This window comes from Achromobacter sp. (assembly GCF_057314935.1).
The window spans coordinates 15402-70995 of sequence record NZ_DBHKZA010000014.1; the positions used below are offsets into that span (position 1 = coordinate 15402).

The 55594-nt window shown below is 67.3% G+C and carries 54 protein-coding genes and 1 riboswitch (1 of these 55 running past the window's edge); of the genes, 25 read left to right on the forward strand and 29 right to left on the reverse strand.

The window, feature by feature from the left end; genetic code table 11:
• A partial coding sequence (locus ACO6D5_RS07275) for a CobW family GTP-binding protein (RefSeq protein WP_485825016.1) occupies positions 1-734 on the reverse strand: 734 nt, incomplete at its 3' end.
• A 365-nt stretch (positions 735-1099) separates the two neighbouring features.
• Positions 1100-1603: a Fur family transcriptional regulator gene (locus ACO6D5_RS07280; RefSeq protein ID WP_105555819.1), complete on the reverse strand. Its 504-nt coding sequence runs from the start codon at positions 1601-1603 to the stop codon at positions 1100-1102.
• Between the two features lie 173 nt (positions 1604-1776).
• On the opposite strand from ACO6D5_RS07280, the gene ACO6D5_RS07285 reads away from it, so the two are divergent.
• Genes ACO6D5_RS07285 through ACO6D5_RS07310 form a run of 6 tightly spaced genes read left to right on the forward strand, consistent with a single transcriptional unit; the run spans position 1777 to position 6279 of the window.
• The gene (locus ACO6D5_RS07285) at positions 1777-1947 is read left to right on the forward strand and encodes a hypothetical protein (protein ID WP_315527357.1); all 171 of its coding nucleotides are present in this window, start codon (positions 1777-1779) and stop codon (positions 1945-1947) included.
• The gene (locus tag ACO6D5_RS07290; protein WP_485825052.1) at positions 1944-2666 is read left to right on the forward strand and encodes a metal ABC transporter ATP-binding protein; all 723 of its coding nucleotides are present in this window, start codon (positions 1944-1946) and stop codon (positions 2664-2666) included. The genes ACO6D5_RS07285 and ACO6D5_RS07290 overlap by 4 nt, the downstream gene beginning before the upstream one ends.
• Positions 2663-3529: a metal ABC transporter permease gene (locus tag ACO6D5_RS07295; protein WP_485825017.1), complete on the forward strand. Its 867-nt coding sequence runs from the start codon at positions 2663-2665 to the stop codon at positions 3527-3529. Before ACO6D5_RS07290 ends, ACO6D5_RS07295 begins: the two co-directional genes overlap by 4 nt.
• A gap of 19 nt (positions 3530-3548) precedes the next feature.
• Complete coding sequence (locus ACO6D5_RS07300) at positions 3549-4541, forward strand: metal ABC transporter substrate-binding protein (protein WP_485825018.1); 993 nt, start codon at positions 3549-3551, stop codon at positions 4539-4541.
• Positions 4502-5185: a DUF1007 family protein gene (locus ACO6D5_RS07305; RefSeq protein WP_315527361.1), complete on the forward strand. Its 684-nt coding sequence runs from the start codon at positions 4502-4504 to the stop codon at positions 5183-5185. Before ACO6D5_RS07300 ends, ACO6D5_RS07305 begins: the two co-directional genes overlap by 40 nt.
• A gap of 23 nt (positions 5186-5208) precedes the next feature.
• Complete coding sequence (locus tag ACO6D5_RS07310) at positions 5209-6279, forward strand: nickel/cobalt transporter (protein WP_485825019.1); 1071 nt, start codon at positions 5209-5211, stop codon at positions 6277-6279.
• Positions 6280-6285: 6 nt separating this feature from the next.
• On the opposite strand, the gene xerC is transcribed toward ACO6D5_RS07310, so the two are convergent.
• Genes xerC through ACO6D5_RS07335 form a run of 5 tightly spaced genes read right to left on the reverse strand, consistent with a single transcriptional unit; the run spans position 6286 to position 10749 of the window.
• Positions 6286-7299, reverse strand: a complete 1014-nt coding sequence (gene xerC, locus ACO6D5_RS07315) for a tyrosine recombinase XerC (RefSeq protein WP_485825020.1) — start codon at positions 7297-7299, stop codon at positions 6286-6288.
• A 22-nt stretch (positions 7300-7321) separates the two neighbouring features.
• Positions 7322-7999: a DUF484 family protein gene (locus tag ACO6D5_RS07320; RefSeq protein WP_315527365.1), complete on the reverse strand. Its 678-nt coding sequence runs from the start codon at positions 7997-7999 to the stop codon at positions 7322-7324.
• A gap of 4 nt (positions 8000-8003) precedes the next feature.
• Complete coding sequence (dapF, locus tag ACO6D5_RS07325; protein ID WP_485825021.1) at positions 8004-8915, reverse strand: diaminopimelate epimerase; 912 nt, start codon at positions 8913-8915, stop codon at positions 8004-8006.
• Between the two features lie 31 nt (positions 8916-8946).
• A complete protein-coding gene (locus tag ACO6D5_RS07330) occupies positions 8947-9837 on the reverse strand; it encodes a lysophospholipid acyltransferase family protein (RefSeq protein WP_485825022.1) in 891 nt (296 codons plus the stop codon).
• A 42-nt stretch (positions 9838-9879) separates the two neighbouring features.
• A complete protein-coding gene (locus ACO6D5_RS07335; protein WP_315527370.1) occupies positions 9880-10749 on the reverse strand; it encodes a lysophospholipid acyltransferase family protein in 870 nt (289 codons plus the stop codon).
• Between the two features lie 287 nt (positions 10750-11036).
• Here ACO6D5_RS07335 and metK point away from each other — a divergent pair, with 287 nt between their 5' ends.
• Positions 11037-12200: a methionine adenosyltransferase gene (metK, locus tag ACO6D5_RS07340; protein WP_006224822.1), complete on the forward strand. Its 1164-nt coding sequence runs from the start codon at positions 11037-11039 to the stop codon at positions 12198-12200.
• A gap of 110 nt (positions 12201-12310) precedes the next feature.
• Here the strand turns inward: metK and ACO6D5_RS07345 are convergent, their stop codons facing one another.
• Both ACO6D5_RS07345 and ACO6D5_RS07350 read right to left on the reverse strand, forming a co-directional pair.
• Positions 12311-13741: an amidase gene (locus ACO6D5_RS07345; protein WP_485825023.1), complete on the reverse strand. Its 1431-nt coding sequence runs from the start codon at positions 13739-13741 to the stop codon at positions 12311-12313.
• Positions 13742-13815: 74 nt separating this feature from the next.
• Complete coding sequence (locus tag ACO6D5_RS07350) at positions 13816-15135, reverse strand: MFS transporter (RefSeq protein WP_315527376.1); 1320 nt, start codon at positions 15133-15135, stop codon at positions 13816-13818.
• A gap of 82 nt (positions 15136-15217) precedes the next feature.
• Between ACO6D5_RS07350 and ACO6D5_RS07355 the strand changes: the two genes are divergently transcribed.
• Complete coding sequence (locus ACO6D5_RS07355) at positions 15218-16222, forward strand: AsnC family transcriptional regulator (protein WP_315527379.1); 1005 nt, start codon at positions 15218-15220, stop codon at positions 16220-16222.
• 40 nt (positions 16223-16262) lie between these two features.
• Here the strand turns inward: ACO6D5_RS07355 and ACO6D5_RS07360 are convergent, their stop codons facing one another.
• The 4 genes from ACO6D5_RS07360 to ACO6D5_RS07375 are packed head-to-tail and all read right to left on the reverse strand — an operon-like array spanning position 16263 to position 21059.
• Positions 16263-18755 carry a branched-chain amino acid ABC transporter ATP-binding protein/permease gene (locus ACO6D5_RS07360; RefSeq protein ID WP_485825024.1) on the reverse strand — a complete coding sequence of 831 codons (2493 nt, stop codon included), beginning with the start codon at positions 18753-18755 and terminating at the stop codon, positions 16263-16265.
• Positions 18755-19633 (reverse strand): ABC transporter permease subunit, encoded by an 879-nt coding sequence (locus ACO6D5_RS07365; protein WP_315527385.1) that lies wholly within the window; start codon positions 19631-19633, stop codon positions 18755-18757. The genes ACO6D5_RS07360 and ACO6D5_RS07365 overlap by 1 nt, the downstream gene beginning before the upstream one ends.
• A gap of 26 nt (positions 19634-19659) precedes the next feature.
• Positions 19660-20850, reverse strand: coding sequence for an ABC transporter substrate-binding protein (locus ACO6D5_RS07370; protein WP_485825025.1), 1191 nt, complete (start codon positions 20848-20850; stop codon positions 19660-19662).
• A 59-nt stretch (positions 20851-20909) separates the two neighbouring features.
• Positions 20910-21059 (reverse strand): hypothetical protein, encoded by a 150-nt coding sequence (locus ACO6D5_RS07375; RefSeq protein ID WP_485825026.1) that lies wholly within the window; start codon positions 21057-21059, stop codon positions 20910-20912.
• 20 nt (positions 21060-21079) lie between these two features.
• On the opposite strand from ACO6D5_RS07375, the gene ACO6D5_RS07380 reads away from it, so the two are divergent.
• From ACO6D5_RS07380 to ACO6D5_RS07390, 3 genes are read left to right on the forward strand one after another with little or no spacing between them, the layout of a single operon-like run.
• Positions 21080-22033 (forward strand): polysaccharide deacetylase family protein, encoded by a 954-nt coding sequence (locus tag ACO6D5_RS07380; protein ID WP_315527394.1) that lies wholly within the window; start codon positions 21080-21082, stop codon positions 22031-22033.
• A gap of 49 nt (positions 22034-22082) precedes the next feature.
• A complete protein-coding gene (locus tag ACO6D5_RS07385) occupies positions 22083-22859 on the forward strand; it encodes a GntR family transcriptional regulator (protein WP_485825027.1) in 777 nt (258 codons plus the stop codon).
• 1 nt (position 22860) lies between these two features.
• Positions 22861-23502 carry a flavin reductase family protein gene (locus ACO6D5_RS07390; RefSeq protein WP_050446162.1) on the forward strand — a complete coding sequence of 214 codons (642 nt, stop codon included), beginning with the start codon at positions 22861-22863 and terminating at the stop codon, positions 23500-23502.
• A 12-nt stretch (positions 23503-23514) separates the two neighbouring features.
• On the opposite strand, the gene ACO6D5_RS07395 is transcribed toward ACO6D5_RS07390, so the two are convergent.
• On the reverse strand, positions 23515-24438 hold the full coding sequence (locus ACO6D5_RS07395; RefSeq protein ID WP_006224812.1) for a LysR family transcriptional regulator: 924 nt from the start codon (positions 24436-24438) through the stop codon (positions 23515-23517).
• A gap of 140 nt (positions 24439-24578) precedes the next feature.
• Between ACO6D5_RS07395 and ACO6D5_RS07400 the strand changes: the two genes are divergently transcribed.
• The 9 genes from ACO6D5_RS07400 (at position 24579) to metF (ending at position 33082) form a co-directional block, all read left to right on the forward strand.
• Positions 24579-25562: a tripartite tricarboxylate transporter substrate binding protein gene (locus tag ACO6D5_RS07400; protein WP_315527406.1), complete on the forward strand. Its 984-nt coding sequence runs from the start codon at positions 24579-24581 to the stop codon at positions 25560-25562.
• Positions 25563-25616: 54 nt separating this feature from the next.
• The gene (gene leuC / locus ACO6D5_RS07405; protein ID WP_485825028.1) at positions 25617-27038 is read left to right on the forward strand and encodes a 3-isopropylmalate dehydratase large subunit; all 1422 of its coding nucleotides are present in this window, start codon (positions 25617-25619) and stop codon (positions 27036-27038) included.
• The gene (leuD, locus tag ACO6D5_RS07410) at positions 27035-27691 is read left to right on the forward strand and encodes a 3-isopropylmalate dehydratase small subunit (protein ID WP_485825029.1); all 657 of its coding nucleotides are present in this window, start codon (positions 27035-27037) and stop codon (positions 27689-27691) included. Before leuC ends, leuD begins: the two co-directional genes overlap by 4 nt.
• A gap of 21 nt (positions 27692-27712) precedes the next feature.
• Entirely contained in the window at positions 27713-28600 is an 888-nt protein-coding gene (locus ACO6D5_RS07415; protein WP_485825030.1) for an alpha/beta fold hydrolase, read from the forward strand.
• A gap of 79 nt (positions 28601-28679) precedes the next feature.
• The gene (locus ACO6D5_RS07420; RefSeq protein WP_006224807.1) at positions 28680-28916 is read left to right on the forward strand and encodes a DUF1289 domain-containing protein; all 237 of its coding nucleotides are present in this window, start codon (positions 28680-28682) and stop codon (positions 28914-28916) included.
• 89 nt (positions 28917-29005) lie between these two features.
• Entirely contained in the window at positions 29006-30046 is a 1041-nt protein-coding gene (locus tag ACO6D5_RS07425) for a glycosyltransferase family 4 protein (protein ID WP_485825031.1), read from the forward strand.
• A 64-nt stretch (positions 30047-30110) separates the two neighbouring features.
• Positions 30111-30260: riboswitch (S-adenosyl-L-homocysteine riboswitch) on the forward strand.
• Positions 30261-30362: 102 nt separating this feature from the next.
• On the forward strand, positions 30363-31781 hold the full coding sequence (gene ahcY / locus ACO6D5_RS07430; RefSeq protein WP_006224805.1) for an adenosylhomocysteinase: 1419 nt from the start codon (positions 30363-30365) through the stop codon (positions 31779-31781).
• 121 nt (positions 31782-31902) lie between these two features.
• On the forward strand, positions 31903-32238 hold the full coding sequence (locus ACO6D5_RS07435; protein ID WP_006224804.1) for a phage holin family protein: 336 nt from the start codon (positions 31903-31905) through the stop codon (positions 32236-32238).
• Between the two features lies 1 nt (position 32239).
• Positions 32240-33082 (forward strand): methylenetetrahydrofolate reductase [NAD(P)H], encoded by an 843-nt coding sequence (metF, locus tag ACO6D5_RS07440; RefSeq protein ID WP_485825032.1) that lies wholly within the window; start codon positions 32240-32242, stop codon positions 33080-33082.
• Positions 33083-33165: 83 nt separating this feature from the next.
• On the opposite strand, the gene ACO6D5_RS07445 is transcribed toward metF, so the two are convergent.
• From ACO6D5_RS07445 to ACO6D5_RS07500, 12 genes are all read right to left on the reverse strand, one after another.
• Positions 33166-34152, reverse strand: a complete 987-nt coding sequence (locus tag ACO6D5_RS07445; RefSeq protein ID WP_315527424.1) for a tripartite tricarboxylate transporter substrate-binding protein — start codon at positions 34150-34152, stop codon at positions 33166-33168.
• A gap of 29 nt (positions 34153-34181) precedes the next feature.
• Positions 34182-35342, reverse strand: coding sequence for a CoA transferase (locus ACO6D5_RS07450; protein WP_315527426.1), 1161 nt, complete (start codon positions 35340-35342; stop codon positions 34182-34184).
• 2 nt (positions 35343-35344) lie between these two features.
• Complete coding sequence (locus ACO6D5_RS07455; protein ID WP_485825033.1) at positions 35345-36214, reverse strand: HpcH/HpaI aldolase/citrate lyase family protein; 870 nt, start codon at positions 36212-36214, stop codon at positions 35345-35347.
• Positions 36215-36224: 10 nt separating this feature from the next.
• Positions 36225-36677 carry a MaoC family dehydratase gene (locus ACO6D5_RS07460; protein WP_485825034.1) on the reverse strand — a complete coding sequence of 151 codons (453 nt, stop codon included), beginning with the start codon at positions 36675-36677 and terminating at the stop codon, positions 36225-36227.
• A 283-nt stretch (positions 36678-36960) separates the two neighbouring features.
• On the reverse strand, positions 36961-37719 hold the full coding sequence (locus ACO6D5_RS07465) for an IclR family transcriptional regulator domain-containing protein (RefSeq protein ID WP_315527429.1): 759 nt from the start codon (positions 37717-37719) through the stop codon (positions 36961-36963).
• A 50-nt stretch (positions 37720-37769) separates the two neighbouring features.
• Positions 37770-38768 (reverse strand): tripartite tricarboxylate transporter substrate-binding protein, encoded by a 999-nt coding sequence (locus tag ACO6D5_RS07470; RefSeq protein ID WP_315527430.1) that lies wholly within the window; start codon positions 38766-38768, stop codon positions 37770-37772.
• 126 nt (positions 38769-38894) lie between these two features.
• On the reverse strand, positions 38895-39659 hold the full coding sequence (locus ACO6D5_RS07475) for a DUF3800 domain-containing protein (RefSeq protein ID WP_485825035.1): 765 nt from the start codon (positions 39657-39659) through the stop codon (positions 38895-38897).
• Between the two features lie 348 nt (positions 39660-40007).
• On the reverse strand, positions 40008-40871 hold the full coding sequence (locus tag ACO6D5_RS07480; RefSeq protein WP_485825036.1) for a proteasome-type protease: 864 nt from the start codon (positions 40869-40871) through the stop codon (positions 40008-40010).
• Between the two features lie 54 nt (positions 40872-40925).
• Entirely contained in the window at positions 40926-41729 is an 804-nt protein-coding gene (locus tag ACO6D5_RS07485) for a transglutaminase family protein (RefSeq protein WP_315527432.1), read from the reverse strand.
• A gap of 13 nt (positions 41730-41742) precedes the next feature.
• A complete protein-coding gene (locus ACO6D5_RS07490; RefSeq protein ID WP_485825037.1) occupies positions 41743-42741 on the reverse strand; it encodes an alpha-E domain-containing protein in 999 nt (332 codons plus the stop codon).
• Positions 42742-42743: 2 nt separating this feature from the next.
• Positions 42744-44174, reverse strand: coding sequence for a circularly permuted type 2 ATP-grasp protein (locus ACO6D5_RS07495; RefSeq protein WP_485825038.1), 1431 nt, complete (start codon positions 44172-44174; stop codon positions 42744-42746).
• 244 nt (positions 44175-44418) lie between these two features.
• The gene (locus ACO6D5_RS07500; protein ID WP_315527435.1) at positions 44419-45093 is read right to left on the reverse strand and encodes a 5-formyltetrahydrofolate cyclo-ligase; all 675 of its coding nucleotides are present in this window, start codon (positions 45091-45093) and stop codon (positions 44419-44421) included.
• A 141-nt stretch (positions 45094-45234) separates the two neighbouring features.
• Between ACO6D5_RS07500 and ACO6D5_RS07505 the strand changes: the two genes are divergently transcribed.
• Entirely contained in the window at positions 45235-47364 is a 2130-nt protein-coding gene (locus ACO6D5_RS07505) for a lytic transglycosylase domain-containing protein (protein ID WP_485825039.1), read from the forward strand.
• Complete coding sequence (locus tag ACO6D5_RS07510; RefSeq protein WP_485825040.1) at positions 47361-48464, forward strand: tRNA nucleotidyltransferase/poly(A) polymerase-related protein; 1104 nt, start codon at positions 47361-47363, stop codon at positions 48462-48464. The genes ACO6D5_RS07505 and ACO6D5_RS07510 overlap by 4 nt, the downstream gene beginning before the upstream one ends.
• A 19-nt stretch (positions 48465-48483) precedes the next feature.
• Here the strand turns inward: ACO6D5_RS07510 and ACO6D5_RS07515 are convergent, their stop codons facing one another.
• From ACO6D5_RS07515 to ACO6D5_RS07525, 3 genes are all read right to left on the reverse strand, one after another.
• Positions 48484-49671 carry a class I SAM-dependent methyltransferase gene (locus ACO6D5_RS07515; RefSeq protein WP_485825053.1) on the reverse strand — a complete coding sequence of 396 codons (1188 nt, stop codon included), beginning with the start codon at positions 49669-49671 and terminating at the stop codon, positions 48484-48486.
• A 127-nt stretch (positions 49672-49798) separates the two neighbouring features.
• Positions 49799-51610 carry a DEAD/DEAH box helicase gene (locus ACO6D5_RS07520; RefSeq protein WP_485825041.1) on the reverse strand — a complete coding sequence of 604 codons (1812 nt, stop codon included), beginning with the start codon at positions 51608-51610 and terminating at the stop codon, positions 49799-49801.
• Between the two features lie 279 nt (positions 51611-51889).
• A complete protein-coding gene (locus ACO6D5_RS07525) occupies positions 51890-52651 on the reverse strand; it encodes a uracil-DNA glycosylase (RefSeq protein WP_315527441.1) in 762 nt (253 codons plus the stop codon).
• Positions 52652-52774: 123 nt separating this feature from the next.
• Between ACO6D5_RS07525 and ACO6D5_RS07530 the strand changes: the two genes are divergently transcribed.
• The 3 genes from ACO6D5_RS07530 to ACO6D5_RS07540 form a co-directional block, all read left to right on the forward strand.
• Positions 52775-53281, forward strand: coding sequence for a sigma-70 family RNA polymerase sigma factor (locus ACO6D5_RS07530; RefSeq protein ID WP_315527444.1), 507 nt, complete (start codon positions 52775-52777; stop codon positions 53279-53281).
• Between the two features lie 11 nt (positions 53282-53292).
• Complete coding sequence (locus ACO6D5_RS07535) at positions 53293-54297, forward strand: FecR family protein (protein ID WP_485825042.1); 1005 nt, start codon at positions 53293-53295, stop codon at positions 54295-54297.
• A gap of 213 nt (positions 54298-54510) precedes the next feature.
• Positions 54511-55594, forward strand: the 5' end (the start) of a protein-coding gene (locus tag ACO6D5_RS07540; protein WP_485825043.1) for a TonB-dependent siderophore receptor. It continues 1406 nt past the right edge of the window; the window shows 1084 of its 2490 coding nt (coding positions 1-1084); the start codon lies at positions 54511-54513; its stop codon lies off the right edge, out of view.

Genomic DNA, 55594 nt, shown 5'->3' on the forward strand with positions numbered 1-55594 from the left:
TGCCCGTGGTCATGCCCATGGTCGTGGGCGTGATCGTGGGCGGCGTCGGGGTGTTCATCGGCCAGGAATTCCGGGTCGATGTCCAGAATGGAATTCAGGTTGAAGCCGCTGATGTCGATGATGGACTTCAGGTCGACTTCGCCGAAGTTGACCGGCGTGATCGGCGCGCGCGGGTTCATGTGAACCAGGCGGTGGCGCAACGCTTCGTAGTCGACGTCGTTGACCAGGTCGCGCTTGGAAATCAGGATGCGGTCGGCGAAACCGACCTGCTTCTGGGCTTCGGGCTGCGCGTCGAGCGTGGCCATGCCGTGCTTGGCGTCGACCACCGTCACCACCGCGTCCAGGCGGTAGTACTCGGCGATGTCGTCATCCATGAAGAACGTCTGGCAAACGGGGCCGGGGTTGGCCATGCCGGTCGTTTCGAGGATGACGCGTTCGAAATTCAGTTCGCCGGCTTCGCGCTTGGCGCGCAGCTCGGACAGGGTGCGCATCAGGTCGCCACGGACCGTGCAGCAGACGCAGCCGTTGGACAGTTCGATGATTTCTTCATCGCTGTCCTGCACGAGCAGGTCGTTGTCGATGCTTTCCGGTCCGAATTCGTTTTCGATGACCGCAACGCGGCGGCCGTGGAATTCGGTCAGGATGCGTTTGAGCAGGGTGGTCTTGCCCGCACCGAGAAAGCCGGTGAGGATGGTGACGGGAACCATTTTGTCCAAACTGCGCGGGGTGTTCATGGCGAAGCTGCTAGCGTGAGGTCAAGGCTGAAGTCTAGGCATTCAACACATGGGCCTGGCAGGGGATTTTCCCGTGCAGGATGATGTTTGCCACAGGCTGCGAAGGCCGCCAACAGCGGCCGGACGCAGGATTACAGCACAGTCGGGGGCAGGGGGCAAACCCCGGGTCAACCCAGGGTCGGAAGCCGTCCGGATCGCGGCTGTACGCCGTCAAGTATCGGGCGATATCACTATTTTGGGGCGGTTTGCCGGATTTCAAGGGCGCAGGCCGCCCCGTCCCGATCGGGGACGGAAGGTGGTGCGGCGTTGTCCACGGCGGGCGGGCGTGCGCCAGGCGGACGTCGGCCGCCCGACGGCGTCAATGCCTAGTGGTGATGGTGGTGATGGCCGGCCTCAGCGGGCTGCTTCTGCTGGCATTGGGGACACAACGCGCGGATCTCGGTTTCGTGGGTGGCCAGGGCGTAGCCCGTTTGGGCGACGCGTTCGGCCAACTGGCGGCTCATGGCCGGATCGGACACTTCCGCCACGGCTCCGCAACCGGTGCAGACCACCAGCAGGTCGTGGGGGGCGCCGCCGGCGTCATGACAGGCGCTCCAGGCGTTGACGGCGTCCAGCCGGTGGATCAGGCCTTCGTCCATCAGGAAGTCCAGCGCCCGGTACACCGTCGGGGGCGCGGCGCCCGGATGCACTTCGCGCATGGCGTCCAGCAATTCGTAGGCTTTCAGGCTGCGGCCGTGACGCAGCAGCAGCTCCAGCACCTTGCGGCGGATGGGCGTGAGGCGGCGTCCGCGCTGCTCGCACAGCGTTTCGGCGACGCTGAGCTGAGCGCCGACGGTGTCGCTGCGGGGGGATCGGGGCGGAGCGGGCATGGCGGGCTTTACCTGAATGAGGAACGCGCGCGACGCGCGCGAGATGCCTGGAAGGTAGCAGAAAACATGCATATGCGGGCGTCCAGGGCGGATTCAAGCTTTATTGGTTATGATATAACATAATAAAATCTCGCTGCACTGCAATTCCGCCGCTCTTCGATTACCGCTTTCCCATGTCCCATTTCTCGCTTCTGCCTGTGCGGCCCGGCGCCGCGCCCCGGCAAGGCGCCATCCCCCGCTCCGCCTTCCTGGTTTCCGCGTGGCGTCGCATGGCGGCCGCGCTGGTGGCCGCCGCCGCCCTGTGGGCCCTGACCGGCTGGGCGCTGGACTGGTGGCCGCGATGAGCGTGGCGCCGGTGCACATCGAACTGGACGACGCGTCGTTCGGCTGGCATGGCCATCCGGCGTTGAAATCGGTGTCGGGCCGGTTTGCCGCAGGCGGCATGACAGCGGTGGTGGGGCCCAACGGGGCAGGCAAGTCGACGTTGATCAAGGGAATCATGGGCGTGTTGCGCCCCATGACCGGCAGCGTGCGCATCAGCGGGGCGGGCCGGTCCGAGCTGGCCTGGCTGCCTCAGGCGGCTGAGCTGGACCGGTCGTTCCCCGTGACGGTGCTGGACCTGGTGGCGATGGGGGCGTGGCGTCGAGTCGGCGGCTGGCGCCGCTACGGCGGCGAAGAGCTGGACCGCTGCATGGATGCGCTGGAGACGGTGGGCCTGGCGGATGCCGCCGGACGCGGCGTGGATACGCTCTCGGGCGGCCAGATGCAGCGCACGCTGTTTGCGCGGATGCTGGTGCAGGATGCGCCGGTGCTGCTGCTGGATGAACCGTTCGCGGCAGTCGACAGCCACACCGCCGATAACCTGATGGCGCTGCTTTGCGGGCTGCACGGGCAGGGCCGCACGGTGATCGCCGTCCTGCACGACCTGGATATGGTGCGCGACCACTTCCCCGATTGCCTGCTGTTGTGCGGCTCGGTCGTGGCCTGGGGCGCGACGCAAGACACCTTGAACGACGCGCATCTGAAGATGGCGCGGCAATGGCACGCGAGGGCCTACGCATGAGTCTGGCGCAATGGGTGGTCTCGCCCTTTCTGGATTACGGGTTCATGCAGCGCGCGCTGGCAGGCGCCAGTGCGCTGTCGCTGGGCGCCGCGCCGTTGGGCGTGTTCCTGGTGCTGCGGCGCATGAGCCTGATGGGCGACGCCATGTCGCACGCCATCCTGCCGGGCGTCGCGGCCGGTTTCCTGCTGTCGGGCCTGTCGTTGGGCGCCATGATGCTGGGAGGCATTGCCACCGGGCTGGCCGTGGCCCTCCTGGCGGGACTCGTGGCGCGGTTGACGCCGTTGCGCGAGGACGCGAGTTTTGCGGCCTTCTATCTGATCTCGCTGGGGCTGGGCGTGCTGCTGGTGTCGTTGCGCGGCTCCAATATGGATCTGCTGCATGTGCTGTTCGGCACGGTGCTGGGCCTGGACGACGCGGCGCTGCTGCTGGTGACCATCACGGCCAGCGTGACCTTGCTGGTGCTGGCGGCGATCTACCGCCTGCTGGTGGCTGAATGCCTGGACCCCGGCTTCCTGCGCGCCAGCGGCGGCGGGGGCGGCTGGGTCCATATGGGCTTCCTGGTGCTGGTGGTCGTCAACCTGGTGGCGGGCTTTCAGGTGCTGGGCACCTTGATGGTGGTCGGGATCATGATGCTGCCGGCCGCCGCCGCCCGTTTCTGGGCGCGTTCGGCGGCCCGGCAGATTCCGCTGGCCGCGGCGTTCGGCGTGCTGGCTTCCGTCAGCGGCCTGCTGATCTCGTACCACTACAACGTGCCGGCCTCGCCTTCGATCATCCTGGCCGCCGGCGCCTGTTACCTGTTTTCCATCGTTGGCGGCCCGCAAGGCGGGTTGCTGCGGGCGTCGCGCCGCAGGCGCCGGGCCTGACTTCACTAGGAGATTCGCTATGCGTTCCATTCTGCCGGCGCGCCGCCGCGCCCTGTTGGCCGTCGCCGGACTGTGCCTGTCGGCCGCTTTTGGCGCGGCGCATGCCGCCGACCCCGTAAAGGCGGTCGCCAGCTTTTCCATCCTGGGCGACATCGTGCGCGAAGTGGGCGGCGGCGATGTCAGCCTGACCACGCTGGTCGGCCCGGATGGTGATGCGCACGAATACGAACCCACCCCGGGCGACGCGAAGAAGCTGTCCGCCGCGCAGGTGCTGTTCGTGAACGGCCTGGATTTCGAGACCTGGCTGCCCAAGCTGACGAAGGCCTCGGGCTTCGCGGGCAAGACCGTCGTGGCCTCGCAGGGCGTGAGCCCACGCAAGTTCGCCGGGCACGGCGACGCGGGCAAGCACGACGACCACGACCACGATCACGATCACGACCATGACCATGGGCATGGCCGCGGGGACGGCCACCATCACCATGGCGACGCCGACCCGCATGCCTGGCAGAACCTGGCCAATGGCGTGATCTATGCGCGCAATGTGGCCGAGGGGCTGGCCGCCGCGGACCCGGCGCATGCCGACAATTATCGCCAGCGTGCGAATGCCTACATCGCAAAACTGCAAGCGCTGGACGCCAATGCGAAGAAGACGTTCTCCGCCATCCCTGCCGAGCGCCGCAAGGTCGTGACCTCGCATGACGCCTTCGGCTATTTTGGCGACGCCTACGGCGTGGCGTTCATTTCGGCGATGGGCGTGTCGACGGACGCCGAGCCGTCGGCGGGCGAAGTCGCCGCCATCATCGAACAGGTCAAGCGCGAACGCGTGCCGGCTGTCTTCGTCGAGAACATCACCAGCCCCAAGCTGGTGCAGCAGATCGCGCGCGAGACCGGCGCGAAAGTGGGTGGTACGCTTTATTCCGATGCGCTGTCCAAGTCCGGGCAGCCCGGCGCCACCTATCTGGAAATGTTTGAATGGAACGTACGTCAGCTTGCCGCGGCCTTGCAACCCTGAGCGCCGTGACGGCCTTGCTGGCGGCGGGCGCCGCCAGCGCGCACCCGCACATGTGGATCGACGCCCGCGCCACCATCGATATCGACGCGCAGCATCGCATCACGGCGGTCCGCCAGGTCTGGTTGTTTGACGAGATGTTCGGCGCCTATGCCACGCAAGGCTTGAAGACGGGCAAGGACGGTTCGCTGCCCGCCGCGACGCTCAAGGGCATGGCCGATGACTGGATGAAGGCGCTGGGCGAACCGATCTCGCACTATTTCACCCGGGTCACCGCGGACGGCAAGATGGCCGCGTTCGCCGCTCCCCGCGACGCGCGCGTCGATTGGAACGCGAAGACCAAGCGGCTGACGCTGTCGTTCACGTTGCCGCTGGCCACGCCCGTGGCGCCGGAGGCGGAGGGTGCGCAGGTGGATATCTACGACCCCACGTATTTCGTCGCGTACGCCTTTGATGAAAAGGGCGCGGTTGCGCTGGGCGGCCAGGCTGCCGCGGCGTGCACGTCCGAATACCGCAAGCCCAAGGAACTGGATTGGAAGACCATGCAGCAACTGGCCGCGATCCCGGCCGACCCGGACGCGTTGCCCGACGAGCTTTTCGCCATTACCAAGGGGCTCACGCACCGCATCGAGGTGCGGTGCCCGTAGTGCGACCTCCAAGCGGCGCCGCCATGGCCGCGCTGCGGTTCGCGGCGGCGTTGTTGCTGCTGGGCGGCATGGGGGCGGCCGTTGCCCAGGGCGCGCATCCCTTTGGCGTGCCGGAAAGCGGTTCGGGGTTGGCCGGGCCGGGATGGCTGGCCAGCTTTTTCGGGCAGGTGTCGGTCTGGCAAAGTCATTTCTACCGTCAGCTGACGGGCGCGGTGCGTGCCTGGCAGGCGGAAGGCGGCGCGGCCTGGGCGCTGATCGGCCTGTCTTTTGCCTATGGCGTGTTCCACGCGCTGGGACCCGGGCATGGCAAGGCGGTGATCTCTTCCTATGTGTTGGCCAATCGGCAGACGGCGCGCAACGGCGCGCTGCTGGCGCTGGCGTCGGCGTTGATCCAGGCGCTGGTCGCGATCGCGATGGTGGCGGTGTTGGCGGTGGTGTTCAACGCCACTGCGGCGACGATGAACCAGGCGACGCGTTGGCTGGAATTGGCGTCTTACGCGCTGGTGACATTGCTGGGCGCATGGTTGGTGTGGGTCAAGGCGATCCGCCCGTTGCTGCGGCGTCGGGCGGGCCAAGGAGACCTGCCGCTCGCCGCGGCGCCCGCACCTGTGCCGCCCGCACCCGTCCTGAAGGGCGCCGCCGCGTTGCGCGCAATCGCCGTGCATGCGCCCGCCGCGCCCGCGCATGATCATTCCCATCACCATGATGACGACTGCGGTTGTGGCCACGCGCACGCGCCGACGCCCGATCAGGTCGCGGGTCCGTTGAACTGGCGCCGCGCGGGGTCGGCGATATTGGCGGTGGGATTGCGGCCGTGCAGCGGCGCGCTGATCGTGCTGGTGTTCGCCTTGTCGCAAGGCTTCTTCCTGGCTGGCGTGGCGTCGGCGCTGGCGATGGGCCTGGGCACGGGCCTGACGGTCGCGGCGCTGGCCTGCCTGGCCGTGGCGGCCGGCAGCGCGGCGACGCGTATCGGCCGCCGCTTGTCCAGCACGGGCGCGGCGCGCTTGCGCTATGGCGTGGAAGCGCTGGCGGCGTTGGCGGTGCTGTTGCTGGGCGTCATGCTGCTGGGCGGCATGGTGGCCGGAGGCGGCTAGCGGCGCTCAGGATTTGCGGCCGGCGCGCGGGTGCGCCTGGTCGTAGGCCTTGGCCAAGTGTTGGAAATCCAGCCGGGTATAGACCTGGGTGGTGGAAATGTTGGCGTGGCCCAGCATCTCTTGCACGGCCCGCAAGTCCTGGGCCGATTGCAGCACGTGGCTGGCGAAACTGTGGCGCAGCACGTGCGGATGCACATGCGTGGGCAGGCCGGCGTCTTGCGCGATGCGCGCCAGTTGCAGCTGCACGACGCGCGGCGAAATGCGTTTGCCGCGGGCGCCCAGGAACAGCGCCGCGGCGTCTTCCGGCTGCGGGGCGGGCGACGCCAGCCGGGCCCGCACGTCGATCCACTTCTGCAGCGCCGCCACGGCGGCTTGCCCGACCGGCACCGAGCGGCGCTTGCCGCCCTTGCCCAATACTTCGACTTCGGCTTCGTCCAGCTTCAGCCAGCCGCGGGATTCGTAGTCGGCCGAGCGCGTGTAGCGCAGATCCAGCCCCACCAGTTCAGACAGCCGCAGGCCGCTGGAATACAGCAGTTCAAGCATGGCCTGGTCGCGCAGCGCGGCGGGCTCGTTCGCGACCTTGGCCGGTGCACGGTCCAGCAGCGCCTGCGTCTGTTCTACCGACAGGGCCTTGGGCAAGCCGCGTGGCGCCTTGGGGGCGCGCACGCCGGCCACGGGGTTGCCGGCCAGTTCGATGGACGGCGCCCACCATTGGTAGAAGCCGCGCCAGGCCGCCAGCGTGCGGGCCAGGCTGCGCGGGCCGCGGCCCTGGGCATGCAGGCGCGCGACGAACTGGCGGATGTGGCCATTGGCGATCTTGTCCAGCGGCAGACGGACTTTTTCGGCGAGTTCGCGCAGGAAGTGCAATTCGCGCCGGTAGCCGTCCAGCGTGTGGGGCGAATAGCGGCGGTTGGTTTCCAGATGACGCAGCCACGCGCGCATCGGATCGGGCAGGGCTTCGGCGCCCGCCGCGGGTGGCGGGGAGTCGGGCGGGGGCGCGTCGCGCGTGGTGGGATTCATGTCCGCCCGCCCTGGCGTTGTCCTACGCCTTCGGCGACGCCGGATTCAGGCGATGCAGCGCCGCCGAAGCCAGTTGGCCGATGGATTCGAGGAACGCCGTGCCCATTTCCGGGGTGAAGCGTTCGGGGTCGTCGGAGCCCAGCACCAGCAGGCCGACAGCGGCGCCGTCGGCTTCCAGGCGCAAGGGCACCAGCGCCAGCGACTTTGGCGTGCTGTCCAGCCAACCGGCGGCTTCGAAAGCGGTATCGGTGCCGCAGTACGGCGTCTTCAGGCTGTCGGTGAACGTGCGCACGTCTTGCGAGACGGGTTCGCCGTAACCGGTGGGAGGCAGTTCGGACAGGTTCCACAGGCGCAGCGCCACGTGGTTGAGTTCGAACTGTTCAGCCAGCCCCAGGGCGATTTCGCCCGGCACGCGCTGGGCGTCGTTTTCGGACAGCAGGCGGCTGCACCATTTGGCCACATGCGTGCCGATGCTTTCGTTGGCCGTGGCGTTGCGCACCAGTTCGTTCAAGCGCCATTCCAATTCGCGGTTGCGTTCGCGCAGCGTCAGGATCTGGCGTTCGCCCAGCGAAATCGCGCGCGAGCCGTGCGGATGCGGCACCTGCATGGTGGCGAAGACGTCAGCGTGCTCGTCGAAGAAGCCGGGGTGCTCTTGCAGGAAGGCGGCGATGTCCTGGGCGGTGAATGCGGTATCAGTCATAGGGTCAGCGGTTCAGCGCCGTGGAGAAGACGAGCTTGTCGATGTCGACCTGCCCCGTGAAGACGGATTCGGCCGGGCCGGTCATGCGCAGCTGTTCGCCATTCCAGGCAATGGTGAGCACGCCGCCGCGCGTTTGCACGCGCACGGGCGATTCCAGCAGGCCACGGCGGATGCCGGCCGCGACGGCGGCGCAGGCGCCGGTGCCGCAGGCGAGGGTTTCGCCCGCGCCGCGTTCAAACACGCGCAGGCGGATGTTGTGGCGGTCCACCACTTGCATGAAGCCCGCGTTGACCCGGCGCGCAAAGCGCGGATGGGTTTCGATCAGCGGGCCCTGCACGGCCACAGGCGCGGTGTCGACGTTGTCGACCACTTGCACGGCATGCGGGTTGGAAATGGCCACGGCCGACAGCAGCACCTTGGCGGGCACACCGGCGGGCGCGTCCAGCTCAAGTTCCCAGAGCGTGTCTTCGCCTTGCTGTTGCGAGGCAAGGCCGGCGGTGTCGAACGGCAATGCGGCGGGATCGAAACGGGTGCTGCCCATTTCAACCGTGACCTGTTCGTCGTCGCCTTCGTCCAGGACAAGGATGCCGGTGGCGATTTCGGCGCGCAGCGGATTGCGGTCGGACAGGCCTTGCTCGTGCACGAAGCGCACGAAGCAGCGGGCGCCATTGCCGCAGTGTTCGACTTCGCTGCCGTCGGAATTGAAAATGCGATAGCGGAAATCGGCGTCGGGCCGGGTGGCGGGTTCGACCAGCAGGATCTGGTCGGCGCCGATGCCGAAGTGCCGGTCGCCCAAGGCGCGCGCCCGTTCGGGCGTCATTTCGATGGTCTGGCGGACCCCGTCGAGCACGACGAAATCGTTGCCCGCGCCATGCATTTTGGTGAAGTTCCAGTTCATTCCTGGATTATCGCCCATTATTGGGGTGCGGGCAGCCCGCGCCAGGCGTTCAATAGACTTTCGGGTCGCCCGGGGGACGGGTCTTGAAGCGCCGGTGCACCCAGTAGTACTGGCTGGGGCAGCGGCGCACCCAGGATTCGAGCTCGCGGTTCAGGCGGGCGGTGGCGGCTTCCAGCGAGTCCTCGCCCGGGAAGTCTTCCAGCGCCGGCAGCACGTCCACGTGATAGCGGCCGGTCTCCGGGTTCCAGAAGCCCACCACCGGCAGCACGGCCGCGTTCCACTTCTGGGCCAGCTGGGCGGTGGCCAGCAGCGTGGCGGCCGGTACGCCGAAGAAGGGCACGAACACCGAGCCCTGGCGGCCGAAATCCATGTCGGGCAGGTAGTAGACCGGGCGCGGGGCGCGCAGGTGGCGGATCAGGTCGCGCACGCCCTCCTTGCGGCTGACCAGGAAGACCTCGTTGAAGCGGGCGCGCCCGGCTGCGACGACCGCGTCGATGTGCGGATCGCTTTGCGGGGTGTACATGGTGGCCGCGCTGGGCACTTCCATGGTCAGGCGCGTGGCGGCGGCGTCCAGCGCGATGAAGTGCGGCGCCAGCAGGATCACGGAGCGGCCTTGGGCTGTCAGCGCGTTGATGCGGTCGGCGCCCGTTTGCGTGACCAGGTCCTTGACGGCCTCGGGCGTGCCGTACCAGAGCACGCCGCGGTCCACGATGGATTGGGCCAGCGCCCGGAAGTGGTCGGCGACCCATTGTTCGCGCACGGACGCGGGTTGATCCGGAAAGCACAGTTCCAGATTGCGGCGCACGATGTGGGCGCGGGACCGGGCCAGGCGGGGGGCCAGCCAACCCAGGACGGCGCCGATGCGCTGGCGCGTCGACGGCTTGATGCGGCCAAACCATTTCAGCAGGGTAACCAGCGTGCGCGTTTTCGATTCGTTCATGGCGTTGGGGATAAGACCGGGCTACTTGGGGCGGCGGGGCTTTCAGGAAGCGGCCGGGGGCACCGTGCCAGCATCGGGGGCCGGAGGCGCGCCGCGCGGGGTCTTGTAGCGGTTGTAGCTCCAGAGGTATTGCTGGGGGCAGCGGCGGATCAGCGTTTCCATCGCGGCGTTGATCAAGGCGGCCTGCGCCTGCGGGTCGGCAGGCAGCGGCTCCGGCACGCGCACATAGTGAATGCGCCAGCCGCGGCCGCGGGGCAGGCGTTCGCCCGCGGTCAGGATGATCGGCACATGGGTCTGCGTGGCCAGTTTGCTGGGCAGCGTCATCGTGTAGGCCAGGCGGCCGAAAAACGGGACCCACACGCCGTCGCCCACGCTGGGCGCCTGGTCGGGCAGCATGCCGACGGATTCGCCGCGGCGCAGGGCGCGCACGAACTCGCGCACGCCTTGCATGGTGGCCGGCACCGCGTTGACGTCCGAGCTGTTGCGCGCCGTTTCCAGCAGCGGGGCCAGGATGTCCTTGCGCGGGGGACGGAACATCACCGTCATCGGCATCTGGCGGGCCAGATAGCGGGCAGTAATTTCAAAGCAGCCCAGGTGGGGCGTCAGGAACAGGATGCCGCGATTTTCGGCGCGCGCGGCCGTGACCACGTCGTTGTCGTCCGACACGACCTGCGCCAGGCTTTGCTCATTCTTGAACCAGACCCGCGGATTCTCCAGGATCATGGCGCCGGTCTCGGCCGCGGCCTGCCGGGCGAACGCCGCACCGGGGTAGCCGGCCTGGGCCGCGTTGGCCTGGAGCCGGCGCCGGTACTTGCCGGGCCAGGCGTATACCGCAAGCCCGGCCAGTCTCCCGATGGCGTGCGCGACGGGTAGCGGCAAGGCGGCGAAGAGTCTGAACAGGGCAAGCAGCATTCGGTAAATGGAGAAGGGCGGGCAGGGTGGTGCCGGGGGGATGCCGGGCTTCCGGGAATATGTTTACACCCCCGGCACAAGCATAAGAACGGCATTTTCGCTTAAAATGGGCTCAGTCGCCGAGTTAACCGACAACTTGCGGGGCGACGGCAAGGGTGCGGCGCCATCCGCGGCCTTTGCTGAATCCGCTAAAGCGTCGCGCCCAGATTAGCGTATGCCAGCGGTCCGGGGTGCAACGCGCCTCGTGAACCTATGCGCCGGCAAAGCCGGACACTAAGGACGCATCTGTGGCCAATAACGATTTTCTCTTCACTTCCGAATCCGTCTCCGAAGGGCACCCCGACAAGGTTGCCGACCAGATTTCCGATTCGATCCTGGACGCCATCTTCACGCAAGACCCGAACGCGCGTGTCGCAGCCGAAACGCTGTGCAACACGGGCCTGGTCGTCCTGGCCGGTGAAATCACCACCACCGCCAACGTCGACTACATCCAGGTCGCGCGGGACACCATCCGCCGCATCGGGTACGACAACACCGAATACGGCATCGACTACAAGGGTTGCGCCGTGCTGGTAGCTTACGACAAGCAATCGCCCGACATCGCCCAAGGCGTGGATCGCAGTTCGGAAGACTATCTGAACCAGGGCGCGGGCGACCAAGGCCTGATGTTCGGCTACGCGTGCGATGAAACGCCCGATCTGATGCCCGCCCCGATCTGGTACGCGCACCGCCTGGTGCAGCGCCAGAGCGAACTGCGCAAGGACGGCCGCCTGCCGTGGCTGCGTCCGGACGCCAAGTCGCAAGTGACGTTCCGCTATGTCGATGGCCGCCCGGCCGAAGTCGACACCGTGGTGCTGTCGACCCAGCACGCGCCGGAAGTCACGCAAGAGACCATCCGCGAAGCCGTCATTGAAGACATCATCAAGCCGAGCTTCCCTGAAGGCCTGATCACGCCGAATACGAAGTTCCTGGTCAACCCGACCGGCCGCTTCGTCATCGGCGGCCCGCAAGGCGATTGCGGCCTGACCGGCCGCAAGATCATCGTCGACACCTACGGCGGCGCATGCCCGCACGGCGGCGGCGCGTTCTCGGGCAAGGATCCGTCCAAGGTCGACCGTTCGGCCGCCTACGCCGCGCGCTACGTGGCCAAGAACATCGTGGCCGCCGGCCTGGCGCGCCAGTGCCAGGTGCAGGTCAGCTACGCCATCGGCGTGGCCGAGCCGATCAACATCACCGTCTACACCGAAGGCACCGGCGTCATCCCCGACCACGAGATCGCCAAGCTGGTTCGCGAGCACTTCGACCTGCGTCCCAAGGGCATCGTGAACATGCTGGACCTGCTGCGCCCGATCTACGCGAAGACCGCCGCTTATGGTCACTTCGGCCGTTCGGAGCCGGAATTCTCGTGGGAAGCCACGGACAAGGTCCAGGACCTGAAGAAGGCGCTGTAAAGCCAGCCGCTCTTCAAAGAAAAAGCCCCTGCGGAAGGTTCGCAGGGGCTTTTTTTCGTCTTGCAGCCCGCCCGGGCTACGCCGGGCGGGACGGTTTTCGCATCCCGCGCCTACAGCCCCCAGGACGACAGGTCCGGTACGCGCGGCGCGGGCGACAGCACCGGTTCCAGCGCCGCGGCGCAGTCCAGCAGGGCGGCGTCGCAGCCGGCGGGGGCCAGCAGCTGGACGGCGATAGGCATGCCTTCGTGGTCGAAACCCGCCGGCAGCGAGATCGCGGCCGCACCCAGGAAGTTGGCGGGGCGCAGCAGTTTGCCCAGTCCGACGTGGCGGACGTCTTCCGCGTCCAGCGCTTGCGCGGCCTGGTCGCAGGCGGGCATCAGCAGGGCGTCCACGCCCCGCATGGCGCTGGCGAACGCGGCCATGTCAGCCTGGCGGCGGAGCAGGGCGGCTTCGTAGTCGGCCTGCGAAATCCGGCCGCCTGCCGCGATGCGCGTACGCACGATTTCCCACAAGGGCGCGGCGGGGTTCTCGGCCAGCGCGCCGTAATAGCGATAGGCCTCGTAGGCCAGCACCACCGAGTTGTCGTCCGCCATGCGGGCAAACGACAGCGAGGCGGGCGGGTGCCAGGCGGTGGGGGTGAGGCCCGCTTGCTCCAGGCGCGCTTGGGCCTGGTGCCAGACCTGCAGCCCGGCTTCGGTCAGCGACGCGGGCCAGGCCTGGGGGGCCAGCACGGCGACTGCGGCCTGCCGGCGCGGGGCGGGGTGGCGCAGCGCGGTGAAGCAGGCGGCGGGCAATGCCAGCGTCGTGGCGTCGTCCACGTCCGGGCCTGCCAGCAATTGCGTCAGCAGGCGGGCGTCCGCCACGTTGCGGGCCAGCGGGCCCAGCACATCCAGCGTGTCCGACAAGGGCAGGCAGCCCGCGCGGCTGATCACGCCGGTCGACGGCTTGTAGCCCACCACGCCGTTCAGCGCCGCCGGGGCGCGCACGGAGCCGCCCGTGTCGCCGCCCAGCGTGATCGGCGCCAGCCCGGCCGCCACTGCCACGCCCGAACCGCTCGAGGACCCGCCCGGCGCACGCGCGACGCGGGCGTCCCACGGATTGCGCGCCGTGCCCTGGGTCGGGTTCTGGCCCGACAGCCCGAACGCGAATTCGGTCATGCGCGTCTTGCCCAGGATCACCATGCCTTGCGCGGCCAGCATGCGCACGGCAGCCGAGGTCTCGCCGCTGATGATCCCGCGCCGGGTCTGCGAACCGCCGGTGGCCGGCGTGCCCTGCCACTGGATGCTGTCCTTCACCGCCACCGGCACCCCGTGCAGCGGGCCCATCAGGATGCCGGCGTCTTGCAGGCGGTCCGCCGCGTCGGCCTGCGCCAGGGCGCGCTCGGCCGTGACTTCGCTATAGGCCGCAAGCGCCGGGGCGCGTTCGATACGGTCCAGAAAGTGCGTGGTGACCTGGCGCGAGCTCAGTTCGCGTTGGCGGATGGCGCGGGCAAGTTCGCGGGCGTCTCGGAAATGCAGGTCGGTGTGGTCTTGTTCTGGCATGGGTCTCATGGAAAAAGAAAAAGCTTTCCGGCCCTTTGCGGAGCCGGAAAGCGTTTACACGGGGTGCCTGGCCGCTACTTCAGCGTCTGGCCCTTGGTCTCGGGCATGCGGATGAAGGTGATCAACGTGATCACGGCGCCCGCCAGCACGTAGTAGAAGAACCAGCGCTCCATGCCCTTGCTTTGCAGCCAGGTCAGCAGATAGGGCGTGGTGCCGCCCAGCAGCGCGACGACCAGGTTGTAGGGCGTGCCGATGCCGACGGCGCGCACGCTGGTCGGGAACTGTTCCGACATGATGGCCGGCGCGATGGCCGTGTACATGGCATACAGCACGAGGCCGAACAGTTCCACCGCCAGGATCGAACCGAAGGACGGGCCCAGCGTCGTCATCAACGGATAAAAGAACACCAGGTAGCCGGTGGCGAAGAAGATCAGCTGCGGCTTGCGGCCGATGCGGTCGGACAGGATGCCGAACAGCGGCTGCACCAGCATGAACACGATCAGCGCGACGGTGTTGGCGGCAAACGCGGTCTTGGGGTCGGCGCCCACCTGGCGGATGGCGTAGGTGGGGACGTAGGCCACGAAGATGTAGAACGCGAACGTGGTCAGGACAGAGAAGCCCACGATGCGCAGCACTTCACGCGGGTGGTCGCGCAGCAGCGTGCGCAGCGGCTGCTTTTCGACGCCGGCTTTCTTGGCGTGCGAGAAGGCTTCGGTTTCCGGGATGGCGCGGCGGATCCACATGCCGGCCAGGCCGCCGAGCGCGCCCAGCAGGAAGGGGATGCGCCAGCCCCACGATGCCATGTCGGCCTTGGTCAGCGTCGAGGTCAGGATCCAGCCCACGGCGGAGGCGGCCAGGATGCCGACGGCGGCGCTGAAGAAGACGAAGCTGGAATAGAAGCCGCGCTTTTCGGGCGGGGCCATTTCCGCCAGGAAGGTCGTGGCCGAGGCATACTCTCCGCCCAGCGACAGGCCTTGCAGCAGGCGGGCGCCGGTCAGCAGCAGCGGGGCGGCAATGCCGATCGTGGCGTAGGTGGGGGTGATGGCGATGATGAGCGAGCCGCCCGCCATCATCAGGATCGTCAGGCCGAGTGCGGCTTTGCGGCCATAGCGGTCGGAGAAGATGCCCAGCACCCAACCGCCGACCGGACGCATGAAGAAGCCCACGGCGAAGATGCCGAAGGTGGCCAGGAGCGCGGTGGTTTCATTGCCGGGCGGGAAGAACTGGCTGGAGAAGAAGATGGCGAAGGAGGCGTAGATGGTCCAATCGAACCATTCGACTGCATTGCCTACACTACCGGCCAGGATGGTGCGGGCGCGGGATACGGGCGCAGCGCTGGCTGGCGCGGCGCTTGCTCCTTGCTTGCTGCGCAAGGTCGCGGATGGGCTGCTCATGACGTCCTCAAAATAAGAATTTATTTTTGGTCAAAAAGACCGTTTAATTTTATGTTTTTATCAATGCGCGAACGTTAGATTAATGAATATGGTCACGTCAAGTAAGGGTAAGCCCCTAATGCCAGCGCTCGATGACACCGATCTGGCCTGCCTGATTGCGTTGCAGTCCGATCCCCGGGCGTCCTGGCGCGAACTGGGCGCGGCTACCGGCATCGCCGAGCGGACCGTCGCGCGCCGCATCCGACGCCTGATGGATGCCGACGCGCTGCGGGTCATCGCCGAGCCCGACCCGTTGGCCATGGGCCAGGGTGTGGTGCTGCACGCCTGGGTGCGCTGCCGGTCGGGCCGGGTGCCGGACGTGGCCGATCAGCTGGCGCGGCTGGACATCAGCCAATTGGTGGTCACCTTGGCCGGCACCGCGGACCTGATGGCCGAACTGACGCTGGCGGACGCGGCCGACATGCCGGACGTGGTCACGCGCGTGCTGCCGTCCATCGACGGCGTCGAGCATGTGGAGGCGAGGCTGGTGCTGCGGCCGTTCCGCCGCGCCGGGCAGTGGCGCATCCAGGCCCAGCCCGACGCGGTCGCGGAAGCGCCGCACGCGCAGCCGCCAGCGGCGCTGACGGAACCTGAGCAACGCATGGTCGCCCATCTGATGCGCGACGGGCGGGCAAGCCTTGCCGAACTGGCCGGCGAGGCCAGCGTCAGCGAACCCACCGCGCAGCGTCTGCTGCAGCATCTGGTCGAGCGGCGCGCGCTGAGCTTCCGCGTGGAAGTGGAACCGGCGTTGGTGGGGTTTCCGGTAGAGGCCGTGATCTCGGTGCAGGTGCGCCCGCAAGCGGTGGACGCGTTGGCCGCGCATCTGGCGCTGGATCCGAACACGCGCTGCCTGTTCGGCACCAGCGGCGCGTCGCAGCTGTTCTGGCACGTGCTGTGCCGCGACAGCCTGCATCTATGGGACGTGGTGACGCGCCGGCTGGGGGAACTGGACGGCGTGCTCAACAGTGAAGTTGGCGTGGTGATGCGCGCGCACAAGCGTTGCGGCATCGTGCGCGCCGGCGCTCGGCTGGAGGCGGACGCCGAGTAGCGCCCGCCGTCCAAGGGCGTGGCCGGGCCTGCCTGCGCCGCTACGCGCCCAGGTATGCGCGGGCCAACGCCCCGTCCTCTGCGATCTGCGCGGCCGTGCCTTGTGCGGCGACGCGGCCGGACTCCAGCACATAGGCGCGGTCGGCCAGCGACAGCGCAAGCGCCGCCATCTGGTCCACCAGCAGGATCGTCATGGACTCCGCGCGCAGGCGGTCCAATGCGTCGAACAATTCGTCGATGATCTTCGGCGCCAAGCCCAGCGACGGTTCGTCCAGCAGCAGGATGACGGGCTTGGACATCAGGCCGCGGGCAATCGCCAGCATCTGCTGTTCGCCGCCTGACAAGAGGCCGGCGCGTTGATGCAGGCGTTCGCGCAGGCGCGGGAAGCGCGCCAGCATCTCTTCGACGCGCGCCTCGCGGTCCTGCGGGTGAAGGAAAGCGCCCAGCCGGATGTTGTCCAGCACGCTCAGGCCCGGAAAGACCTGGCGGCCTTCGGGCACCAGCACCAGCCCGCGCGCCACGATGCGGTCGGCAGCCAGGCCGTTGAGCTCCTGCCCTTGCAGGTGCATGCCGCCTTGCGCGGGCCGGTGCAGTCCGGCCAACGTGCGCATCAACGTCGATTTGCCCGCGCCATTGGCGCCCAGCAGGGCCACCATCTCGCCCTGCCGCACTTGCAGGTCGATGCCGTGCAGCACGGGGTTGGCGCCGTAGCCGGTGACCAGATTGCCTACCCCCAGCACTTCCGGCGCGATGGGAGCGCCTGCGGGCCGTTGCCGCGCGGCGGGCGCGCGGCGCGCGGCTTCGTCGCCCAGATAGGCCTGGCGCACGGCGGGCGATTGCTGGATCTGGGCGGGGTTGCCCTGCGCCAGTTCGCGGCCGGCGTCGATGGCGACGATGTGATCCGACACGCCCATCACCAGCGCCATGTCGTGCTCGACCAGCAGCACGCCCGCGCCGGCTTCGGCGATGCGCCGCAGCAGGCCGGCCAACCGCGTCTTGTCTTCGCGCGACAGGCCGGCGGCGGGTTCGTCCATCAGCAGGATGTCGGCATCGGTGGCCAGCGCGCGGGCGATCTCCACCAGGCGCCTGTCGACGTGCGGCAGGTCGGCGGCGGGCACGTCCAACGCACCCTCATAGCCGCAAAACGCCAGCAGGGCGCGCGCCCGTTCCCGCACATCCGGCGCCAGGTAACGGCGCGACGCCAGCAGTCCGCCCAGCCGGCCGCGCACCATGCCCAGCGCCACGTTGTCTTCCACGCTCAGCGTGTCGAACAGTTGCGAGGTCTGGTAGGTGCGGCCGATGCCGCTGCGCGCCACGCGGTAGGCAGGCAACGCCGCCAGCGGCGCGTCACCCAGCGCCACCGCGCCGCTGGTCGGCTGGTAGTAGCCACTGAGCATGTTGATGACCGTGGATTTGCCGGCGCCGTTCGGACCGATCAGCGCCGTGACGGCGGCCGGCGGTACGGTGAACGACACCGATTGCACGGCGCGCACGCCGCCGAACGTCATGGTCAGCGCGTCGGCGCGCAGCACGCGCCGGCGGCGGCCGCCGGCAGGCATCGCACCGCCCTGGCGGGGCGCCAGCGCGTGGCCCGCCGCATGGCGGCGCCAGCGCGATAGCAGCCCGGCCACGCCGTCCGGCGCGGCCCACAGCACCACCAGCAGGAAGACGCCGAAGAACAGCAGCCGGTATTCCTCCAGGCTGGACAGCATTTCCGGCAGCAGGCCGACGACGACCGCGCCCAGCAAGGGGCCGGCGAGCGATCCCGCGCCGCCCAGCGTCACCGCCAGCACGAACAGGATGGATTGCATGAAGTTGAAGTTGTGCGGCGTGATCATGCCGGCTTGCGGCGCGTAGAGTCCGCCCGCCAGGCCCACCACCGCAGCCGACACCATGAAGGCCACGGCCTTGACCGCCAGCGGATTGATGCCGATGGATTCACTGGCCGTTTCACTGTCCTTGACCGCGCGCATTGCCGCGCCCCAGGTGCCGCGCGAGAGCAGCGCGTAGGCCGCCAGCGCCACGAATACCGCCATGATCGCCAGCATGGCCACGCCGCGGTCCCCGCCGATGCCGGCAAGCGAGGGCTGCACGATCCCCATCAGCCCGTTCTGGCCTCCGGTGACGTCTCCGCCTTCGATGAGCGCGTGCTCGACGATGAAGCCGAAGGCGATGGTGATCATCGCCAGGTAAGGGCCCTTCACGCGCAGCGCGGGCAGCGCCAGCAGCAGCCCGAACGCGCCGGCGACAAGCGCCGCCGTCGGCCAGGCCAGCCAGAAGCTCCAACCGGCCTGGCCGGTCAGGATGGCCACGGTATACGCGCCGATGGCGTAGAAGCCCGCGTGGCCGAATGACATCTGCCCGGTCAGCCCCAGCAGCACGTTCAGCCCGATGCCGGCCAGCGCCAGCAGCGCCACGTTGCCCAGCACGAACACGTAATAGCCGTTGACGGTGGCCGTCAGAGCCAGGCTGGCCGCGGCCAGCAGGGCGTAGAGCGCCAGCGGCAGCCAGCAGGATGCAAGTCGCTTATTCATCAGACCTTCCTGACATCGGCGCGTCCGAACAGTCCGTTGGGACGCACGGCCAGCATGACGATCACCAGCGTGAAGCTGATGATCTGGGTGTATCCGGAGCCCAGGGCCACGGTGATCAGCGCTTCGACCACGCCGAACAGCAGCCCGGCGAGCATCACGCCCCAGGCGCTCGTGATGCCGCCCAGGATCGCGACGACAAACGCTTTCAGGCCGAAGAGCGTGCCCATGTCGGCCTGCACGTTGAACAGCGGGGCGACCAGGGCGCCCGCCACGCCGGCGAACAACGTGGACACGGCAAACGCCGCCATGATGGCGCGGCGCACGGGGATGCCCATCAGCCGCGCGGCGCCGGGGTTCTGCACCACCGCCAGCAGCGCCACGCCCCAGCGGGTGCGGCGCGACAGGGTGTGCAGCGCTGCCGCCAGCACCAGCCCGACCAGGGGGATCAGCAGTTGCAGCGGATAGATGCCCAGGCCCAGCCCGCCGATTTCCAGCGGCGCTTGCGCCAGCGGCGACGGCAGGCTGCGCGGCTCTTTGCCGAAGGTGAACATCACGACGTTGTCCAGCACGATGCCGAGCGCCACCGTGGACATCAGCCAGGCGTTGGAGCCCCGGCTGGCGAACGGCCGCACGGCCAGCCGTTCGACCGCCAGGCCGTACAGCGCGCACAGCGCGAACGCCGCCAGCAGGGCAGGCGCCAGCGGCCAGCCCAGCGTCTGCGCGAACGTATAAGTCAGCACGGCGCCCAGCATCATGGAACTGCCCTGGGCGAAGTTCACCGTGCCCGATACGGCGTAGGTCAGGTAAAAGCCCAGGGCCATCAGTCCGTACATGCTTCCCAGACCCAGGCCGCTGACGATGGCGGACATCAACAACATGCGCGTCTCCCGCGTGGTCCAGCCGTTTACTGGGCGCCCTTGACGGGCAGGATGCGGTTGTCGATGAACTGCGTCCACACGTAGTCGTCCTCGCGCAGCGCGTCGTGCGAGGCCGGCGTGAAGGGCTGTTCATAAGTTTTGATCAGGCCCTCGTACTTGGCGATCTTGTAGAAGCCCTGGCGCACCGCGTCGCCGTCGGTCGAACCGGCTTGCCCGATGGCCAGCGCAGCCAGCTGCATGCCGTCATAGGCGTTGGCCACGCCCACGGCAGGCGTGATGTCCTGCGGGCCCTTGATGTCGGAATACTTGGCCTTCAGCGCCTGCATCACCTTGTCGCCCACCGGCCCTTGCTTGCCGAAGAAGCTGTAGGTCTGCACGAAATGCACGTTCTTGGCGTTGGGGCCGGCCAGCTCCGTGAAGCGGCCGCCAGCCGGGCCCCAGTGCGACACGATCGGCACCTTCCAGCCCATGCGGTCCAGCGATTTCACGACCTGCGCTGACGGGCCGACGTTGCCCACCAGGAACAGCGTGTCCGCGCCTTCGGCCTTCAGGCGGCTCAACTGGGGCACCACGTCCAGGTCGTTGGGCTGGAACTTCTCGACGCCGGCAGGCGTGACCTTGGCCGCGGCCAGCGCGGCGTTCAGGCCCTTCTCATTGGATTCGCCCCACGGGTTGTTCACGAGGATCATCCCCGGTTTGGTGCTCTGGAACGTCTTTTGCGCGTACTGGACCATCGCGCTGTCCACGATTTCGTCCATGGCCGACACGCGGAACACGAAGTTCGGGTTGCCCTTGTTCTGCGTGATGGCGGTGCCGGCGGCCCACGGCCCCATGAAGGGCACCTTCTCCTGGTTCACGATGGGCACGATCGCCATGGAGACCGGCGTGTCCAGGCCGCCGAACAGCACGGCGACCTTTTCCTTGAAGATCAGTTCGCGCGCCGCGGCCATGCCTTTGGCGGGGTTGCCTTCGTCATCGCGGCGCACCAGCACGATCTGGCGGCCGCCCAGCAGGCCACCCTTCGCATTGATCTCGTCGATGGCGATCGTCATGCCGCGCGTCAAGGCTTCGCCCGCACGCGCCGACTCGCCGGACAGCGCCGTGATCAGACCGATCTTGATGGGGTCGGCGGCAAGCGCCGGTTGCAGGGCGAGGCCGGCCGTGAAGAGGGCGGCGGCGGTGGCACGAAGCAGAAAGGAACGGCGGGTCGGGACCATCGGGCACTCCTGGAAAAGTGGAACGGATCTTGCATGGGGTTAAGTGCTGCTTTGCTTCCCTATGCAAGATCCATGCCATCTGGTCCAAGGTAGCCGCCGGGGGCGGCGATCACGCCGCCACGAGGGGGATGCAGCGTCTTCAGGCGTGGTTTGTCCGCATCAGATTTGAATTTTGTGTCCAAAGTCTCACGAATTTTGTTAACAATCATGCATCAGGATTTGCACCAAAATGAATCCAACCTTGCTTTCAAGCACTAATCCGGGGCGCGCCGACGCGTCCGTGTGGACGCCTGCGCCGCTGGCCTGCCATGGCCGCTTCGCCTACCAGCCGATTACCGGGCGGGCAGACTACGCCTGGCCAAACGGGGCGCGCTTGGCCGTGTACCTGGGCTTCAACATCGAACATTTCGCCTTCGGGGAAGGGCTGGGCGCGGAATTGGGACCGGCTTCGCCCCATCCCGACGTGCTGAACTACGCGTGGCGCGAATACGGCAACCGGGTGGGCGCGTGGCGCTGCCTGGATCTGTTCGACGAATTGCGTCTGCCTGCCGGCGTGTTGCTCAATACCGCGCTGTATGAACATTGCCCGGAGCTGGTCGATGCCTTCCTGGCGCGAGGCGACGAACTGATCGGGCATGGCTACAGCAATGCGCACCGGCAGGGCGGTCTGCCAGAGGCCGAAGAAAGCGCGCTGCTGGCGCACTGCCGCGACCGCATCCGCCTGCACGCGGGCCAGGCGCCTGCGGGCTGGCTGTCGCCGTGGATTTCGGAAAGCCGCGCCACGCCCGACCTGCTGGCCGAGGCAGGCTACCGCTATACGCTGAACTGGTGCCATGACGATCAGCCCATGCGCATGCGCACCCGCGCGGGCGATCTGTGGGCCATTCCGTATCCGCAGGAGCTCAACGACATCCCGATGATCATGGGCCGCAAGATGGATGCGCGAGATTTTGCCGATATGATTCTTGACCAGTTCGAGGAAATGCGCGCGCAGGCCGCAAGCCAGCCGCTGGTGATGGGCATCGCGCTGCATCCGTATATCGTGGGGCAGCCGTACCGGCTGCGGCACCTGCGCCGGGCGCTGGCGCCGCTGGCCGCGGCGCGCGACCGGGGCGAGATCTGGTTCACCACGCCGGGCGAGATCTGCCGCCACGTGGACAGCCTGCCGGCCGGCGCGCGCTGAGCGTCCGACGTTCCGATTCCTTCTTCCGTCTGCCCATCCGAGTCCCGCAATGCCTACCCGTTCTCCCGCCATACCCCGCGCCAAGCCCGCCGCCCGCCGCCAGATCGCCGTCGAGCCTGCTGCTCCGGACGCCGCCGGCAACGCCGACGCGGCGCCGGATAGCGACATGGAGCGCCGCATCTGCGAAGCGGTGTATGAAAGCGTGATGAGCCAGCGGCTGACGCCGGGCACCAAGCTGCCCGAGGCCGCGATCTGCGAGCTGTTCGGCGTTTCGCGGTCGGTGGCGCGCAAGGCCTTGCAGCGGCTGGCGCACGAACACGTGGTGGACCTGCATCACAACCGCGGCGCGGTGGTGGCCGAACCGACGCCCGAAGACACGCGCCAGATATTCCAGGCGCGCCGCGCGCTGGAAGCGGCATTGCTGCCCTTGGCCGTGGCCCGCGCCACCAAGGCCGACTACGCGTCGCTGCGCAAGCAGCTGCGTGACGAACACGCCTTGCTGCACCGGGCAGGCCAGCCCGCATGGGCGCGCCAGGCCAGCGCCTTTCATGTGCGGTTGGGCGAGCTGTCCGGCAACGCCATCCTGCACGGGTACCTGGCGGAACTGGTGTCGCGATGCTCGCTCATCGTGGCGCTGTACGAACCGCCCGGCAACGCCGCCTGCGAACACGGCGAGCACGTGTTGATCGTCGACCTGATGGAACGCGGCGACGTGGCCGAGGCCGTGAAGATCAATGACAACCACCTTGCGGATTTGGAGCGGCGCATCAGCCTGGAGCGCCCGCAGCCCGCACAAACCCTTGCCCAGATGCTGGGACTGGCCTGACATGGAAATCGATTTCGACGCAATCACCGAATACCAGCGCTACAAGCTGATGGCCAGTCTGATCGTGCCCCGGCCGATCGCGCTGATCACCACCTTGTCCGAGACCGGCGTGGTCAACGCGGCGCCTTTCAGCATGTTCAACATGCTGGGCGAGGACCCGCCCATCGTCATGGTCAGCATCAACCGCCTGGAAGACGGCGGCTTGAAGGACACGGCGCGCAACATCGCCCGCGACAAGGAATTCGTGGTGCACCTGACCGACGAGGCGATGGCCGAAAAGATGCACCGCTGCGGCGACCGCCTGCCCGCGGATGTCAGCGAGCTGGCCCACGCGGGCCTGGACGCCGCGCCCAGCCACCACGTCAAGCCGCCTCGCATCGTGCAGGCGCCCGTGGCGTTCGAATGCACGCTGTACGAGACGATGGAAACCGCCAGCCGGCAGATCTTCATCGGGCAGGTGCGCTGGCTGCACGCGCGCGATGGCCTGATCGACACGGAGACCTGGCGCGTGCGCCTGCAGGACTACTTTCCGGTGGGCCGCTTTGGCGCCAGTTTCTACGTCACCACGCGGGACCGCTACGCGATCGGCGCGGGCGACGCGCCGGCAGGCACGGCGGCCAGCACGGCCATCGACGAAATCTGAGCCGGCCCGCCTTCACCACACGGCGTCGTGCCCCCCCGGCGTCCGCAGATGCCGGGCGAACCGTTGTGACAGGAACTCCACGAACGCGACGGTCTTGGCCGGCAGGTTCAGGCGTTCGGGATACAGCGCATGGATGTCGGCGGGCGGTGTGCGCCAATCCGTCAGCACCTCGCGCAGCCGGCCGGCGCGCAGATAGGCGGCGGTCTCCCATTCGGACCGCATCACGATGCCGTGGCCGTCCAGCGCCCATTCCAGCGCGCTCTGGCCGTCATTCGAGCTGACCGGTCCGCGCACCTTCACGGTTTCGGCGCGCTGGCCGGATTCCAGCCGCCACGTGCCGTAGGCCACGTCGTTCTCGCGCACCACGATGCAGCGGTGGCGTTGCAGATCGCCCGGCGTGCGCGGTTCGCCATAAGTGTCCAGGTAACGCGGCGAGGCGCAGAGCAGCCGGCGGTTGGAGGCGATCTTGCGCGCGGTCAGCCGGGCGTCGGGCAGGTCGCCGAAACGCACCGCCACGTCGAAGCCTTCCTCGATCAGGTTCAACGGCCGGTCCGTCAGCCGCATCAACACTTCCACGTCGGGATACTGGCGCGCGAAGTCCGACACGGCCGGCACGATGTGGGCGCGCCCGAAACCGAACGTGGCGTTCAGCCGCAGCAGCCCCTGGGGCTGTGCACGGGCGCTTGAGACCGACCGCTCCAGCGCTTCGAGGTCGGCCAGGATGCGGCCGCCTTCCGCCAGATAGAGTTCGCCCTCTTGCGTGACGCTGACCCGGCGCGTGGTGCGGTTCAGCAGCCGGACGCCCAGCCGCTGCTCCAGCCGGGCCAGCCGGGCGCTGATGGCGGGCGGCGTCAGGCCCAGTTCGCGCGCGGTGGCCGACAGGTTGCCGTGCTTGACCACCAGCGAAAAGAAGGCGAGATCGGAAAGAGCGTCCATGGCCAGTCCTTTAAACGCTATTTATAAATTTAATTTAATAAAGATTTAGTTTGATCAGTAATTATAAGAATTAAACCGGCTTATACACTGCTCTTACCGATATAGAGCCGCACTGCCGCGGCCAACCGAGGAGACCAGGAATGAAGATCAAACCCGTGGCTGGCGCGGTGTGCGCGGCCCTTGCCGCCGCATCCTGTTGGACCTTTCCGGCCGTGGCCGCCAACGCGTTCCCCGAACGCGCGGTGACGCTTGTCGTGCCCTTCGCGCCCGGCGGCAGCGTGGACATCGCCGCGCGGCTCATCTCGGACGCCTGGGGCCGCGCGCTGGGTCAGAGCGTGATCGTCGAGAACCGGGCCGGCGCGTCCGGCAACATCGGCATGGCGGCTGTGGCGCGCGCCCAGCCCAACGGCTACACGCTGGCGATCAACACCATGTCGCTGGCCATCAATCCCGCGCTGTTCAAGGACATGCCGTTCGACACGAAGCAGGACCTGCGGTCCGTGGGCACGGTGGGCACGTCCCAGCACGTGTTGACCGTCACCAACACCTTGCCGGTCGCCAGCGTGAGCGAGCTGCTGGCCTATGTGCGTGCGCGGCCCGCCAACGACCTGAGTTTCGGCTCGGCCGGTACCGGCAGCACGTTCCACATGGCCGCCGAACTGTTCAAGTCCGTATCGAAGACGCAGATCCTGCATGTGCCCTACAAGGGCGGCGGTCCGGCCATGGTGGACACCATCAGCGGCCAGGTGCAGATGAGTTTTCCGGTGCTGTCCGCGGCCAAGCCGCAGGTCGACGGCAAGAAGCTCCGCGCGCTGGGCGTGACCGGCAACACGCGTTCGCCGCTGTTGCCCGACGTGCCCACCATCGCGGAGTCCGGCCTGCCCGGCTACGAATTCAACACCTGGTTCGTCGTCAGCGCGCCCGCCGGCACGCCGCAGCCGGTGATCGACACCCTGAACGCCAAACTGGCCGAAGCGCTGCAGTCGCCCGCGCTGAAAGAGCGCATGCAAAAGGAAGGGTTCGATCCCCTGATCTCCTCGCCGGCCAAGACGGACGACATGGTGGCCGCCGAGATGACGCGCTGGGCGGACATCGTGAAGGACGCCGGCATCCAGGCCAACTAGACCGCAAGACGCGCCCGCGGTCCGCCGCGGGCGCCGCAATCAAGGACGAAAGACATGCCCGGCATGACGCTGTACGACAAACTGGTGGCCAGCCATGAAGTGGCCCGCATCGACGACGAGCACATCCTGCTGTACGTCGATCTGCACATCATGAACGAATACACCAGCCCGCAAGCCTTCAGCGGCCTGGCCGCGCGCGGCAGGGACGTGCTGCGCCCCGGCCAGCAGATGGCGGTGGTGGACCACATCATCCCTACGCATCCGGTGCCGGCGGCGTTGCGCGTGATCCCCGACGACGCGTCTTCGCGCCAGGCCCTGAACCTGAAGCGCAATTGCGACGAACAGCACATCGCGCTCTTCGACACCACCGACCCCTTGCAGGGCATCGAGCACGTGATCGCGCCTGAGCACGGCATGATCCTGCCCGGCATGGTGGTGCTGTGCGGCGACAGCCACACCACCACCTACGGCGCCTTGGGCGCCCTGGGCTTCGGCATCGGGACGTCGGAAGTCGAACACATCCTGGCCACGCAGACGCTGGTCTACCGCGTCGCGCGCAACATGCGCATCCGTGTCGATGGCGTGCTGGGCGCGGGCGTGTCGGCCAAGGACCTGGTCATTTACGTGGTGCACCGCATCGGCGCCCAAGGCGCGCGCGGCCACGCGGTGGAGTTCTGCGGCACGGCGATCGACGCCTTGTCGGCCGAGGCCCGCATGACCTTGTGCAACATGACGGTCGAGGCCGGCGCGCGTGCCGCGCTGATCGCTCCGGACGGCACGACCGATGCCTACGTCACCACACACGCGCCGCAGCTGCGGGGCGAAACGCTGGCCGCCGCGCGCGCCTACTGGTCCACGCTGCGCACCGACGACGGCGCGGTCTTCCACGTGGAGCACGCGTTCGACGCCGCCGACATCGCGCCGTTCGTCACCTGGGGCACCAGCCCCGACCAGGCCATGCCGGTCACCGGCCGCGTACCGGATCCGCAGGCGGAGCCCGACGCGCTGGCCCGGCTGGCGCTGGAAAAAGCCATGGACTACATCGGACTGGCGCCGGGCATGCCGATTGCCGGCGTGCCGATCGACCGCGTGTTCATCGGCTCGTGCACCAACGGCCGTATCGAAGACTTGCGCGTGGTTGCCGCGATGGTGCGTGGCCGCAAGGTCGCCGCAGGCGTGCGCGCGATGGTCGTGCCAGGTTCGGGCGCCGTGCGCGCGCAGGCCGAAGCCGAAGGGCTTGCCGCGCAGTTGATCGACGCCGGTTTCGAGTGGCGCCAGCCGGGCTGTTCGATGTGCCTGGCCATGAACGACGACGTGCTGCGCCCCGGCGAGCGCTGCGCCTCCACCACCAACCGGAATTTCGAAGGGCGCCAGGGGCGGGCAGGGCGCACGCACCTGATGAGCCCGGCCATGGCGGCGGCCGCTGCGCTGGCTGGCCGCATCGTCGACGCCCGCGACTGGGAGCAAGCCAAATGAATCCGTTGATCGAAGGCATCGCCGCGCCGCTGCCGTTCTCCAACCTGGACACCGACCAGATCATGCCCAAGCAGTTCCTGCGCATCATCGACAAGGCGGGGTTGGACCGCGGCCTGTTGTATGACCTGCGCTTTGATGAGCATGGCACGCCGCGCGCGGGCTTCGTGCTGAACCAGGACGCCTACGCCGGCGCGTCCGTGCTGGTCGCCGGACCGAACTTTGGTTGCGGGTCCAGCCGTGAACACGCGGTGTGGGGTTTGCAGCAATTCGGCATCCGCGCCGTCATCGCGCCGAGCTTTGGCGAGATCTTCTACTTCAATGCGGTGAACAACGGCCTGCTGCTGGTCAGCCTGCCGCCAGCCGAGGTCGACGCCTTGCTCGCGCGGGTGTCCAATACGCATGAGGCTGGCGCCAATCGCGTGGCGGTCGATGTGATGGCGGGCCAGGTCCGCGCCGCCGACGGCTGGACGGCGGACTTCACCTTGCCCGAACGGCATCGCCACATGTTCGCGCAAGGCCAGGACATGGTGGGCGCGTCGCTGGCCCAGTTGCCCGAGGTGGAACGTTTCGAGGCCGCCCACTGGGCGCGCCATCCCTGGATGAAGGACGTGGCGCGCACGGTGCGCGAACGCCTGGACGCCGGGCACGAATAATCGCAACAGGAGGCAGTACCCATGACCGCATTCTTCGACTTGCCCGTGCGCCGCATCCAGGGCGATGGCATTGAAATCGCCGCGCGCATCGACGGGTCGGGGCCGCCGCTGCTGCTGCTGCACGGCCATCCGCAGACGCATGCCATCTGGCACCGCGTGTGGCCCGAGCTGACGCGGCACCGCACCTGCGTGGCGGCGGACCTGCGCGGCTACGGCGACAGCGGCAAGCCTGCTGCCACGGCAGACCATTCCGCCCACTCCAAGCGCCAGATGGCAGCCGACATGATCGCGGTGATGCGCGCGCTGGGCCACGACCGCTTCGACGTGCTGGCGCACGACCGCGGCGCTCGCGTTGCGCATCGGCTGGCGCTGGACCATGCCGATGCCGTGTCGCGGATGATGCTGCTGGACATCGCGCCCACGCTGGACATGTACGACGGCACGACGCGGGCGTTCGCCCAGGCGTACTACCACTGGTTCTGGCTGATCCAGCCGGCGCCCGGCCCCGAAACCATGATCGGGCACGATCCGGTGTTCTATCTGCGCTCGGTGATGGGCGGCCGGCCAGGCGGCCTGGCGCATTTTTCCGACCAAGCCATGGCGGAATACGAACGCGCGGCCCGGCAGCCGGGTTGGGCCACCGGCATCTGCGAGGACTACCGCGCGTCGGCCACGCTGGACCTGGACCACGACCGCGCGGGCCGCGCCGCCGGCGAGCGCCTGCGCATGCCGGTGCGGGCGCTGTGGGGAGAGCGCGGCGCGGTGGGCAAGAATTTCGACGTGCTGGCGCTGTGGCGCGCCGTGGCCGACGAGGTCTCGGGCGCACCGCTGCCCGGGGCGCATTATCTGGCCGAAGAGACGCCTGATGCGCTGCTGGCTGAGGCCGGCGCGTTCTTCGGATGGCGGTAGCCGGCCGCTGTCAATCAAGCCACGGCGGGCGATAGGGCTATCCAAAAAGGGACATACCCCTGGTGGTAACCTTCGCCCCATGAATCGTTACTTCGCCGATCTTTCCGAATTGCCCGAGCCTGAAGACGCGCAACGTGTCTTCAAGGCGACCGACTCCCCCTGCGTGGCCGTGTGCTCGACCCTGTTCGACGATATCTGCCGCGGTTGCGGCCGCACGGCCATGGAAGTCGCCAATTGGGTATTCATGACGGAAGAGGAAAAGCGCGAAGTCTGGATCCGCATCAAGGCGCAAGGGTATCCCCGGCGCAACAACTGAGCACGGGCGGCGGCGCGGATCTTCCGGCCGTCTTGGGCATGTCATATCGCACGGGCTAAATCGCGTTATCGCCCACTTCCGGCCCTATCATGCGCATCGTCCTGGTTACGGATGCCTGGCATCCGCAAGTCAACGGCGTCGTCCGCACCTGGACGACCATGCAGCAGATCCTGAGTGAATGGGGCCACGAGCTGATCGTGGTGAACCCGCAGGGCAGCCGGACCATTCCGGCCCCGTCCGAGCCGGACCTGCGGCTATGCCTGCAGCCGGGGCGCCAGTTGCGGCGCATTCTGGGCGACACCATTCCCGACGCGCTGCACATCGCTACCGAAGGCCCCCTGGGCCTGGCCGCGCGCCGGATGGCGCTGGCCCGCGGCTGGCAATTCACCACCTCGTTCCACACAATGTTCCCCGACTACCTGCAGGCGCGCATGGGCATTCCCGCGGCCCTGCCGTGGCGCTATCTGCGCTGGTTCCACCGGCCCTCGCAATGCGTGCTGGTGCCGACCCCGACGGTGCGCGACATCCTGGTGCGGCGCGGCCTGGCGAACCTGCGGGTCTGGTCGCGCGGCGTGGATCCCCGCAAATTCCAGCCCGCCGACAGCGCGGCGTTCGCGCACCTGCCGCGGCCGGTCTACCTGAGCGTGGGCCGCGTCGCGCGGGAAAAGAACCTGGACGCCTTCCTCTCGCTTGAGCTTGCGGGCAGCAAGGTGGTGGTGGGCGCAGGCCCGGACGAGGCGCGGCTGAAAAAGAAATTCCCGGGCGCGGTGTTCCTGGGAATGCAGCAGGACGACGCGCTGCCGGGGTTCTACGCCGCCGCCGACGTCTTCGTGTTCCCCAGCCTGACCGACACCTTCGGCCTGGTGATGCTGGAGGCGATGGCCTGCGGCACCCCCGTGGCGGCGTTCCGCAGCGAAGCGCCGCTGGCGGTCGTGACCCAGGGCGTTACCGGCTGCCTGGACGACGACCTGGGGCACGCCTGCCGCGCCGCGCTGCCGCTGGACCGCCACGCGGTGCGGGCGCACGCGCTCACCCGCAGCTGGGATTCGGTGGCGTCGGACCTGCTGGATTCCCTGGTGCCGCTCGTCGCGGGCGCGTCGTCACGGCCGTCGCTGGCCCGCGCGGGGTGAGGCTTGGGGGGATTTTTGGGGGACGGGTTTCCGCAGCGCACCCCAAACCGGTACAATCCTTCGCAATCCTGAGGAGCGTTGCGACGACCCTGCGGTTCCCGCCGTGCTGTGATCCATCACAACCACGCCACGCGGAACCCGGCTCGCCAGGCTCAGGAATCCTTGTTCAAGCGCCGCGCCCTGCGCGTCGCTACAGCAACGGCGCTCACCTTTGTCGCATATGGCGGGAAAGGCGAGCACTCGACTGTCGTGGTGTATTCGCGTTGTCCGGCCATATCGTGCGCCGTTCGATATTCACGTGGAGCCTACACACACCATGAACGCTGTGACTGATAAATCCTTCTCCGATTACCTGGTTGCCGACCTGTCGCTGGCAGGCTGGGGCCGTCGCGAACTGGCGATCGCCGAAACCGAAATGCCCGGCCTGATGGCCATCCGCGAGGAATTCGCCGCTGCGCAGCCGTTGAAGGGCGCGCGCATCGCCGGCAGCCTGCACATGACCATCCAGACCGGCGTGCTGATCGAAACGCTGGTGGCGCTGGGCGCCGAAGTGCGCTGGGCCTCGTGCAACATCTTCTCCACGCAAGACCACGCCGCCGCCGCGATCGCCGCGTCGGGCACGCCGGTCTTCGCCGTCAAGGGCGAAACGCTGGAAGAGTACTGGCAGTACACGCACAAGATCTTTGAATGGCCCAATGGCCAGAACGCCAACATGATCCTCGACGACGGCGGCGACGCCACGTTGATGCTGCACCTGGGCACCAAGGCCGAGAAGGACCTCTCCGTGCTGGCCAACCCGGGCAGCGACGAAGAGCGCATCCTGTTCGCCGCCATCAAGGAAACCTTGAAGCGTGATCCCAAGTGGTATTCGACCCGCCTGGCGCTGATCAAAGGCGTGACGGAAGAAACCACGACCGGCGTGCACCGCCTGTACCAGATGTCGCAAAAGGGCGAGCTCGCCTTTGCCGCCATCAACGTCAACGACTCGGTCACCAAGTCCAAGTTCGACAACCTGTACGGCTGCCGCGAATCGCTGGTCGACGGCATCAAGCGCGCCACCGACGTCATGGTCGCCGGCAAGATCGCCGTCGTGGCCGGTTACGGCGACGTGGGCAAGGGCTGCGCCCAGGCGCTGGTCGCGCTGCGCGCGCAAGTCTGGGTCACCGAAGTCGACCCGATCTGCGCCCTGCAGGCCGCGATGGAAGGCTTCAAGGTCGTGACGATGGAAGAAGCCGCTGCCCACGGCGACATCTTCGTCACCGCCACCGGCAACTACCACGTCATCACGCGTGAGCACATGAACGCCATGAAGGACCAGGCGATCGTCTGCAACATCGGCCACTTCGACAACGAAATCGACGTCGCCGGCCTGGCCGATTGCCAGTGGGAAGAGATCAAGCCGCAAGTCGACCACGTGATCTTCCCGGACGGCAAGCGCATCATCCTGCTGGCCCAAGGCCGCCTGGTGAACCTGGGTTGCGCCACCGGCCACCCGTCGTTCGTGATGTCGTCGTCGTTCGCCAACCAGACCATCGCCCAGATCGAGCTGTTCACGCGCAACGAAGCCTACAAGTCCGGCGAAGTCTACGTGCTGCCCAAGCACCTGGACGAGAAGGTCGCCCGCCTGCACCTGAAGAAGCTGGGCGTGAAGCTGACGACCCTGCGCCAGGATCAGGCCGACTACATCAACGTGCCGGTGGAAGGCCCCTTCAAGCCCAACCACTACCGCTATTGATGCATGTAGCAAAATAGGAAGGTGCCGCGCCATGTTGGCGCGGGCTTTCCGAACCGCGGGTTCCCCGGCGTCGCCTGGCGATCAAGGGGCCGCGGAGCGTTAATACAGGAGAACGAACATGGTGACTTTGATACTCGTCTGGATCCTGAACGCAGTGGCCCTGCTGGCTGTTGCCTACCTGTTGCCCGGCATCGCCGTGGCCAGCTTCGGATCGGCGCTCATCGCCGCGCTGGTGCTGGGCCTGGTGAACATGCTGGTCAAACCGGTGCTTGTGCTGCTGACGCTGCCCATCACGATCGTCACCCTCGGGCTCTTTCTCATCGTCATCAACGCCCTGTTGTTCTGGTTCGTCGGCTCCGTGCTGAAGGGTTTCCAGGTCAACGGGTTCTGGTGGGCCGTGGGCGGTGCGATTCTGTACAGCATCATCTCCGGCTTGCTTACGAAACTGATCCCCTGATATGTCTGATTCGATGTCTCCCGCCTTCAGTCTGGAATTCTTTCCGCCGCGCGATCTGGCCGGTCAGGAACGGCTGGTCCGCGCGGCCAAGCAGATGCTGGCCATCCAGCCCAAGTACGTCAGCGTGACCTTCGGCGCGGGCGGTTCCACGCGCGCCGGCACGGCAGATGCCGTGCGCACGCTGCGCAACCTGGGTTGTGACGCGGCGCCCCACTTGTCGTGCGTGGGCGCCACGCGCCAGGATCTGCGGGACATTCTCCAGACGTACAAGAACGAGGGCGTGCGGCGCGTGGTCGCCTTGCGCGGCGACCTGCCCTCGGGCATGGGCGGCGATGCGGGCGAACTGCGTTACGCCAACGAGCTGGTTTCGTTCATCCGCGAGGAAACCGGCGACTGGTTCCACATCGAAGTGGCGGCCTATCCCGAAATGCATCCGCAGGCGTCCAACCCGTCCGCCGACCTGGACCATTTCGTGGCCAAGGTGAACGCCGGCGCCGACGCGGCCATCACGCAGTATTTCTTCAACGCCGATTCCTACTTCGACTTCGTCGACCGGGCCCAGGCCAAGGGCGTGCGCGTACCGATCGTGCCGGGCATCATGCCCATCACGAACCATACGCAGCTGCTGCGCTTTTCCGAGATGTGCGGCGCCGAAGTGCCGCGCTGGATCCGCCTGCGCCTGGCGGAGTTCGGCGACGACAAAGCTTCGATTCGCGCCTTCGGCGTGGATGTCGTCACCGAGCTGTGCCAGACGCTGCTGGACAACGGGGCGCCGGGCCTGCATTTCTACACCTTGAACCACGCGGAAGCCCCGCTGGCGGTGTGGAAGGAACTGGCGCTGTAAGCGCGGCGTAGCCGCGCCCGCCTTGCCGTTGCAGCCAAGCCCACCCTTGCGGGGTGGGCTTTTTCTTGCCGGCGACAGCCTGGCTATTCGGGTTGAATGCCGGCTTGCCGGATCTGCTGGCCCCAGGCGTCATACTGAGACTGCACGAATTGCTGCAGCGCGTCGCCCACCGCCAGGTCAGGCTCCATGCCCAGGGCGCGCAACCGCTCCTGGACCGCGGGATTGCCCATCGTCGCAGTCAATTGCTCGGACCACCAGCGCGCCGCCTCAGGCGCAAGGCCGGCCGGGCCAGCCACGCCGATCCAGCCAGTCAGGTCCAGGCTTCCCATGCCCAGTTCCTGCGCCGTGGGCACCGCGGGCAGGATGGTCGACCGTTTACGGGACACCAGCGCCACCGCATTGAGGTTCTGCGCGCGGATTTGCGGCAGCACGGCGCCCAGATCGGCGGCAACGAAATCGATCCGCCCGCCCAGCAGGTCGGTCACCGCGGCCGGTTGGCCCTTGTAGGGTACGCCCAGTACTTCAGCGCCCGCCGCGCGGCTGAAGGCGGCCGCCACGACTTGGCCCGTGCCGGAGCCGTAGCCGCTGGTCACGGCGTTCGGCTTTTCCTTTGCCGCCGCCACCAGTTGCCGGGCGTCTACATGTTTGCCGGCGGCGCGCGTCACGATCACCACATCGAATCGGACAACTCGTCCAACCTGGGTGAAATCCTTGATGGCGTCATAGCGCTGGAACGCCTTGGAAAGATAGGGCCCGGACGAGCTGGTAGCGCTTGAGCTCGGCATCATGGTGTAGCCGTCGGGCGCGGCCCGCGCCACCGTGTCGACACCCAGCACCCCCAGCGCGCCCGGCTTGTTCTCAACGATGATCTGCGCGCCGCTGCGGGCGCGGATGTCGTCCAGCACCAGGCGCGAGACATTGTCGATGGTGCTGCCCGCGGGAAAGCCGACCACGAAATGGATGGGCTTGTCCGCTTGCGGGTAGGTCGGGGCTGCCCGGTTCGCTGCGCCTGCCGCCGGCGGCAGGCACAGCGCAGCCGTGATCAGGACAGATAGGGTGAGTCTTTTCATGTTTGTCTCCTCGTGCATGGGACGTGGCGTCAGGGCGTCTTGGCGGCCCTGTCCGCTTCCGCCAGGATTTCGGCCGTGTGTTCACCCAGCCCCGGCGGATGGCGCCGGATATCGCCTGGCGTGCGGCTGAACCTGACGGGCAGGCCCGCCTGGATCAGGCGTCCTTCCGTGGGGTGCTCCGATTCGTGCCAGAAGCCGACGGCGCGCAGATGAGGATCGGCCAGCAGTTCCTCGAAACCATTGACCGGCGCAAACGGGATGTCGGCCGTTGCCAGCAACTCGGTCCATTGCGCCGTCGTGCGTTCGCCCAGAACGGTTTCGATGTAGCGGTACAGCTCGGGGAAATGCCGGCTGCGGCTGTTCAGGGTCAGGTAGCGCGGGTCCTGCGCCATCTCCGGATTTCCTGCCAGCGCGAAGAAACGCTGCCACTGCGCGGTGGTGTAGGGCACCACGCTCATGTAGCCGTCACGCGTGCGAAACGGGCGGCGGTACTCGTTGAGCAGGCGCGCATAGCCCGCAGGCCCTTCGGGCGGCACGAAGGTCAGTCCGGCGAGGTGTTCCGGCGCCAGGAACGCCACCATGCATTCGAACATGGGCACTTCGACGGCCTGTCCGCCAGCCCCGCGCTCGCGGGCGAGCAGCGCGCTGGTCACGGCGTTGGCCACATACAAGGCCACGACTTTGTCCGCCACGACGGAGTTGACGTAGCGCGGGGCCTCCGCGCCCGCGCCGCCCTGCAGCCAGGCCATGCCGGACGCGGCCTGGATGGTGTCGTCGATGGCCGCGCGTCCCGCATAGGGCCCTTGTTCCGAATAGCCGTAGCAAGCGCAATAGATCAGGTCGGGAAAGCGGGCTTGCAGCGTCGCGTAATCCAGGCCCAGGCGGCGCATCGCGGGAGCGCGCATATTCGAGATGAACACGTCGGCGCCGCCGATCAACGCGTCGAGCCGGGCGCGGCCCTCTGCGGTCTTGGCATCGATCACCGCGCTGCGCTTGTTGCGGTTCAAGTTCAGGTGGGTGTGGCTCATGGCGGCGTGGCGCTGGGGCGTCACATGGCGGAACACGTCGCCTTCCGCGGATTCCACCTTGATTACATCGGCGCCCATGTCTCCCAGCATTTGGGTGGCCATGGGCCCCATGCCGACGCTGGTCATGTCGATGACGCGTATGCCGTGCAACGGTCCGGGCATGCTCAGTCCTCCCCCAACAGGCGGTGCGCCAGGCGCAGGTGCGGCCGGTCGATCATCTTGCCGTCAAGCCGCAGGGTGCCCGCGCCCGGATGGGCGTCGAACGCGGCGATGACGGCGCGCGCCCAGTGCTGCCGGCTCTCGTCAGGCGTCAGCGACGCGTTGACGGCGTCGACGTGCCGGGGATGGATCGCCATCTTGCCCACGAACCCGTCGCGAAACGCTTCAGCCGCCTCGGCGGCAAGCACGTCGGGCGCATCCAGTTCGATGCAGACGGTGTCGACCGCGCGCACGCCCGCGGCCGCAGCGGCCATCAAGCATAAGGAGCGCGCCAGACGGAACGGTTCGGTGTAGCGGCCCGCGGCACGGTTCTGCAGCGCGCCGACATCCGCGGCCAGGTCTTCCCCGCCCCACGACAGCCCCCAGAGGCGGAGCGTGGCGCCGCGGTAGTCATGCAGTCCGAACAGCGATTGAGCGGTTTCGGTGACGATGGCCAGGATGCGGGTGCTGCCCGCCGCAGTACCGGCCGCCGCGGCAACGGCCGCCGCCTCGAATGCGTCGAGGTAGTTTGATAGGCGTTGAAGGTCTGCGCGGCCCGCGCACTTGGGCAGAACGATGCCATAGGGGGCGGCGGGGATGACGCAAGCCAGGTCGGAGAGGGCGTCTGCGCTGTCGAGCGCGTTGATCCGCACCCAAAGCTGCTTGCCGGGCGCACCGTGTTCCAGCATGGCCCGCACCTGCGTTCGCGCCGCCGCTTTCTGGTCGGGCGCGACCGAGTCTTCCAGGTCCAGGATCAGGGCGTCCGCGGCGCTGGCGGCGGCGTGGTCGAACTTGCGCCTGGAATCGCCAGGCACGAACAACAGAGAACGGGTCATGGCGGAAATCCTAGGCCGGGCGCTTGCGCATCAGCGCAGACAGCTTGCATAAGGCGACCACCTCGTCGCGATGATTCAGCGCGGTGTGCTCAAGTTCGACGATGCCCGCATCCGGCCGGGACTTGCTTTCGCGCATCGATAGCACCCGGGTGCGCACGTGCAGCGTGTCGCCCGCGAAAACCGGCTTGGGGAACGCCACGTCCGTCATGCCCAGGTTGGCCACCGTGGTGCCCAGCGTGGTGTCGTTCACCGTCATGCCGATCAGCAGGCCGAGCGTGAACAAGCTGTTGACCAGCGGCTTGCCGAACTCCGTCTGCGCGGCGAAATGCGCGTCCAGGTGCAGCGGCTGTACGTTCATCGTCAACGAACTGAACAACACGTTGTCCATCTCGGTCAGGGTGCGGGTCCAGGCGTGATCGAACGCCTGCCCGGGCGAAAACTGTTCGTAAAAGAGGCCAGCCATGTTCCTTCCTTCAGCAGAGAGCGTCGGGCATGCTGCCCCGACTTCCGAGCAGTCGCGGGTGGCGAAATTCCATCTGCGTTCTTACTCTTGAACAAAAGTTTATAAGTATGAACGACAGCAGGCAATGGCTTTTGCTTTCTCGTAAACCCGTAGCCGCGCGCCGCTGGCTGGCCGGACATGGCGCGGCATCGCCGGCGCGTTGGCCGACGGTTCTGGAAAAGGGGGGAGGAAAAGGGCGGCTGGAGAGGCCGTGGGGGCGCCGGCGCCTGGCGCCGGGCGAGGATTACCTGGCTGGCGCCGGGCTGTCGATGCGCTGCGCGAGCTCGCGGCTGGCCGCAAGCAGGGTACGGCCGATCAGGTCGGCCTTGGACGCCGAGCGATCCAGCGGTGCGCCTACGACCAGCGCCAACGCGGTGCCGTACAGCACCAGCGGCGCAGCGACGGACAAGGTATCGGCCTGGTGCTCCGCCAGATTCACGTGCCAGCCGCGGCTGGTTTCGGCTTCGATCAGCTGGAGCAGTTGCTTGCGTGTCGTGACCGTCTGGTCGGTGTAGCGGTCCAGCGTCAGGCGGGAGACCAGCGCTTCCCGTTCGGTGGGTGCCATGGCGCCCATCAGCGCGCGTCCGGAGGCGGACGCGTGCAACGGCTTCTGCTGGCCGACCCTTGCCGTGAATCGCACGATGCGGTCGGGTTCGGCCACGTCCAGGTAGACGGCATGGTCGGCGGACCGTTGCGCGAGGATCAGCGTTTCACCAAGTTCGTCGCGCAGCGCTTCCAGGGTGGGGCGGATGCGCGTGGTCAGCTGGTCATGTTCTGCAACGGTCCGGGCTTCGTTCAGCCAACGCCGCGTCAGGTAGTAGCGTCCCGCAGTCTGGTGCGCGTAGCCGTCGCCCTCCAACGTGTCCAGCAAGGCCAGGCAGCTGGATTTCGGGATGCCCAGCCCAGCCGAAATCTGCGACAAAGTGGCCGGGGCCCGTGTATTGGCGAAGAACTGCAGAATGTCCAGTACCCGCCTGGCGCTTTTTACGTCGTTCGTACTCATGCACGGGAATATATATTCATGAACAGGCGACGGCAACTGCCGCCGCGCATTCAATCCGCGTACACGCCCACCTTGCGGATAATGCCGCCCCACTTGTCGACTTCGGATTGCAGCCAGGTCTGCAGGCCTTCCGGCGTCTGTTTGGATTCGGGCACGATCTCGGCGCCCAGTTCGGCCATCTTCTGCGAGAAGGCCGGGTCTTTCAGCGCCGTGCGCAGCGCCGCATTGAACTTCGCGATGGCCTCGGGCGGCGTGCCCTTGGGCGCATAGACGCCGTGCCACACCTTGACCTCGAAGCCCTTCAAACCGCCTTCCTGCAGGGTCGGCGAATCCGGCAGCGCCTTGATGCGGTCCAGCGTCGTCACGCCGTAGAGCTTCACGCGTTCCGCCTTGATCTGCGGGATGGTCTGCGTGGTCTGGTCGCACAGCACATCGACCTGACCGCCTAACAGCGCCGTCATCGCAGGGGCCGTGCCGGCATAGGGCACGGTCGTGAACTGCACGCCCAGCGACTCCTGCAGCAGCATGCCGCACAGTTGCGACACCGCGCCCAGCCCCGCGTTGGCCAGGTTGACCTTGTTGCCGTTCTCTTTCGCGTATTTGATGAAGCCCGCCATGCCGTCGGCCGGCAGGTCCTTGCGGCCCAGCAGGGTCATGGGCACGTCCGCCACCTGGCCGACGTAGGCGAAGTCCGTCAGCGGATTGAACGACAGCTTGCGGTAGAGCGCCGGCGCCGTGGCCATGCCGTTGTGGTGGATCAGGAAGGTATAGCCGTCGGGCGCCGCGCGCGCGACGTGCTGCGAGGCCAGGGTGCCGCCCGCGCCGGTGCGGTTTTCGATGATGATGCTCTGGCCCAGCGTCTTGGCCATGGAGGCGCCCAGGCTGCGCGCCACCACATCAGTGGGGCCGCCCGCGGCAAACGGCACGACCAGCGAAATGGGATGGTTCGGATACGCGCCCTGCGCGCTGGCGGAACCCCAGGCAAGGCAGGACAGGGCCAGCATCGGCCAAGCGGCACGCGTCGCCGCGCGCGCGAAAATTGGGGGCATGTCTCGCTCCTTGTGGTTTTCTCGGGCCCGCGAACGCACTGCGGACCAACACCAGTGTGGCGCGTCATGCCAAGGATGAGAATTTGCCGTTTCACAAGCCGGGCTTCGGCAGCGGGAAAGGCGGGTTTACACGATGCCCCGCATCTCCAGCCCGCTGTAGGGCAGTGCCGCGGCCTTCACGCGGTCATGGAAATAGCGATGGAAAATTTCCCAATCTCCATATTGGCGCGATTCCACTTGATACGCGCATAGCCTGCCGATAAGGCCACATATCCAATCTGCGCACTGAAGCGTCTGGAACAGGTGGCTTTCACCTTGAAGCGGCGGTTCGACCAGCGCTCTGCACCGGTCTGTTTCGGCGGCGAACATGGCCAGCGTGCAGGCTTCCACATTTGCTTCGCGCCAGATGCTGCCGGCTTGCTGTTCATCGAGCAACACCATGAACGTTGCTTGTTGCGCAGCGCAAAACTGATCTGCTTGGCGGACGAGTTGCAGCAGATGATGTTTGAAGACTCTCGCCGGCTCGTGCACTGCGGTGTCGGCTGCCTTGTGCTCGCCACCATAGATCACATGGCCGCCGAACTGCCGTAGCTGATTGAGCAAACGTGCCGTGCCAGTCCTCAGCGCCCGATACTTCTCCACATTCTTGACGGTGTAGAGTTGCGCTCCCTTCTTCTCCCATCGATACGCAGGTTGATCCTGCCGTTCAAGTTCGAACTGCAACAGCCGGCATTTCAGTTTGTAGAAGTAGATGGCAAAGTCACGTACTGCATCGACAGGTAAAAGCAGTCCTCCAAATCCAAAAACGGGGCTGGTTTTGTGTCGTTCGTGGTTACGGGCGATGAAGGGGCCGATATGACCGAATTCGTCCAGATACACGACATAATGCATGGCGAAATCCTCTGCGCGGCATGCATGGCGCATGCGATTGGACGCAGTGTAGGACGCGGAAAAAGGCGAGGTTTGCGCCGGGGCGCGGAAATGTCACCCTTTCCTTGGCACATGCGGGACGTGTTCTGCTGAGCAAAGACACGAAAGCCCGCAACAATGAATTGTGCGGGCCTCGGAAGGTGGGCACATGACGGGCATATGCGTTGGAAAGACTTTAGGTCAATCCGGGGCTTAAGTGCAAGCCGTAAGGCCGCAGAATTGCGCACGCGGCAGTCAACATCGTCTTTATCAGACCGAATCCGAAGCCAGCTTGTCGGCAGTAGCCGAAAGGTCGGCGCCGGTCAGCCCTTAATTCGCCTGATCCTTGCCTGGGTCTTCTGCCAGCACTTGCGGCGTGGGGTAGCAGGGCTGCGGCGCGTTCACGGGTTCGATGCGCAGCGGCTGGTGGACGCGGCTGGGCGGCACGAGCGAACCGGGGTCATCCGGGTTGGTCCACAGCGGGTCCGGGATTTCGGCGAAGACCTGGCGCAGGCGTTCGCCCCAGGTGCCGCGGATCATGCGGAAGTACTCGTTGTGTTCGTCGATGCTGGCGAAGTGCGTAACGCGCAGCGCGTTCGTGTCGTAGACCAGCAGGTCCAGCGGCAGCCCCACCGAAATGTTCGAGCGCAGTGTGGAGTCCATCGAGATCAGCGCGCACTTGGCGGCCTCGTCCAGCGAGGTGTCGGGGCGCAGCACGCGGTCCAGGATGGGCTTGCCGTATTTAGCTTCGCCGATCTGGAAATACGGGCATTCCTGGCCGGCCTCGATGAAGTTGCCGGCCGAATACACCTGGAACAGCCGGCAGCGTTCCGTTCCAATCTGTCCCCCGAAAATCATGCTGACGTTGAAGTCCACGCCTTGTTCATGCAGGGCGGGGGCTTCGCGTTGATAGACCTCGCGCACGGCGGCGCCGACGCAGCGGGTGGCCTCGAACAGGTCGGCCGCGTTCCAGATGGTGTCGCCGCCTTCGTCGTGCTGGCGGGTCAGTACGTGCAGCACGGCCTGGCTTACCGCCAGGTTGCCCGAGGTCATCAGGACCATGACGCGTTCGCCGGGGCGCTCGAAGACGGTCATCTTGCGGAAGACGCTGATCTGGTCGACGCCCGCGTTGGTGCGGGAGTCGGACAGGAAAACCAAGCCGGCGTCGAGGCGGGCTGCTACGCAATAAGTCATGATCAGAAATTTGGAAAAACCACGCCGCATTGTATTGCGGCGCGGGTGCGGCGGTTATTGCTGCCCGGAGGTCTGGACCTGCACGCTGATCTCCATGGATTCCTCGCCGCCGCCGCTGCGCACGCCGCGCACCGGGGAGGCCGAGTCATAGTCGCGCGCCACGGCCAGCCGGCAATGGCTGTCCGAGGCGAACTGGCGGTTGGTGATGTCGACGCTGGTCCAGCCGATATCGGCCAGCCAGACGTCTGCCCACGCATGGCTGGCCGAGTGTTCGGTCGTGGTGTGCACGTAGCCGCTGACGTAGCGGGCCGGCACGCCCAGGCCGCGCACGCAGGCCAGGAACAGGTGCGCGTGGTCCTGGCAGACGCCGTGGCCCATGGTCAGGACCTGGCTTGCTGCCGTGGTCACATCGGTGGTGCCCGGTTCGTAGGCGACGCGGTCGCTGATGGCGTTGGCCAGCGCCAGGATGTCGTCCGGCGTGGTCAGGCCGCCGGGCAAGACCTCGCGCACGAAGGCCATGATCGTGTCGTCGGCCTGCGTCAGCGGCGTCTGCACGCAATAGGCATGTACCGGCAGGCGGCTGTCCTCGCCGCCGAGCACGCCGCGCGCCAGCGGCGCGACCTGCACCTGCCCGACCACGCGCAGCTCGATGTCCGTATGCGGGTGGTTCAGCGTCAGCGTATGCGTGATGTTGCCGTAGGCGTCCACCTGCTTTTCCAGCGCGCCGGGCGCTTCGATGTGCCAGCGCAGCACGCGCTGGTGCTCGTCGTCGCGCGGCGTCAGGCGCAGCGTCTGGATGCTGTAGGTGACCGGCGCGGTGTAGCGGTAATGGGTGACGTGGGTGATGAACTGTTTCATTGCTGTCTCCGTGTTATGCCGACAGCGGGACCAGGAAGTCCTGGCTGATCCGGTTGCCCAGGTCGTTGATGCGGTCCAGGAAGTGGTCCAGATACTGGTGCAGTCCGCTGTCGAGGATGTCCTCGACGCGGCCGTATTGCAGTTCGGCGCACAGCATGCCGGCGCGGCGTTCCGTTTCGGTCGAGCGCTGGTTGGAGACGCGCGCCAGATCGTCGGCCACCGCCCGCATCGACGCCAGCAGCGAACGCGGCATGTCGCCGTGCAGGATCAGCAGTTCGGCCACGCGGTCCGGCGTGATCACGTCGCGGTACACCTTGCGGTAGATCTCCAGCCCGGACACCGAGCTGAGCAATGCGGACCAGCGGTAGAACTCGCTTTGCAGCGCGGCGGTGCCGGTGGGTTCGGTGCGCACCTCCTGCGCGCCGGTCTGCGACGCGCTTTGCGACCCGTTGCCGCCCCGTTCATGGAACTTCACGTCCAGCATCCGGGCGGTGTTGTCGGCGCGTTCCAGGTGCATGCCGATGCGCAGGAAGTACAGTGCTTCGTCCTCCAGCATGGTGCCGATGGTGACGCCGCGGGCCAGGTGCGAACGGAACTTCACCCATTCGAAGAATTCGCCCGGGTTGCGCTCCAGAAGGCCGGTGTGCAGGTGCTTGAGCAGTTCCAGCCACGTGGTGTTGTAGGTCTCCCAGACTTCGGTGGTCAGGCTGCCGCGCACGGCGCGTGCGTTTTCGCGGGCGGCGCGCATGCACGAATAGATGGACGAGGGGTTTTCGGGATCGCGCACCATGTACTGCAGGACGTCGTGCGGCGAGATGGCCGCGTACTTGCTCTGGTACAGGCCCTGCAGTTCAGAGATGCGCAGCACGCCCAGCCACGAGCCCTCGCGCGTCTGCGTGTCTTGCGGCAGCAGCGACATCTGCAGGTTCACGTCCAGCATGCGGGCGGTGTTCTCGGCGCGTTCGATGTAGCGGCACATCCAGAACAGGTTGTCGGCGGTTCGGCTCAGCATGTTCAGTCCTCCAGAACCCAGGTGTCTTTGGTGCCGCCGCCCTGGCTGCTGTTGACCACCAGCGAGCCCTCGGTCAGCGCCACGCGGCACAGGCCGCCGGGCACGGTGCGGATGTCCTTGCCGCACAGCACATAGGGACGCAGGTCCACGTGCCGCGGCGCGACACCCGATTCCACATAGGTCGGGATGGTGGACAGCGCCAGCGTGGGCTGCGCGATGTAGTTGGCGGGGTTGGCGCGCACGCGGTCCTTGAACGCATCGACTTCGGCGCGGGTGGAGGAGGGCCCCACCAGCATGCCGTAGCCGCCTGCGCCGTGCACTTCCTTGACCACGAGGTCGTGCATGTTGGCCAGCACGTGGGACAGTTCGTCCGGCCGTCCGCAACGCCAGGTCGGCACGTTCGACAGAATGGGCTCTTCGCTGAGATAGAACCGGATCATGTCCGGCACGTACAAGTAGGTGGACTTGTCGTCCGCGATGCCGGTGCCGATGGCGTTGGCAAGCGTGACGCGGCCGGCGCGGTACACCGACAGAAGACCCGGCACGCCAAGCGCCGAATCCGCGCGGAACGACAGGGGGTCGAGGAAGTCGTCGTCCAGCCGGCGGTAGATCACGTCCACTTTGCGCGGGCCCTGCGTGGTGCGCATGTAGACGGTGTTCTGCTCCACGAACAGGTCCTGGCCTTCGACCAGTTCCACGCCCATCTGCTGGGCCAGGAAGGCATGCTCGAAGTAGGCCGAGTTGTACATGCCGGGCGTCAGCACCACAACCGTGGGGGCGTCCCCGCCGTGCGGCGCGACTTCGCGCAGGTTGTCCAGCAACAGGTCGGGGTAGTGCGCCACCGGTTCGACCTTGATGCGGCTGAACGCGTCCGGCATCAGCCGCATCGACATCTTGCGGTTCTCAAGCATGTAGGACACACCGGAGGGCACGCGCAGGTTGTCTTCCAGCACGTAGAACTCGCCCGCGCCCGCACGCACGATGTCCACACCGGCGATGTGGCAGTAGATGTCTTCCGCCACGTCCACGTCCTGCATTTCGGGGCGGTACTGGGCGTTCAGGAACACCTGTTCGGCCGGCACGACGCCGGCGCGCACGATGTCGTGGCCATGGTAGATGTCGTGGATGAACATGTTCAGCGCGCGCACGCGCTGCTTCAGGCCGGCTTCCAGGTGGCGCCATTCGTCGGCGGGGATGATCCGGGGGATCAGGTCGAACGGGATCAGGCGTTCGGTGCCGGCGGCGTCGCCGGCGACTGAAAAGGTGATGCCGACGCGGCGGAAACTCAGGTCGGCTTCGAGCCGTCGCACGGCCATGGCTTCGGCCGATTGCTCTTGGTGCCAGCGCTCGAAGGCCTGGTATTGGGAGCGTATGCCGCCGGCACTGTCGCGCATTTCATCAAAAGCGGCTGGACGGGATGATCTGTCCTTCATGGCTCCTCCGATGCTGGGTGCTGCGGCCAACCGGCAGGCGGCGGCCTTGCACACGGTCATTACCCGGCCGATGCGTGGCCGGTCCCAAAGAATAAGCAACCCGCATGCCAGCTTTTCGGGCAAGCCGGGGACTTGGGCACAATATCCTCCCAAGGGCGCCGAAACGCCATCCCCCGCCGCGCGTAGGACGCCAGCGGTACTGAATGCACCGTAGTGGTGCATGCCGCCGGACCTATCTGGTGCGTCAGTGCATTCGGTACGTGTGCAGCGTGGTGCCGCCCGGGGCGCCTTGTTCCAGCGGCGCATGCGGCACCCAGCCGTCCTGCGTCAGCACGGCGTCCAGCGGGTAATCGTGCGCGGCCGGGGCATAGTCGGCGTCCAGTTCGCCGCAGCTCCAGGCGATGCCGATCGTGACGAACGGGTGGCCCCGTTCGCGCAGCGCTGCCAGGGTGCGGTCGTAATAGCCGCCGCCGTAACCCAGGCGGTCGCCCTGGTCGGTGTAACCGAGCGTCGGCACCAGGACGACGTCGGGCAGCACCTCGGCGCCGGCCACTGGTTCCTGGATGCCGTAAGGGCCGGCGCGCAGTTCGGCCTCGGGCGTCCACGGCAGGAACGCGAGGGGGGCGTTGCGTTCGCGCACCACGGGCAATGCGACGGCGACGCCGTTTTCCACCCATTGCGACAGCAGGGGGCGCAGGTCGGGCTCGTCCGCCATCGGCCAGAAAGCGGCCACGGTGGCGGGCGCCGGACGGCCGGCGCGTGCCGCTTCGTCGCGCGCCACATTCAGCCAGGTGAACAGGCGTGCACGCATCAGCAAACCGCCACGGCTGCGCTGGTCTTCGGGCATTTCGGCACGCAGTTTCCGCAATCGCGTGCGGTGCTGGACTGCGGTATCCTCTGGAGTATTTTGCGTAGTCATGCAGTGGCTGTGATGGGGGTGGACAATGAAGGCGAACATGCTGGAATCGGGCATGCAGGAATCTGGCACGCAGGAATCTGAAACGCCAGTCAGCATGCCGGCGTGCAGGGCCGGTGTATGACGGCAAATGAGGGACACGGCATGACACAGATTCTGCAAGTCCGACGGTATCAGAAATCCGGCCGGAAATCCCCGCACGGCGCGGTCGCTTCGGACCCCCGTTCCGGCCTGCGCCGCTGGCTGCCGCTGCTGGCTCTCTTCACCGCCGCCTGTGCGCCGGTTGACGCGCAGCAGCGCAGCGCCGCCGTCAATCCCCAGCCGCAGCCCGCCGTCCAGTCGACGCAACCCCTCATCGCTGTGCCGCCCGCGGTGCTGGCCGGCCTGCCGCCCACCGCCGACACGCCCGCCCTGGCCGCCGTGGTGGCCGCCCGCGAGGCCATGAACCGCAAGCAGTGGTCCGTGCTGGGCGCGCTGGTGCCGCAGGCCAAGTCCGACACGCTGGGCATGTATCCCGAATACTGGCTGCTGCGCTATCAGCTCTGGACCCCGCCCGCCACGGGCCGGCCCACGGCCGACCTGCAGCGCTTCATCAGCAGCAATGGCGACGCCTACCTGGCCGACCGCCTGCGCGGCGACTGGCTGCTGGCGGCTGCCCGCAGCGGCGACTTCGAAACCGTGCGCAAGCTGGCGCCCGTGAAGAACAGCAACGCCCAGATCGAATGCGCCATCCTGGACGCCAAGCACATGACCGGCCAGCGCGCCACGGCGGCGCAGGCCACCGCGGTGTTCGCGCCGGGCGGCGCCTGCTGGGCGCTGTACGACCAACTGGTGGCCGACGGCATCCTGGGCTGGGAACAGCTGGAGCCGCAGTTGCGCGACGCCATCGAGGCCGACAAGACGGCCGACGCGCGCAAGCTCGTGCAATACATGTTCGAAGCGCGCGACATCAAGACCTACGACCTTCTGATGAAGGATCCGATGAAGTGGCTGACCCGGCAAGACCGCATGCCGGTGGGCCGCAACGAGAAAGAGCTGGTGACGATCGCGCTGGCCCGCCTGGCGCGTTCGGACGTCAGCGTGGCCGATTCCTATCTGCGCCGCGAATGGGCCAAGTCCATGTCCAAGCCGAACCTGGCCTGGGTGCGCGGGCAGTACGCGCTGATGGCCGCCTTGAAGCTGGATAGCCGCGCCGACGACTGGTATCACGAAGCCGGCCACATCCGCATGACGGACTACAACGCCGGCTGGAAAGTGCGCGCCGCGCTGCGCCAACCGAAGATCGACTGGAAGTGGGTCATCGAATCCATCGACGAGATGCCGGCGTCGCAGCGCGATGACCCCTCGTGGGTGTACTGGAAGGCGCGCGGCCTGGCCGCGACCGGCCGCAAGGACCAGGCCAACGCCCTGTACGCCAGCATCGCCGACCGCTTCGATTTCTACGGCCAGCTGTCCGCCGAGGAACTGGGCCGCCGCATCAATGTGCCGCCGCGCCCCGCACCCGTCAGCGACCGCGAAATCGCCGAGGCCCGCGCCAATCCCGGGCTGCAGCGTGCCGTGCAATTGTTCCGACTGGGCTGGCGCGGCGAAGCCGTGCCCGAATGGAACTTCACGTTGCGCGGCATGAGCGACCGCCAGTTGATCGCGGCCGCCGAGCTGGCCCGCGCCGAAAACATCTACGACCGCGTCGTCAACACGTCCGACCGCACGGAAAAGGAATTCGATTTCAGCCAGCGCTTCATCGCGCCGTTCGAAGGCCGCGTCACCGCCAAGGCCAACGCCATCGCGCTGGATCCGGCCTGGGTCTATGGCCTGATCCGCCAGGAATCGCGTTTCATCATGGACGCACGCTCGCATGTGGGCGCCTCGGGCCTGATGCAGCTGATGCCGGCCACCGCCAAGTGGGTCGCGGGCAAGATCGGCATGACCGATTTCACGCCCGCCAGCGTCAACGATTTCGACACCAACACCGTGCTGGGCACCAACTACCTGAACATGGTGCTGCGCGACCTGAACGGGTCGCAGATGCTGGCCAGCGCCGGTTACAACGCCGGTCCCCGGCGGCCCCACAATTGGCGCTCGACGTTCACGCATCCGGTCGAAGGCGCCATCTTCGCCGAGACCATCCCGTTCAATGAGACGCGCACCTACGTGAAGAACGTGATGTCCAACGCGGTCTATTACGCGGCGATGTTCAGCGGGCAGTCGCAGTCCCTGAAGGAACGGCTGGGCAATATCGTGCCGATCGGCGCCGAGAGCACGTCGATCCCATGACGCGGGATCCGGCCATCGACGGCTTGCAGGTCTATATCGTAGGCGGGGCGGTGCGCGACGCGTTGCTCGGCCTGCCGCCGGGCGACCACGACTGGGTCGTGGTGGGCGCCACGCCCGAAGACATGGTCCGCCGCGGCTTCGTCCCGGTCGGGGGCGACTTCCCGGTGTTCCTGCACCCGCGCACCAAAGAGGAATACGCGCTGGCGCGCACCGAGCGCAAGTCCGGCCGCGGCTACAAGGGGTTCACGTTCTACACCGGCGCCGACGTGACGCTGGAAGAAGACCTGCGCCGCCGCGACCTGACCGTCAACGCGATCGCCCAGACGCTCGCTGGCGAACGGGTCGACCCCCTGGGCGGCGAGGCCGACGTGCGCGCGCGCGTCTTTCGCCATGTGGGCGACGCCTTCGAAGAAGACCCGGTGCGCATCTTGCGGCTGGGCCGTTTCGCGGCCCGCTTCGACGATTTCACCGTGGCCCCCGAAACCCTGGCGCTCTGCCGGCGCATGGTGGAGGCGGGCGAGGCCGACGCGCTGGTGGCCGAGCGGGTCTGGAAGGAATTGTCGCGCGGCCTGATGGCGAAGAAGCCGTCGCGCATGCTGGACGTGCTGCAGGAGTCCGGGGCGCTGGCCCGCGTGATGCCCGAACTGCAAGGCGTGAAGGAAGTGGGCGCCGACGTGGATCGGGCGGCGGCGCAGTCCTTATCGCTGGCGGGGCGCTATGCCTTGCTGTGCCGGTTGACGCCCGAACGCGAGGCGCTGGGCCGGCGCATGCGGGTGCCCACCGAATGCAATGATTACGCCCGCTTGCTGCCTGAGGTACTGGCAGGCCTGGACGCCGCCGAAGCGGGCGGCGCGGATGCGCAACTGGCGCTGATGGAGCGCGCCGATGCGCTGCGCAAGCCCGACCGGTTTTTCGATCTCTTGAAGACGGCGTCGGTCTTGCAGCCCGTGGACATGGTGGCGTGGCAGTCGCGTGCGGGCGCCGTGCGCGGCGTGGATGCCGGGGCGATTGCCAAGGCCTGCGCGGGCGATCCGGCCCGCATCAAGGACAGCGTGCGCCAGGCGCGCCTTGAGCGTTTGGAACAGCGGCAAGCGGACTGAGGCCGCGCGCCGCCAGCCGCTACAGCTTGCCCAGCCGGTCGCCGCGCGAGAACCCGGCCAGCGGCTCCGTCACGTCCCGGCCTACGGCCAGCACCTTGAAGAGTTCGCCCATTTCGGCTTCCGACAGCAGTTTCTGAACGGGCGCCACGGCTTGCGCATATTGCTGCGCGTCCGACGGGTCCAGCTGGGCCAGCAAGTCCATCAGGCCGGCATTCATCAGGAAGCGGGCCTGCGACGTGTAGCCCAGCACCTGCAAACCGGATTCCAAGGCCGCGTCCGCCATGGCCGTGAAATCCACGTGCGCGGTGATGTCCTGCAAACCGGGGGCGGTAAACGGGTCGCCATGCGCATGGTGCCGCAGGTGGCACATGAGCGTGCCGCCCGCGCGCTGCGGATGGTAGTACTCGCTGCGCGGAAAACCGTAGTCCACCAGGAGGGCCGCGCCGCGTTCCAGCCAGCTGCCCATCGCGGCGATCCAGGCCTCGCCTTGCAGATTGATTTCGGACACGTAGCCCGGCAGGGCCGGCATGCGCGCAGCGACCGCCGAAGCCAGCGCGGCAGGGGCGGGGCGGTCTTCCCAGATGAAGCCGCCGTCGGCATCCAGCGCCACGCCGCGTTCCTGCACGGCGCCGGCGGCGTCCCAGGCAAACAGCGACACGGGCATCGCGTCCAGCACTTCGTTGGCCAGCACGCAGCCGGCGAACGCATTGGGCAGCGCATCCAGCCATTGCACGCGATCGCCGAACGGCGCCAAGCGCGCCGCCTGGCGGGCACGCAGGTCGGCGGACACTTCCAGGATCAGGTATCGGGTCTGGTCCAGCCCCATCGCATCCAGCTCGCGCAACACGCCTTCGGCCAGCGCGCCGGTGCCCGCGCCGAATTCCAGCACCGCCTGCGTCTGCGTCTGACGCAGCACCTGGGCCGCCTGGCGGGCGATCGTGCGGGCGAACAGCGGCGTCAGTTGCGGCGCGGTGACGAAGTCGCCTGCGGGCGTCTTGGCGTCGTCGTCGCCGTCGGCCAACTTGACGTTGCCGGCGGCGTAATAGCCCAGGCCTGGCGCATACAGCGCTTCCGCCATCCAGTGGTCGAACGGCAGCCAGCCGCCGTTGGCCGTGATCGCGGCGCACAGGTGCGCGGCGGCGGCATCGCTATGTTCCCGGGCGGCGGCGGACAGCGGGGGGAGATTGGCGGGGGCGGGGCGTTGCATGGTCGAAGAAGGCGTGGTCATTACGGCATTTTCCCAAAAAAAGAACGGCCCTGCTGCGCGTGTTTGCCGCCTTCAAAAGACAAACCCCGCGACGGGCGCGGGGTTTGTTTGGGGTCAAGCGGGCGAATTAGCCGCGGCGGTCAGCCGGCTTGGCAAAGCGCTTGGCGGGGCCGCCGGGGCGCTTGTCGAACGAGGGCTTGGCGCCACGGAAACCGCCTTCCGGACGGTCGCCGCCGCGGAAGCCGCCTTCGCGCTGGGGACGGTCGCCGAAGCTGGGACGATCGCCGAAGCTCGGACGGGCGTCACGGTCGCCGCCGCGAAAACCGCCTTCACGGGGAGCGCGCTCGTTGAACGGGCGGGCATCGCGCTGGGGACGGTCGCCGAAGCTGGGACGATCGCCGAAGCTCGGACGAGCGTCACGGTCGCCGCCACGGAAGCCGCCTTCACGCGGGGGACGGTCGCCGAAGGGACGATTGCCCTGGTAGCCGCCTTCGCGCTGCGGACGATCACCGAAGCTGGGGCGGTCGCTGAACGAACGGGCCGGGCGGTCGCCGAAAGGACGATTGCCTTGGTAGCCGCCTTCGCGCGGTGCACCGTCGCGATTGCCTTGGTAACCGCCTTCACGCGGCTTGAACTCGCCACGCGGGGCAGCGCCTTCACGCGGGCCGCCGAAAGAACGGCCTTCGCGGTTGCCTTGGTAACCGCCTTCATGACGCGAACCGCCGAAACCGCCGGGACGCTTGCCGAACGGCTTGCCGCCACGCGGGGCGCCGCTGCCGCCAGCCGACGGACGCGGCGTGCGCTTGGGTTCCAGGCCGGCGATCACTTCAGGGGTGATCGATTGGCCGATGTAGTGCTCGATGCGGCGGACCTTGTGGCGCTCGGAGTGCGTCGCCAGCGTGAACGCCAGGCCGCTGCGGCCGGCGCGGCCGGTACGGCCGATACGGTGCACGTAGTCTTCGGCTTGCATCGGCAGGTCGAAGTTGACGGCGTGGCTGATGCCTTGCACGTCGATGCCGCGGGCGGCCACGTCGGTGGCAACTAGGATACGCAGCTGGCCGCGTTGCAGTTGCGACAGCGTACGGGTGCGTTGGCGCTGGTTCATGTCGCCGTGCAGGGCAGCGGCGGCAAAGCCTTGGTCGGCCAGGCGGTCGGCCAGGTCATCGGCGCCGCGCTTGGTCGACGTGAAGACAATGGCTTGATCCAGCTTGGCGTCGCGCAGCACGTGGTCCAGCAGCTGCATCTTGTGGCTGGCATCGTCTGCGTACAGCAGGCTTTGCGTGATGTTGGTGTGCTTTTCCTTGGCGCCGGCCAGTTCGATGCGTTGCGGGTCGCGCATCATGCGGGCAGCCAGCTTGGCGATCGTGCCGTCCAGCGTGGCCGAGAACAGCAGCGTCTGGCGGTCTTCCGGCAGGCGGCCGACGATGGTCTCGATATCTTCGATGAAGCCCATGTCCAGCATGCGGTCGGCTTCGTCCAGCACCAGCGTGTGCACGGTGTTCAGCTTGACGCGGCCCGATTGCAGGTGGTCGATCAGGCGGCCGGGGGTGGCGACCAGCACGTCGACGCGGCGCGACAGCGCCTTCAGTTGCGCGCCGTAAGGCATGCCGCCCACGACGGTCGCCGTGCGCAGGTCAGCCAGCTTGCGGCCATACGTCTCGGTCGCTTCGGTGACTTGCAGGGCCAGTTCGCGAGTCGGGGTCAGAACCAGCACTTGCACGCCGACGCCCTTGTTGGCGGGCATCTGGGCAATGCGGTGCAGGGCCGGCAGCATGAAGGCGGCGGTCTTGCCGCTGCCCGTCTGCGAGGACACCATCAGGTCGTGACCGGCCAGCGCTTGCGGAATGGCAGCGGCTTGGACGGGGGTGGGGGTGCTGAAGCCAGCTTCTTGAACGGCCGACAACAGAGCGGGTGCAAGACCCAGGTTTTCGAAAGACATTACTTTCCCTTGCCGCAATCAATGCGACGCAGTGCTTGGTCGGGCCAGGGGATTAGGCGGCCGGATCCAGGCGACGGTTGATGGAGCATCGTGCCGACCGAATCAACCGTGCGCGTGGCGCGTTCTCGTATACAGAGTGGAACGCAGGGCGAAAGGAAAGGAGGTCAGGAATCGATGATAGTTCGGCATGGGGCCGGGGCGTAGGCTGCCCGGCAGACTGCAAAAAATTCCGCTAAATCAAGGCGGTAAATGCCGAACTCGTTTTGTGCAGTGCGGCGATCATAACCCGAATTCGCCTTGCAGGGGAATTATTTTTTTGTCCAGTCCCCAATCAATAGGGTTTTTCCCTTGGTCGACGAGCCAGTCGTTGGTCGTCCGGAAGTGGCCGCAGCCCAGAAAAGGCACGGGCGGCCGCCGGGCGGAAAGTGGGGAGGGATGGTTCGACATCAGGACCAGGTGGCCGCTGTTGTCGGGAAGCAACATCCTCTTGGCCTGCGCATGGGCGCCCCACAGCAGGAACGCCTTGGGCGAGGGGTCGCGGGCGACCAGCGAGATCAGCGCGTCGGTCACGGTCTCCCAGCCGCGCTTGGCGTGGGAGGCGGGCTGGCCGTCTTCCACCGTCAGCGCGGTGTTCAGCAGCAGCACGCCCTGGTCCGCCCATGGGCTCAGGTCATTGCCCGCCGGCACGGGCGTGCCCGGGAACTCCTGCGCGATCTCGTTGAAGATGTTGCGCAGGCTGGGCGGGCGTTTGCAATCGTCGGGCACCGAAAACGCCAGCCCCTGCGCTTGGCCGGGGCCGTGATACGGGTCTTGCCCCAGGATCACCACGCGCACGTCCGACGGCGCCAGCCCGTGCAGGGCACGGAACGGCGTGGCGGGATAGACCACCGCGCCTTCGGCAAGGCGCGTTTCGACGTGGGCGGTGACCGCGGCCAGCGCGTCGGCGACGGCGCGGTGGGCGAAGGCGGCGGCCCAGGCGTCGGGAAGTTGCGCCGTCTGGGCGGCGAGGGCGTGGGGAACGAGGCGGTTATCGATCGGCATGGGCGCGATTTTGGCATAGGCGACGCGTCGCGTGCCGGCTTGGCGGCAAGTCGGGGATATCGTTTATTAATTGAGAATCATTGTTAATATTGCCGCCTTCGTGCCCTTGCCGCATTTGCCGTCATGTCCCGTCCACCCAGCAGCCTGAAAGCCTGGCTCGCCCATTACGGCGAGTTGGTGGGCGCGTGGGCCAAGCGCAATTCCAGACCCTGTGACGCCGAGGACGCGGCCCAGGACGTGATGGCCGGTTTGTTGAGCGGCGGCAACCGCGGCGTATTGAACGGCAAGTCCTATCTGTTCCGGGCGGCGCAGAACCGGCTGATCAGCGAGATCCGGCGGCAGGCGCGGCATGACGAGGTGTCGCTTGAGGCGTGGGCGGCCGATGACCCTGCGCAGTGGCATGACCCGGAGTCCAACGCGCGTGCGCGCCAATTGGCCGATGCGTTGGAATGCGCCCTGGCCAGCCTGCCGTTGAAGAAACGGCAAGCCTATGTCTGGTGCCGCCTTGAGGGCTATTCGCAGCCTGAAGTCGCTGCGCGGATGGGCGTGGCGCTGAACACGGTCGAGCGCTATATCATGGACGCCACGCGAGAAATCCGCGAACAGCTGAAACACTTCTGCCCGGATTGATCCGCCGCGCAATGACAGACCCCATCGACCCAGACACCCTGACTGATCCCCGCGACGCGGCGGCCTTTTGGTTCGCCCGTGTGCATTCGGAACGGATGAGCGAGGCCGAACGCCAGCAGTTCGACGCGTGGCTGCGGGCAGACCCGGCGCACGGCCTGGAATACCGGCGTGCGCGCGGCATCTGGAACGCCAGCGGCCAGCTGGGCGAAGACCGGTTGCGCGCGCTGGTGCAGGAGGAGGCGCCCGCCGCCGCCCGCCGGCGCAGCCCCCTCACATCGCGCCGCCGCGTGATGGCCGGCGCGGCTTTTGCCTGTACCGCCGCCGTGGTCGCAGGCGTGGCATTGTCCCGATGGATGGCGGGCGATCCCGCCTACGCGGCGCAATACGCCACGCAGCCGGGACAACGGCAGCGCGTGTCGCTGCCTGATGCGTCGGTCATCGACCTGAACACGGCGACGCAGTTGGCGGTGACGCTGTACGCCGACCGCCGGGTGGTGGCGCTTGCTGCGGGAGAGGCCACGTTTTCGGTGACGCCGGACGCCAGCCGGCCGTTCTACGTGGAAGCGGGTGGCGCGACCGTCCGGGTGACGGGCACGCGGTTCAATGTGCGCCGCGACGGCGACGCCGTGCGCGTGGCCGTGGATGCCGGCACGGTGGCGGTCGAGGCCGGCCATTGGTGGAACCGCAGCCAGGTGCTGTTGAGCGCGGGGCAGGGCACCCGCACGGTGGAGGATGGGCGCTTGTCGCCATCCGAAAAATGGGATGTGCCGACTCTGCTGGCCTGGCACGCCGGCCGCGCGGTGTTCCGCGATGTCCCGTTATCCGACGCCGTGGCCGAGATGAACCGCTATGGCCACCCGCCGATCCGCGTGTCCGGCGCGGACGTGGCCGCGTTGCGGGTATCGGGCGTGTTCAGCGTCGACAACCCCCGCGCGTTCCTGGACTTGCTGCCCGCTATCGCGCCGGTGCGCGTGCAAGCCGGCTCGGACGGCTCGGCCGTGATCGTCCGCCGCTAAGCCAAGCAAGGCCGACGGCCTGCCGCCCACCTTGCGCGGCGAATGAAATTACGAATAGTTACTATTCAGCGGCCTTTTTCCATCAGGGATTTCGCCGTGACAGGCGTCTTGTCTCCCAAGGGCATCGATCCGATGCCGCTGCGCCGCCAGAATCTTCCGCATCCGGCTGACTGGCGAGCCCTGTCTCAAGACCCCTCCAGGAACGCTAGTCCCGTGAACCGTATCCCTTCTGGACCCTCTTCCCGCGCCGCTGTGCGCCTGGCTTTGCCGACGCGCGGCTTGACCGTGCTGACCATGTCCGTGCTGCTGGCGCTGGCCGTGCCACAGCCTGCCGCCCAGGCGCAGGAGGCGCCGCTGTCCTTGAATATCCCCGCGCAATCGCTGGAAGGCGCGTTGACGCAACTGGCGACGCAAGCCGCGCTGGAATTGGCCTACGCGCCGGACACGGTGCGGGGCCTGAAGGCGCCCGCGGTGTCGGGCACGCTGACGCCCGACCAGGCCTTGCGGGCCTTGCTGGCCGGCACGGGATTGGTGTTCGAACGCTCGGGCAGCAGCGTGTCCGTGTCGCGCCAATCGGAGGGCGACACGTCCAGCGTCATGTTGAACACCATCACGGTCGTGGGCAAAGGCAACTCCATCACCGAAGACACCGGCTCCTACACCACTGGCGCCATGAACACGGCGACCAAGCTGCCGCTGACCATCCAGGAAACGCCCCAGTCCGTCAGCGTGGTCACCCGGCAGAAGCTGGACGACTTTGCGATGCAGACGATCGATGACGTGGCCAACAGCACCACCGGCGTCACCGTGAACCACTGGAGCAACGATCGTTCGCGCTACTTCTCGCGCGGCTTCACCATCAACACCTTCCTGATGGACGGCCTGCCCGTGTCGTACGAGACGGACACGTCCACCTACAGCACCACGGCCATGTACGACCACGTGGAAGTCGTGCGCGGCCCCACGGGCCTCATGACCGGCATGGGCGACCCCTCCGGCACCATCAACTTCGTGCGCAAGCAGCCGACCGATGCCGCGCAGTTCATCGCGACCGCGCGCGCGGGGTCCTGGAACAATTTCTCGGGCGAGTTCGACGCCAGCGGCCCGCTGAACGACAGCGGGTCCGTGCGCGGCCGCTTCGTGACGTCGCAGCAATCGCGGGATTACTTCACCGACGGCTACAGCAGCCGCAAGCAGCTGTACTACGGCGTGGTCGACATCGACATCACCGACAACACCACGCTGACGCTGGGCGGGCATTCCAACCGCGAAGACAACCCGGGCTCCGAATGGATGG

Excerpts from the sequence above, each read along its gene's own strand:
- ACO6D5_RS07280 (WP_105555819.1), bottom strand. The coding sequence starts at position 1,603 with ATGCCCGCTCCGCCCCGATCCCCCCGCAGCGACACCGTCGGCGCTCAG.
- ACO6D5_RS07285 (WP_315527357.1), top strand. The coding sequence starts at position 1,777 with ATGTCCCATTTCTCGCTTCTGCCTGTGCGGCCCGGCGCCGCGCCCCGG.
- ACO6D5_RS07290 (WP_485825052.1), top strand. The coding sequence starts at position 1,944 with ATGAGCGTGGCGCCGGTGCACATCGAACTGGACGACGCGTCGTTCGGC.
- ACO6D5_RS07295 (WP_485825017.1), top strand. The coding sequence starts at position 2,663 with ATGAGTCTGGCGCAATGGGTGGTCTCGCCCTTTCTGGATTACGGGTTC.
- ACO6D5_RS07300 (WP_485825018.1), top strand. The coding sequence starts at position 3,549 with ATGCGTTCCATTCTGCCGGCGCGCCGCCGCGCCCTGTTGGCCGTCGCC.
- ACO6D5_RS07305 (WP_315527361.1), top strand. The coding sequence starts at position 4,502 with ATGGAACGTACGTCAGCTTGCCGCGGCCTTGCAACCCTGAGCGCCGTG.
- ACO6D5_RS07310 (WP_485825019.1), top strand. The coding sequence starts at position 5,209 with ATGGCCGCGCTGCGGTTCGCGGCGGCGTTGTTGCTGCTGGGCGGCATG.
- xerC (WP_485825020.1), bottom strand. The coding sequence starts at position 7,299 with ATGAATCCCACCACGCGCGACGCGCCCCCGCCCGACTCCCCGCCACCC.
- ACO6D5_RS07320 (WP_315527365.1), bottom strand. The coding sequence starts at position 7,999 with ATGACTGATACCGCATTCACCGCCCAGGACATCGCCGCCTTCCTGCAA.
- dapF (WP_485825021.1), bottom strand. The coding sequence starts at position 8,915 with ATGGGCGATAATCCAGGAATGAACTGGAACTTCACCAAAATGCATGGC.
- ACO6D5_RS07330 (WP_485825022.1), bottom strand. The coding sequence starts at position 9,837 with ATGAACGAATCGAAAACGCGCACGCTGGTTACCCTGCTGAAATGGTTT.
- ACO6D5_RS07335 (WP_315527370.1), bottom strand. The coding sequence starts at position 10,749 with ATGCTGCTTGCCCTGTTCAGACTCTTCGCCGCCTTGCCGCTACCCGTC.
- ACO6D5_RS07345 (WP_485825023.1), bottom strand. The coding sequence starts at position 13,741 with ATGCCAGAACAAGACCACACCGACCTGCATTTCCGAGACGCCCGCGAA.
- ACO6D5_RS07350 (WP_315527376.1), bottom strand. The coding sequence starts at position 15,135 with ATGAGCAGCCCATCCGCGACCTTGCGCAGCAAGCAAGGAGCAAGCGCC.
- ACO6D5_RS07355 (WP_315527379.1), top strand. The coding sequence starts at position 15,218 with ATGAATATGGTCACGTCAAGTAAGGGTAAGCCCCTAATGCCAGCGCTC.
- ACO6D5_RS07360 (WP_485825024.1), bottom strand. The coding sequence starts at position 18,755 with ATGAATAAGCGACTTGCATCCTGCTGGCTGCCGCTGGCGCTCTACGCC.
- ACO6D5_RS07365 (WP_315527385.1), bottom strand. The coding sequence starts at position 19,633 with ATGTTGTTGATGTCCGCCATCGTCAGCGGCCTGGGTCTGGGAAGCATG.
- ACO6D5_RS07370 (WP_485825025.1), bottom strand. The coding sequence starts at position 20,850 with ATGGTCCCGACCCGCCGTTCCTTTCTGCTTCGTGCCACCGCCGCCGCC.
- ACO6D5_RS07375 (WP_485825026.1), bottom strand. The coding sequence starts at position 21,059 with ATGATTGTTAACAAAATTCGTGAGACTTTGGACACAAAATTCAAATCT.
- ACO6D5_RS07380 (WP_315527394.1), top strand. The coding sequence starts at position 21,080 with ATGAATCCAACCTTGCTTTCAAGCACTAATCCGGGGCGCGCCGACGCG.
- ACO6D5_RS07385 (WP_485825027.1), top strand. The coding sequence starts at position 22,083 with ATGCCTACCCGTTCTCCCGCCATACCCCGCGCCAAGCCCGCCGCCCGC.
- ACO6D5_RS07390 (WP_050446162.1), top strand. The coding sequence starts at position 22,861 with ATGGAAATCGATTTCGACGCAATCACCGAATACCAGCGCTACAAGCTG.
- ACO6D5_RS07395 (WP_006224812.1), bottom strand. The coding sequence starts at position 24,438 with ATGGACGCTCTTTCCGATCTCGCCTTCTTTTCGCTGGTGGTCAAGCAC.
- ACO6D5_RS07400 (WP_315527406.1), top strand. The coding sequence starts at position 24,579 with ATGAAGATCAAACCCGTGGCTGGCGCGGTGTGCGCGGCCCTTGCCGCC.
- leuC (WP_485825028.1), top strand. The coding sequence starts at position 25,617 with ATGCCCGGCATGACGCTGTACGACAAACTGGTGGCCAGCCATGAAGTG.
- leuD (WP_485825029.1), top strand. The coding sequence starts at position 27,035 with ATGAATCCGTTGATCGAAGGCATCGCCGCGCCGCTGCCGTTCTCCAAC.
- ACO6D5_RS07415 (WP_485825030.1), top strand. The coding sequence starts at position 27,713 with ATGACCGCATTCTTCGACTTGCCCGTGCGCCGCATCCAGGGCGATGGC.
- ACO6D5_RS07420 (WP_006224807.1), top strand. The coding sequence starts at position 28,680 with ATGAATCGTTACTTCGCCGATCTTTCCGAATTGCCCGAGCCTGAAGAC.
- ACO6D5_RS07425 (WP_485825031.1), top strand. The coding sequence starts at position 29,006 with ATGCGCATCGTCCTGGTTACGGATGCCTGGCATCCGCAAGTCAACGGC.
- ahcY (WP_006224805.1), top strand. The coding sequence starts at position 30,363 with ATGAACGCTGTGACTGATAAATCCTTCTCCGATTACCTGGTTGCCGAC.
- metF (WP_485825032.1), top strand. The coding sequence starts at position 32,240 with ATGTCTGATTCGATGTCTCCCGCCTTCAGTCTGGAATTCTTTCCGCCG.
- ACO6D5_RS07445 (WP_315527424.1), bottom strand. The coding sequence starts at position 34,152 with ATGAAAAGACTCACCCTATCTGTCCTGATCACGGCTGCGCTGTGCCTG.
- ACO6D5_RS07450 (WP_315527426.1), bottom strand. The coding sequence starts at position 35,342 with ATGCCCGGACCGTTGCACGGCATACGCGTCATCGACATGACCAGCGTC.
- ACO6D5_RS07455 (WP_485825033.1), bottom strand. The coding sequence starts at position 36,214 with ATGACCCGTTCTCTGTTGTTCGTGCCTGGCGATTCCAGGCGCAAGTTC.
- ACO6D5_RS07460 (WP_485825034.1), bottom strand. The coding sequence starts at position 36,677 with ATGGCTGGCCTCTTTTACGAACAGTTTTCGCCCGGGCAGGCGTTCGAT.
- ACO6D5_RS07465 (WP_315527429.1), bottom strand. The coding sequence starts at position 37,719 with ATGAGTACGAACGACGTAAAAAGCGCCAGGCGGGTACTGGACATTCTG.
- ACO6D5_RS07470 (WP_315527430.1), bottom strand. The coding sequence starts at position 38,768 with ATGCCCCCAATTTTCGCGCGCGCGGCGACGCGTGCCGCTTGGCCGATG.
- ACO6D5_RS07475 (WP_485825035.1), bottom strand. The coding sequence starts at position 39,659 with ATGCATTATGTCGTGTATCTGGACGAATTCGGTCATATCGGCCCCTTC.
- ACO6D5_RS07480 (WP_485825036.1), bottom strand. The coding sequence starts at position 40,871 with ATGACTTATTGCGTAGCAGCCCGCCTCGACGCCGGCTTGGTTTTCCTG.
- ACO6D5_RS07485 (WP_315527432.1), bottom strand. The coding sequence starts at position 41,729 with ATGAAACAGTTCATCACCCACGTCACCCATTACCGCTACACCGCGCCG.
- ACO6D5_RS07490 (WP_485825037.1), bottom strand. The coding sequence starts at position 42,741 with ATGCTGAGCCGAACCGCCGACAACCTGTTCTGGATGTGCCGCTACATC.
- ACO6D5_RS07495 (WP_485825038.1), bottom strand. The coding sequence starts at position 44,174 with ATGAAGGACAGATCATCCCGTCCAGCCGCTTTTGATGAAATGCGCGAC.
- ACO6D5_RS07500 (WP_315527435.1), bottom strand. The coding sequence starts at position 45,093 with ATGACTACGCAAAATACTCCAGAGGATACCGCAGTCCAGCACCGCACG.
- ACO6D5_RS07505 (WP_485825039.1), top strand. The coding sequence starts at position 45,235 with ATGACACAGATTCTGCAAGTCCGACGGTATCAGAAATCCGGCCGGAAA.
- ACO6D5_RS07510 (WP_485825040.1), top strand. The coding sequence starts at position 47,361 with ATGACGCGGGATCCGGCCATCGACGGCTTGCAGGTCTATATCGTAGGC.
- ACO6D5_RS07515 (WP_485825053.1), bottom strand. The coding sequence starts at position 49,671 with ATGCAACGCCCCGCCCCCGCCAATCTCCCCCCGCTGTCCGCCGCCGCC.
- ACO6D5_RS07520 (WP_485825041.1), bottom strand. The coding sequence starts at position 51,610 with ATGTCTTTCGAAAACCTGGGTCTTGCACCCGCTCTGTTGTCGGCCGTT.
- ACO6D5_RS07525 (WP_315527441.1), bottom strand. The coding sequence starts at position 52,651 with ATGCCGATCGATAACCGCCTCGTTCCCCACGCCCTCGCCGCCCAGACG.
- ACO6D5_RS07530 (WP_315527444.1), top strand. The coding sequence starts at position 52,775 with ATGTCCCGTCCACCCAGCAGCCTGAAAGCCTGGCTCGCCCATTACGGC.
- ACO6D5_RS07535 (WP_485825042.1), top strand. The coding sequence starts at position 53,293 with ATGACAGACCCCATCGACCCAGACACCCTGACTGATCCCCGCGACGCG.